This window comes from Paracoccus sigandri, from assembly GCF_003709565.1.
In the GTDB taxonomy this organism is placed as follows: domain Bacteria; phylum Pseudomonadota; class Alphaproteobacteria; order Rhodobacterales; family Rhodobacteraceae; genus Paracoccus; species Paracoccus siganidrum.
In genome coordinates this window covers 52,781-106,806 of the sequence record NZ_QNRC01000001.1, presented here as the reverse complement: position 1 = coordinate 106,806, position 54,026 = coordinate 52,781, and the positions used below count along the sequence as shown (strand labels likewise).

At 68.7% G+C, this 54,026-nt stretch carries 56 protein-coding genes and 1 tRNA gene (2 of these 57 running past the window's edge); 33 read left to right on the top strand and 24 right to left on the bottom strand.

Going from position 1 to position 54,026, the window contains the following annotated elements; translation table 11 throughout:
- The 4 genes in view from C9E82_RS00615 to C9E82_RS00600 are tightly spaced (at most 6 nt apart) and all read left to right on the top strand, a layout consistent with a single transcriptional unit that may run on beyond the window.
- Positions 1 to 465: the 3' portion of a rod shape-determining protein MreD gene (locus tag C9E82_RS00615; RefSeq protein WP_119900175.1), read on the top strand. 75 nt of this gene lie to the left of the window's left edge; the window shows 465 of its 540 coding nt (coding positions 76–540); its start codon lies beyond the left edge, outside the window; its stop codon occupies positions 463 to 465.
- Entirely contained in the window at positions 462 to 2,408 is a 1,947-nt protein-coding gene (mrdA, locus tag C9E82_RS00610; RefSeq protein WP_119900174.1) for a penicillin-binding protein 2, read from the top strand. The genes C9E82_RS00615 and mrdA overlap by 4 nt, the downstream gene beginning before the upstream one ends.
- 6 nt (positions 2,409 to 2,414) lie before the next feature.
- Entirely contained in the window at positions 2,415 to 3,554 is a 1,140-nt protein-coding gene (gene rodA, locus C9E82_RS00605; RefSeq protein WP_119900173.1) for a rod shape-determining protein RodA, read from the top strand.
- A 5-nt stretch (positions 3,555 to 3,559) separates the two neighbouring features.
- Positions 3,560 to 4,468, top strand: a complete 909-nt coding sequence (locus C9E82_RS00600; RefSeq protein WP_119900172.1) for a 2-hydroxyacid dehydrogenase — start codon at positions 3,560 to 3,562, stop codon at positions 4,466 to 4,468.
- 7 nt (positions 4,469 to 4,475) lie between these two features.
- Here C9E82_RS00600 and C9E82_RS00595 read toward each other — a convergent pair whose 3' ends face one another.
- From C9E82_RS00595 to folK, 4 genes are all read right to left on the bottom strand, one after another.
- A complete protein-coding gene (locus tag C9E82_RS00595) occupies positions 4,476 to 5,126 on the bottom strand; it encodes a DUF2062 domain-containing protein (protein ID WP_119900171.1) in 651 nt (216 codons plus the stop codon).
- A gap of 85 nt (positions 5,127 to 5,211) precedes the next feature.
- Entirely contained in the window at positions 5,212 to 7,326 is a 2,115-nt protein-coding gene (locus tag C9E82_RS00590; RefSeq protein WP_119900170.1) for a RelA/SpoT family protein, read from the bottom strand.
- Positions 7,327 to 7,356: 30 nt separating this feature from the next.
- Complete coding sequence (rpoZ, locus tag C9E82_RS00585; RefSeq protein ID WP_119900169.1) at positions 7,357 to 7,713, bottom strand: DNA-directed RNA polymerase subunit omega; 357 nt, start codon at positions 7,711 to 7,713, stop codon at positions 7,357 to 7,359.
- 90 nt (positions 7,714 to 7,803) lie between these two features.
- Complete coding sequence (folK, locus tag C9E82_RS00580; RefSeq protein WP_119900168.1) at positions 7,804 to 8,352, bottom strand: 2-amino-4-hydroxy-6-hydroxymethyldihydropteridine diphosphokinase; 549 nt, start codon at positions 8,350 to 8,352, stop codon at positions 7,804 to 7,806.
- A gap of 129 nt (positions 8,353 to 8,481) precedes the next feature.
- Here folK and C9E82_RS00575 point away from each other — a divergent pair, with 129 nt between their 5' ends.
- Positions 8,482 to 9,036, top strand: a complete 555-nt coding sequence (locus C9E82_RS00575; RefSeq protein ID WP_119900183.1) for a LabA-like NYN domain-containing protein — start codon at positions 8,482 to 8,484, stop codon at positions 9,034 to 9,036.
- 25 nt (positions 9,037 to 9,061) lie between these two features.
- Here C9E82_RS00575 and C9E82_RS00570 read toward each other — a convergent pair whose 3' ends face one another.
- The 4 genes from C9E82_RS00570 to secG all read right to left on the bottom strand — a co-directional run bounded on the left by C9E82_RS00570 (position 9,062) and on the right by secG (position 12,326).
- On the bottom strand, positions 9,062 to 9,589 hold the full coding sequence (locus C9E82_RS00570; RefSeq protein WP_119900167.1) for a hypothetical protein: 528 nt from the start codon (positions 9,587 to 9,589) through the stop codon (positions 9,062 to 9,064).
- A gap of 71 nt (positions 9,590 to 9,660) precedes the next feature.
- Positions 9,661 to 10,005 carry a YnfA family protein gene (locus C9E82_RS00565; RefSeq protein WP_119900166.1) on the bottom strand — a complete coding sequence of 115 codons (345 nt, stop codon included), beginning with the start codon at positions 10,003 to 10,005 and terminating at the stop codon, positions 9,661 to 9,663.
- A gap of 4 nt (positions 10,006 to 10,009) precedes the next feature.
- Entirely contained in the window at positions 10,010 to 11,653 is a 1,644-nt protein-coding gene (locus tag C9E82_RS00560) for a CTP synthase (RefSeq protein ID WP_119900165.1), read from the bottom strand.
- A gap of 154 nt (positions 11,654 to 11,807) precedes the next feature.
- Positions 11,808 to 12,326 (bottom strand): preprotein translocase subunit SecG, encoded by a 519-nt coding sequence (gene secG, locus C9E82_RS00555; protein ID WP_122449162.1) that lies wholly within the window; start codon positions 12,324 to 12,326, stop codon positions 11,808 to 11,810.
- Between the two features lie 126 nt (positions 12,327 to 12,452).
- On the opposite strand from secG, the gene C9E82_RS00550 reads away from it, so the two are divergent.
- Positions 12,453 to 13,904: a cobyric acid synthase gene (locus C9E82_RS00550; RefSeq protein WP_244935982.1), complete on the top strand. Its 1,452-nt coding sequence runs from the start codon at positions 12,453 to 12,455 to the stop codon at positions 13,902 to 13,904.
- Here C9E82_RS00550 and C9E82_RS00545 read toward each other — a convergent pair.
- A complete protein-coding gene (locus tag C9E82_RS00545) occupies positions 13,891 to 14,376 on the bottom strand; it encodes a hypothetical protein (RefSeq protein ID WP_119898792.1) in 486 nt (161 codons plus the stop codon). The two genes, C9E82_RS00550 and C9E82_RS00545, sit on opposite strands and share 14 nt — an antisense overlap.
- Before the next feature lie 180 nt (positions 14,377 to 14,556).
- Here C9E82_RS00545 and ispH point away from each other — a divergent pair, with 180 nt between their 5' ends.
- From ispH to C9E82_RS00520, 5 genes are read left to right on the top strand one after another with little or no spacing between them, the layout of a single operon-like run.
- On the top strand, positions 14,557 to 15,513 hold the full coding sequence (ispH, locus tag C9E82_RS00540; RefSeq protein WP_119898791.1) for a 4-hydroxy-3-methylbut-2-enyl diphosphate reductase: 957 nt from the start codon (positions 14,557 to 14,559) through the stop codon (positions 15,511 to 15,513).
- A gap of 55 nt (positions 15,514 to 15,568) precedes the next feature.
- Positions 15,569 to 16,174: a glutathione S-transferase family protein gene (locus tag C9E82_RS00535; protein ID WP_119898790.1), complete on the top strand. Its 606-nt coding sequence runs from the start codon at positions 15,569 to 15,571 to the stop codon at positions 16,172 to 16,174.
- On the top strand, positions 16,171 to 16,773 hold the full coding sequence (locus tag C9E82_RS00530) for a LysE family translocator (RefSeq protein ID WP_119898789.1): 603 nt from the start codon (positions 16,171 to 16,173) through the stop codon (positions 16,771 to 16,773). Before C9E82_RS00535 ends, C9E82_RS00530 begins: the two co-directional genes overlap by 4 nt.
- Positions 16,770 to 17,219, top strand: coding sequence for a ribonuclease HI (gene rnhA, locus C9E82_RS00525; protein WP_119898788.1), 450 nt, complete (start codon positions 16,770 to 16,772; stop codon positions 17,217 to 17,219). Before C9E82_RS00530 ends, rnhA begins: the two co-directional genes overlap by 4 nt.
- Entirely contained in the window at positions 17,216 to 17,869 is a 654-nt protein-coding gene (locus tag C9E82_RS00520) for a trimeric intracellular cation channel family protein (RefSeq protein WP_119898787.1), read from the top strand. Before rnhA ends, C9E82_RS00520 begins: the two co-directional genes overlap by 4 nt.
- Before the next feature lie 3 nt (positions 17,870 to 17,872).
- Here C9E82_RS00520 and C9E82_RS00515 read toward each other — a convergent pair whose 3' ends face one another.
- Positions 17,873 to 18,280, bottom strand: a complete 408-nt coding sequence (locus tag C9E82_RS00515; protein WP_119898786.1) for a group III truncated hemoglobin — start codon at positions 18,278 to 18,280, stop codon at positions 17,873 to 17,875.
- Positions 18,281 to 18,421: 141 nt separating this feature from the next.
- On the opposite strand from C9E82_RS00515, the gene queF reads away from it, so the two are divergent.
- On the top strand, positions 18,422 to 18,883 hold the full coding sequence (gene queF, locus C9E82_RS00510) for a preQ(1) synthase (protein ID WP_119898785.1): 462 nt from the start codon (positions 18,422 to 18,424) through the stop codon (positions 18,881 to 18,883).
- A 237-nt stretch (positions 18,884 to 19,120) separates the two neighbouring features.
- Positions 19,121 to 22,042, top strand: a complete 2,922-nt coding sequence (gene ileS, locus C9E82_RS00505; protein ID WP_119898784.1) for an isoleucine--tRNA ligase — start codon at positions 19,121 to 19,123, stop codon at positions 22,040 to 22,042.
- Positions 22,043 to 22,100: 58 nt separating this feature from the next.
- On the opposite strand, the gene C9E82_RS00500 is transcribed toward ileS, so the two are convergent.
- Positions 22,101 to 23,165, bottom strand: a complete 1,065-nt coding sequence (locus C9E82_RS00500; protein ID WP_119898783.1) for a hypothetical protein — start codon at positions 23,163 to 23,165, stop codon at positions 22,101 to 22,103.
- A gap of 167 nt (positions 23,166 to 23,332) precedes the next feature.
- Here C9E82_RS00500 and C9E82_RS00495 point away from each other — a divergent pair.
- The 7 genes from C9E82_RS00495 (at position 23,333) to mnhG (ending at position 29,901) form a co-directional block, all read left to right on the top strand.
- Positions 23,333 to 23,409 (top strand) — tRNA-Arg (locus tag C9E82_RS00495).
- A gap of 335 nt (positions 23,410 to 23,744) precedes the next feature.
- Positions 23,745 to 26,645 (top strand): monovalent cation/H+ antiporter subunit A, encoded by a 2,901-nt coding sequence (locus C9E82_RS00490; RefSeq protein ID WP_119898782.1) that lies wholly within the window; start codon positions 23,745 to 23,747, stop codon positions 26,643 to 26,645.
- Complete coding sequence (locus tag C9E82_RS00485) at positions 26,645 to 26,989, top strand: Na+/H+ antiporter subunit C (protein WP_119898781.1); 345 nt, start codon at positions 26,645 to 26,647, stop codon at positions 26,987 to 26,989. Before C9E82_RS00490 ends, C9E82_RS00485 begins: the two co-directional genes overlap by 1 nt.
- Positions 26,986 to 28,647 carry a monovalent cation/H+ antiporter subunit D gene (locus tag C9E82_RS00480; RefSeq protein ID WP_119898780.1) on the top strand — a complete coding sequence of 554 codons (1,662 nt, stop codon included), beginning with the start codon at positions 26,986 to 26,988 and terminating at the stop codon, positions 28,645 to 28,647. Before C9E82_RS00485 ends, C9E82_RS00480 begins: the two co-directional genes overlap by 4 nt.
- Entirely contained in the window at positions 28,644 to 29,132 is a 489-nt protein-coding gene (locus C9E82_RS00475; RefSeq protein WP_119898779.1) for a Na+/H+ antiporter subunit E, read from the top strand. Before C9E82_RS00480 ends, C9E82_RS00475 begins: the two co-directional genes overlap by 4 nt.
- Positions 29,129 to 29,410 carry a K+/H+ antiporter subunit F gene (locus C9E82_RS00470; protein WP_119898778.1) on the top strand — a complete coding sequence of 94 codons (282 nt, stop codon included), beginning with the start codon at positions 29,129 to 29,131 and terminating at the stop codon, positions 29,408 to 29,410. Before C9E82_RS00475 ends, C9E82_RS00470 begins: the two co-directional genes overlap by 4 nt.
- Entirely contained in the window at positions 29,407 to 29,901 is a 495-nt protein-coding gene (gene mnhG, locus C9E82_RS00465) for a monovalent cation/H(+) antiporter subunit G (RefSeq protein ID WP_119898777.1), read from the top strand. Before C9E82_RS00470 ends, mnhG begins: the two co-directional genes overlap by 4 nt.
- Before the next feature lie 36 nt (positions 29,902 to 29,937).
- On the opposite strand, the gene C9E82_RS00460 is transcribed toward mnhG, so the two are convergent.
- From C9E82_RS00460 to C9E82_RS00440, 5 genes are all read right to left on the bottom strand, one after another.
- Entirely contained in the window at positions 29,938 to 30,657 is a 720-nt protein-coding gene (locus C9E82_RS00460; protein WP_119898776.1) for a sulfate/molybdate ABC transporter ATP-binding protein, read from the bottom strand.
- A gap of 23 nt (positions 30,658 to 30,680) precedes the next feature.
- A complete protein-coding gene (gene cysW, locus C9E82_RS00455; RefSeq protein ID WP_119898775.1) occupies positions 30,681 to 31,562 on the bottom strand; it encodes a sulfate ABC transporter permease subunit CysW in 882 nt (293 codons plus the stop codon).
- Complete coding sequence (cysT, locus tag C9E82_RS00450; RefSeq protein ID WP_119898774.1) at positions 31,555 to 32,439, bottom strand: sulfate ABC transporter permease subunit CysT; 885 nt, start codon at positions 32,437 to 32,439, stop codon at positions 31,555 to 31,557. Before cysT ends, cysW begins: the two co-directional genes overlap by 8 nt.
- An 8-nt stretch (positions 32,440 to 32,447) precedes the next feature.
- On the bottom strand, positions 32,448 to 33,458 hold the full coding sequence (locus C9E82_RS00445) for a sulfate ABC transporter substrate-binding protein (protein WP_240643587.1): 1,011 nt from the start codon (positions 33,456 to 33,458) through the stop codon (positions 32,448 to 32,450).
- Between the two features lie 291 nt (positions 33,459 to 33,749).
- Positions 33,750 to 34,214 (bottom strand): RrF2 family transcriptional regulator, encoded by a 465-nt coding sequence (locus C9E82_RS00440; protein WP_119898772.1) that lies wholly within the window; start codon positions 34,212 to 34,214, stop codon positions 33,750 to 33,752.
- A gap of 188 nt (positions 34,215 to 34,402) precedes the next feature.
- Between C9E82_RS00440 and C9E82_RS00435 the strand changes: the two genes are divergently transcribed.
- The 3 genes from C9E82_RS00435 to C9E82_RS00425 are packed head-to-tail and all read left to right on the top strand — an operon-like array spanning position 34,403 to position 36,801.
- On the top strand, positions 34,403 to 35,461 hold the full coding sequence (locus C9E82_RS00435) for an aldo/keto reductase (protein ID WP_119898771.1): 1,059 nt from the start codon (positions 34,403 to 34,405) through the stop codon (positions 35,459 to 35,461).
- 57 nt (positions 35,462 to 35,518) lie between these two features.
- Positions 35,519 to 36,457 carry a DnaJ C-terminal domain-containing protein gene (locus tag C9E82_RS00430; protein WP_119898770.1) on the top strand — a complete coding sequence of 313 codons (939 nt, stop codon included), beginning with the start codon at positions 35,519 to 35,521 and terminating at the stop codon, positions 36,455 to 36,457.
- Complete coding sequence (locus tag C9E82_RS00425; protein ID WP_240643586.1) at positions 36,457 to 36,801, top strand: hypothetical protein; 345 nt, start codon at positions 36,457 to 36,459, stop codon at positions 36,799 to 36,801. The genes C9E82_RS00430 and C9E82_RS00425 overlap by 1 nt, the downstream gene beginning before the upstream one ends.
- A gap of 15 nt (positions 36,802 to 36,816) precedes the next feature.
- On the opposite strand, the gene C9E82_RS00420 is transcribed toward C9E82_RS00425, so the two are convergent.
- From C9E82_RS00420 to ccmI, 3 genes are all read right to left on the bottom strand, one after another.
- The gene (locus tag C9E82_RS00420; RefSeq protein WP_119898768.1) at positions 36,817 to 37,035 is read right to left on the bottom strand and encodes a DUF1289 domain-containing protein; all 219 of its coding nucleotides are present in this window, start codon (positions 37,033 to 37,035) and stop codon (positions 36,817 to 36,819) included.
- Positions 37,036 to 37,184: 149 nt separating this feature from the next.
- Entirely contained in the window at positions 37,185 to 37,664 is a 480-nt protein-coding gene (gene ruvX, locus C9E82_RS00415) for a Holliday junction resolvase RuvX (RefSeq protein WP_119898767.1), read from the bottom strand.
- Positions 37,661 to 38,899, bottom strand: a complete 1,239-nt coding sequence (gene ccmI / locus C9E82_RS00410; RefSeq protein ID WP_119898766.1) for a c-type cytochrome biogenesis protein CcmI — start codon at positions 38,897 to 38,899, stop codon at positions 37,661 to 37,663. Before ccmI ends, ruvX begins: the two co-directional genes overlap by 4 nt.
- Positions 38,900 to 39,104: 205 nt before the next feature.
- Between ccmI and C9E82_RS00405 the strand changes: the two genes are divergently transcribed.
- From C9E82_RS00405 to C9E82_RS00375, 6 genes are all read left to right on the top strand, one after another.
- Entirely contained in the window at positions 39,105 to 40,358 is a 1,254-nt protein-coding gene (locus tag C9E82_RS00405) for a sarcosine oxidase subunit beta family protein (RefSeq protein ID WP_119898796.1), read from the top strand.
- A gap of 91 nt (positions 40,359 to 40,449) precedes the next feature.
- Positions 40,450 to 40,680, top strand: a complete 231-nt coding sequence (locus C9E82_RS00400) for a hypothetical protein (protein ID WP_119898765.1) — start codon at positions 40,450 to 40,452, stop codon at positions 40,678 to 40,680.
- Between the two features lie 285 nt (positions 40,681 to 40,965).
- A complete protein-coding gene (locus C9E82_RS00390) occupies positions 40,966 to 41,316 on the top strand; it encodes a sarcosine oxidase subunit delta (RefSeq protein ID WP_122449159.1) in 351 nt (116 codons plus the stop codon).
- On the top strand, positions 41,313 to 44,246 hold the full coding sequence (locus C9E82_RS00385; protein ID WP_119898342.1) for a sarcosine oxidase subunit alpha family protein: 2,934 nt from the start codon (positions 41,313 to 41,315) through the stop codon (positions 44,244 to 44,246). Before C9E82_RS00390 ends, C9E82_RS00385 begins: the two co-directional genes overlap by 4 nt.
- On the top strand, positions 44,239 to 44,757 hold the full coding sequence (locus C9E82_RS00380; RefSeq protein ID WP_119898341.1) for a sarcosine oxidase subunit gamma: 519 nt from the start codon (positions 44,239 to 44,241) through the stop codon (positions 44,755 to 44,757). The genes C9E82_RS00385 and C9E82_RS00380 overlap by 8 nt, the downstream gene beginning before the upstream one ends.
- 176 nt (positions 44,758 to 44,933) lie before the next feature.
- Positions 44,934 to 45,533, top strand: a complete 600-nt coding sequence (locus C9E82_RS00375; protein ID WP_119898340.1) for a superoxide dismutase — start codon at positions 44,934 to 44,936, stop codon at positions 45,531 to 45,533.
- 105 nt (positions 45,534 to 45,638) lie between these two features.
- Here C9E82_RS00375 and C9E82_RS00370 read toward each other — a convergent pair whose 3' ends face one another.
- Positions 45,639 to 46,562, bottom strand: a complete 924-nt coding sequence (locus tag C9E82_RS00370; RefSeq protein ID WP_183154023.1) for a calcium-binding protein — start codon at positions 46,560 to 46,562, stop codon at positions 45,639 to 45,641.
- Positions 46,563 to 46,693: 131 nt separating this feature from the next.
- Here C9E82_RS00370 and C9E82_RS00365 point away from each other — a divergent pair, with 131 nt between their 5' ends.
- Genes C9E82_RS00365 through der form a run of 3 tightly spaced genes read left to right on the top strand, consistent with a single transcriptional unit; the run spans position 46,694 to position 50,221 of the window.
- Positions 46,694 to 47,377 (top strand): tetratricopeptide repeat protein, encoded by a 684-nt coding sequence (locus C9E82_RS00365; protein WP_119898338.1) that lies wholly within the window; start codon positions 46,694 to 46,696, stop codon positions 47,375 to 47,377.
- 37 nt (positions 47,378 to 47,414) lie between these two features.
- On the top strand, positions 47,415 to 48,740 hold the full coding sequence (locus tag C9E82_RS00360) for an outer membrane protein assembly factor BamB family protein (protein ID WP_119898337.1): 1,326 nt from the start codon (positions 47,415 to 47,417) through the stop codon (positions 48,738 to 48,740).
- The gene (gene der / locus C9E82_RS00355) at positions 48,737 to 50,221 is read left to right on the top strand and encodes a ribosome biogenesis GTPase Der (RefSeq protein WP_119898336.1); all 1,485 of its coding nucleotides are present in this window, start codon (positions 48,737 to 48,739) and stop codon (positions 50,219 to 50,221) included. The genes C9E82_RS00360 and der overlap by 4 nt, the downstream gene beginning before the upstream one ends.
- Positions 50,222 to 50,227: 6 nt before the next feature.
- Here the strand turns inward: der and C9E82_RS00350 are convergent, their stop codons facing one another.
- The 4 genes from C9E82_RS00350 to C9E82_RS00335 all read right to left on the bottom strand — a co-directional run bounded on the left by C9E82_RS00350 (position 50,228) and on the right by C9E82_RS00335 (position 53,205).
- Entirely contained in the window at positions 50,228 to 50,962 is a 735-nt protein-coding gene (locus tag C9E82_RS00350) for a hypothetical protein (RefSeq protein ID WP_119898335.1), read from the bottom strand.
- A 92-nt stretch (positions 50,963 to 51,054) separates the two neighbouring features.
- Complete coding sequence (gene serS, locus C9E82_RS00345) at positions 51,055 to 52,347, bottom strand: serine--tRNA ligase (protein ID WP_119898334.1); 1,293 nt, start codon at positions 52,345 to 52,347, stop codon at positions 51,055 to 51,057.
- Between the two features lie 100 nt (positions 52,348 to 52,447).
- Entirely contained in the window at positions 52,448 to 52,789 is a 342-nt protein-coding gene (locus tag C9E82_RS00340; protein ID WP_119898333.1) for an ArsR/SmtB family transcription factor, read from the bottom strand.
- Positions 52,786 to 53,205 (bottom strand): thioredoxin domain-containing protein, encoded by a 420-nt coding sequence (locus tag C9E82_RS00335; protein WP_119898332.1) that lies wholly within the window; start codon positions 53,203 to 53,205, stop codon positions 52,786 to 52,788. Before C9E82_RS00335 ends, C9E82_RS00340 begins: the two co-directional genes overlap by 4 nt.
- A 164-nt stretch (positions 53,206 to 53,369) precedes the next feature.
- On the opposite strand from C9E82_RS00335, the gene meaB reads away from it, so the two are divergent.
- Positions 53,370 to 54,026 carry the 5' portion of a methylmalonyl Co-A mutase-associated GTPase MeaB gene (gene meaB, locus C9E82_RS00330; RefSeq protein ID WP_119898331.1) on the top strand. It continues 345 nt past the right edge of the window, so 657 of the gene's 1,002 nt are visible here — the first part of the coding sequence; the start codon lies at positions 53,370 to 53,372; its stop codon lies beyond the right edge, outside the window.

Genomic DNA, 54,026 nt, shown 5'->3' with positions numbered 1-54,026 from the left:
CTGCGCCTGCTGCCGGTCTTCGGCGGGCTGACCGGCTGGCCGGGGCCGGATCTGGGCCTGTGCCTGATCTTCGCCTGGGTGCTGCGCCGCCCCGACCAGGTTCCGGCGCTGCTGATCGTCGCGCTGGTGCTGGTCGAGGACGTGATGCTGTTGCGGCCCATCGCGCTGTGGGCGCTGATCGTGCTGCTGGGATCGGAGGCCGCAAGACGCCGTGAAGCCCGTTGGCGCGACCAGCCTTTCATGGTTGAATGGTTGCGCGTCTCGATGCTGATCGGCGCGATGATGCTGGGCTATCGCGTGGTGCAGGTCCTGTTCTTCCTGCCGGTTCCGGCGCTGTGGCAGGTGGTGCTGCAGTTCATCGCCACCGTCGCCGCCTATCCGCTGGTCGTCTTCGCGGCGCGCTGGCTGGTGGGGCTGCGCCATGCCACCCCCGCCGAGGCCGAGATGATGAGGCATATGCGATGAAGAAGTCCGCCCGCGAGATCCTGGAGAGCGGCCGCTCGATCCGGCGGCGCGGGCTGATGCTGGGCGGCATCCAGCTGGCGGTGGCCGGCGCGCTGGGGATGAAGCTGCGCAACATGCAGCTGGAACATGCCGACGAATACCGGATGCTGGCCGACGGCAACTCGATCAAGATCCGGCTGATCCCGCCCGCGCGCGGGCTGATCCACGACCGCAACGGGCTGCTGGTGGCGGGCAACGAACAGAATTACCGCGTCACCCTGACGCGCGAGGAGGCGGGCGGCGATGTCGAGACGGTGCTGCGCAAGCTGTCGCATCTGATCCCGATCCCGGACGGGCGGATCGAGGACCTGCTGGAGGAATTTTCCAAGCGCAGCGCCATCACGCCCATCGTGCTGGCCGACCGGCTGAGCTGGGAGCAGTTTTCCTCGGTCGCGCTGAACGCGCCCGCGCTGCCCGGCGTGACGCTGGAGGCGGGGCTGTCGCGCGCCTATCCGCGCGCCGGGGACCTGGCCCATGTCATGGGCTATGTCGGGCCGGTGTCCGACTATGACCTGTCGAAGATCGAGGACCCGGACCCGGTGCTGATGCTGCCCGAGTTCCAGCTGGGCAAGGTCGGCGTCGAGAGCAGGCTGGAGGATGTCCTGCGCGGCAAGGCCGGCGCGCGCCGGGTCGAGGTGAACAGCCGCGGCCGCGAGATGCGCGAGCTGGGCCGGCAGGAGGGCGAGCAGGGCGCGACCGTGCAGCTGAGCATCGACGCCCGGCTGCAGAACTATGCCGCGCAGCGCATGGGCGAGGAAAGCGCCGCCGCCGTGGTGATGGACACGCAGACCGGAGAGGTGCTGGCGATCTGTTCCTCGCCCAGCTTCGATCCCAACAAGTTCGTGCGCGGCATTTCCGGCCCCGATTATCGCGCGCTGATGGAACATGACCACCGCCCGCTGGCCGACAAGACCGTGCAGGGCGTCTATCCGCCGGGCTCGACCTTCAAGATGGTGACGCTGATGGCCGGGCTGGAGGCCGGGGTCATCAATGCCGGGTCGCGCTTCTACTGCCCCGGCCATACCGAGGTCGGCGGCCGCCGCTTCCATTGCTGGAGCCGGGGCGGGCACGGGTCCGTCGACGCGATCAAGAGCCTCGAGGAAAGCTGCGACGTCTATTACTACGAGCTGGCGCAGCGGGTCGGCATCGACCGGATCGCGATCATGGCGCGCAAGCTGGGGCTGGGCGTGCGCCACGAGCTGCCGATGTCGGCGGTGGCGCAGGGCATCGCGCCGGACCGGGCCTGGAAGCGCGAGCGTTACGGCCAGGAATGGCAGGTCGGCGACAGCCTGAACGCCTCGATCGGGCAGGGCTTCGTGCTGGCCTCGCCCCTGCAGCTGACGGTGATGACGGCGCGCATCGCCAGCGGCCTCGCGGTCGAGCCGCAGCTGGTGCGCAGCGTCGCCGGGGTGCCGCAGCCCAGGCCCGAATTCCCGCCGCTGGACATTTCCGAGGCCAGCCTGCGCGTCGCGCGCCAGGGGATGGATGCGGTGATGAATGGCGGGCGCGGCACCGCGCGGCGCTCTCGCATCCTGCCCGAGGAATGGCGCGTGGCGGGCAAGACCGGCACCAGCCAGGTGCGCAACATCACCGCCGCCGAACGCGCCCGCGGCGTCGTCTCGAACGAGCAGCTGCCGTGGAACCGGCGCGACCACGCGCTGTTCGTCTGCTATGCCCCCTATCAGGCGCCGCGCTATGCGGTGTCGGTGGTGGTCGAACATGGCGGCGGCGGTTCCGCCGTGGCGGCGCCGGTGGCCCGCGACATCCTGCTGTTCGCGCTGGCCGGCGGGCTGCCGCCCCTGGACGCGGTGCCCTCGGACCAGCGCGCCGCGATGGAGGAGCGTCACGAGGCCATGCAGCTTTACATGCCCGAGCCCGCCCCGGCCGGCCGTTCGAGGGCCTGAGCCGCGATGTCCTATCTCGATTACCAGGTCGCCCATGTCCCGACCGGCATCCGCAAGATCCTGTATCTGAACTGGCCGCTGGTCTTCCTGCTGTCGGCGGTCTCGGGGATCGGCTTCCTGATGCTCTATTCGGTGGCGGGGGGCGATGCCTCGCGTTGGGCCGAGCCGCAGATGTATCGCTTCGCGATCGGCATGGTGGCGATGATCGGTCTGGCCTTCGTGCCGATCTGGTTCTGGCGGGGGATTTCCGTCATCGCCTATGTCGCCTGCCTGCTGCTTCTGGTGGCGGTGGACCTGTTCGGCCAGATCGGCATGGGCGCGCAGCGCTGGATCGAGATCGGCCCGATCCGCCTGCAACCCTCCGAGCTGATGAAGATCTCGATGGTGCTGATCCTGGCGGCCTATTACGACTGGCTGGACCTCGGCAAGGTGTCGCGTCCGCTGTGGGTGCTGGTCCCGGTGCTGCTGATCCTGGCCCCGGTCGGGCTGGTTCTGGCGCAGCCGGACCTGGGCACCTCGGTCATGCTGATCGCCGGGGGCGGTATCATGATGTTCGCGGCCGGCGTGTCGCTGTGGTATTTCGGCGTGGTCATCGGCATGGTCGCCGGGCTGGTCACGGCGGTGATGAAAAGTCGCGGCACCGACTGGCAGCTGCTGCGCGACTACCAGTTCAAGCGGATCGACACCTTCCTCGACCCGGCGGCCGATCCGCTGGGGGCGGGCTACAACATCATGCAGTCGCAGATCGCGCTGGGATCGGGCGGCTGGTCGGGGCGCGGCTTCATGCAGGGCACCCAGTCGCGGCTGAACTTCCTGCCGGAAAAGCATACCGACTTCATCTTCACCGTGCTGGCCGAGGAATTCGGCTTCATCGGCGCCTCGTCGCTGCTGGTGCTCTACCTGCTGATCCTGGGCTTCTGCCTCTATTCGGCGCTGAGCAACCGCGACCGTTTCGCCAGCCTGATGACGATCGGCATCGCCGGGACCTTCTTTTTGTACTTTGCCATCAACATGGCGACCGTGATGGGGATGCTGCCTGCCAAGGGCTCGCCCCTGCCGCTGGTCAGCTATGGCGGCACGGCGATGATCATCCTGCTGCTGGGCTTCGGCATGGTCCAGTCGGCCCATGTCCACAGACCGAGGTGAAGCCCATGCGCGTCCTGTTCGCCGCCCCCCAGGATGACTGGCCCCGCTGGTCGGCCGCCCTCTGCCGCGCCTGCCCCGAGATGGAGCTGCTGCAATCGGGCGATCCGGCCGGGTTCGACGCGATCATCTATGCGCCGGGGGGCGAGATCGAGGACCTGTCGCCCTATGCGAATGCGAAGCTGGTCCAGAGCCTCTGGGCCGGGGTCGAGCGGATCGTGACCAACCCGACCCTGACCCAGCCGCTGGCGCGGATGGTCGATCCCGGCCTGGCCCAGGGGATGGCGGAATATTGCACCGGCTGGGCGATGCGCGCGCATCTGGGCATGGACGGCTATGCCCAGGACGGCGTCTGGCGCAACGGTCGCAACCCGCCGCTGGCGCGCGACCGGAACGTGACCGTGCTGGGCATGGGCGAACTGGGCCGGGCGGTGGCCGCGATGCTGCGCGGGATCGGGTTCCGGGTGACGGGCTACAGCGCCTCGGGCCGGCCGGTCGAGGGGGTCGAGGTCTTCGGCGGCGGCGATCTGGACATCGCGCTGGCGCGGGCCGAGATCCTGGTGACGCTGCTGCCCGACACGGCGGCGACGCGCGGGCTGATGGATGCGCGGCACCTGGCGACATTGCCGCGCGGGGCATGGCTGATCAATCCGGGCCGCGGCACGCTGATCGAGGACGAGGCGCTGCTGGCGGCGCTGGATCGCGGGCAGCTGGGCCATGCGGTGCTGGACGTGTTCCGCACCGAGCCGCTGCCGGCCGAACATCCGTTCTGGGCCCATCCCCGCGTCAGCGTCACCCCGCATATCGCCGCCGCGACCCGCCCCGAGACCGCCGCCCCGGTCGTGGCGGAAAACCTGCGCCGCGCGATGGACGGCCGGCCGCTGCTGCATCTGGTGGATCGCGAACGGGGCTATTGAGGGGCGGTCAGGGCCGGGGCGGCGGGTCTTCCCCGTCCTTCTCGGCCGGGCCGCGCAGCCGGGCGATGCGCTCGGCCATCTTCCTTTCGCGATGCCGGTGATAGCCGCGCACCAGCGGCACGGTCAGGGCGTGGGCAAGGATCGCGGCCACCCCGCCCAGCACGGCGCCGCCGACGGCATAGGGCAGGAAGATCTGCTGGTAGAAATCCGACAGCCCGTGCCAGTCGGTCGTGCCCGGCCCGAACAGCGACAACACGTTGTGCCACAGCCCGGCGGTCGCATGGGCGAATTCGGTGAAGATGAAATGCGGCGACATCTCTCCGGGCAGGCCCAGCAGGCGGCGGCCCAGCCCGACCGCGGACAGCGCGATGAAGGGCGTGGTCAGCGGGTTGCCGGCGAAGGTGCCCACAAAGGCGGCCAGCACATTGCCGCGAATCAGCAGCGTGACCAGGGCCGCGACGATGAAGTGAAAGCCGTGCAGCGGCGAGAAGGACAGAAACACCCCGGCGGCCACGCCCCGGCCGATGCGATGCGGCTGGTCGGGCAGGCGCCGCAGCCGGTGCCACAGATAGGTGGCCGCGCGCCGGAACCCGCCGCGCGGATAGAAGGTCTCGCTGGCGATCTGGCGATAGCTGCGTGGGTTTCGGCGCTTGAACACGTTTCCCGTTCCCTGGCCCGTTTTCCGGTCTTGCCCCCGGTCTCGTCCCCCGTCTCGTCCCTGGCCCGGCCCGGCGGGGCGGATCTCAGGGTTTCAGGGCCGGGTCGCGGATCCGGGCCACCTGCGCGACGTCGCTTTCGGCCTCCAGCGCCGTCAGCAGGTTGTGCAGATGCTCGCGGTCGCGCAATTCGACCTCGACTTCGAGACGGTAGAAATCCGGCTTGCGATCGATGAATTCCAGGTTCGAGATATTCGCCCCCTGCTGCCCGATCAAGGTGCAGATTCGCCCCAGGACCCCCGCATCGTGGCGGATGGTCAGGTGCAGGAACGAGGAATAGGCGGCGGGGTGGCGGCCGTCGCGCCATTGCAGGTCGATCCAGCGGTCGGGATTGTCCTCGAACTCGGCCAGGACCGGGCAGTCGATGGCATGGATCACCACGCCCTTGCCGCGATAGGTGATGCCGACGATGCGTTCGCCCGGCAGCGGGTTGCAGCAGGGCGCGCGCGTGAAATTGGCATCGGCCTCCAGCCCGGCGATGGGGCGGGCGCCGTCGACCTCTTCGGGGTGGTCGGCCAGGTCGGGATAGAGCGCGGTCAGCACCTCCTTGGCGGAATGCTCGGCGCTGCCGATCCGGGCCAGCAGTTCCTCGGCGCTGTCCAGCCCCATCTGCTTGGCGGCGGTGCGCAGCGCCTTGTCTGTGACGCGGCGGCCGACATGTTCGAAACTGACGCGGACCAGTTCGCGGCCCAGGCGGATGAAGCGGTCGCGATCCTCCTCGCGCAGGCTGCGCCGGATCGCGGCCTTGGCCCGGCCGGTCACCACGATGTCCAGCCAGGTCGCCTGCGGGCGCTGCCCCGAGGCGGCGATGACCTCGACCGACTGGCCGTTCTTGAGCCGCGTCCACAAGGGCACGCGGATCCCGTCCACCTTGGCGCCGACGCAGGAATTCCCCAGCCGCGTATGGATCGCATAGGCGAAGTCGATCGGCGTGGCCCCCTTGGGCAGCTGCAGCACGTCGCCCTTGGGGGTGAAGCAGAAGACCTGATCCTGATACATCTCCAGCTTCACATGTTCGAGGAAATCGTTGTGATCCTCGTCGTCGAAGCGGTCGGTCAGGGTGGCGATCCACCGGGCGGGATCGACGGCGAAGGGGTTCTTGGCCAGCACGCCGTCGCGATAGGACCAATGCGCGGCGACGCCGGCCTCGGCGACCTCGTGCATCTGGCGGGTGCGGATCTGCACCTCGACCCGCTTGCCGTCGCGGCCCGAGACGGTCGAGTGGATCGAGCGGTAGCCGTTCGATTTCGGCTGGCTGATATAGTCCTTGAAGCGCCCCGGCACCGCCCGCCAGCGGTGGTGGATCACCCCCAGCGCGCGATAGCAGTCCATTTCCGTCCGGGTGATGATGCGGAAGCCGTAGATGTCCGACAGGCGCGAGAAGGCCAGCTGCTTCTCCTGCATTTTCCGCCAGACGGAAAACGGTTTCTTGGCGCGGCCGAAGACATCGGCCTCGATGCCTTCTTTTTCCAACTCGCTGCGGATGTCGGCGGTGATCTGGCCGATGATGTCGCCGGATTCGCGCTGCAGGCTGACGAAGCGGCGGATGATCGAGTTGCGCGCCTCGGGGTTGATGACCTTGAAGGCCAGGTCCTCAAGCTCCTCGCGCATCCATTGCATGCCCATGCGCCCGGCCAGGGGCGCATAGATATCCATCGTCTCGCGCGCCTTCTTGACCTGCTTTTCGGGCCGCATCGAGCGGATCGTGCGCATGTTGTGCAGCCGGTCGGCCAGCTTGATCAGGATCACCCGCAGGTCGCGGGACATGGCCATGAACAGCTTGCGGAAATTCTCGGCCTGCTTGGACTGGGCGCTGCTCAGCTCCAGGTTGGTCAGCTTGGTGACGCCATCGACCAGGTCGGCGATCTCGGGGCCGAACAGCTGCGCGATCTCGTCCTTGGTCGAGCGGGTGTCCTCGATCGTGTCGTGCAGCAGCGCGGTGACGATGGTGGCATCGTCCAGCCGCATCTCGGTCAGGATGGCGGCGACGGCGATCGGATGGGTGAAATAGGGCTCGCCCGAGTGGCGGAACTGGCCCTCGTGCATCCGCATGCCGTATTCATAGGCATCGCGGATCAGGTCGGCATTGCAGCGCGGGTTGTAGTTGCGGACAAGCGCAATAAGGTCTTCGACGTCGATCATGATCTGCCGAAGACCCCCGTCAGTTCCAGCTCAGCCGCGCTGGTTGGCTTCCAGCATCATGCGCAGCATCCGCTCTTCCGATTCCTCGTCGGCGGGTTTCGGGCGGTCGATCTCGGCGCCCAGCAGCAGGGCCATCGCGTCTTCCTCGGGCTCGTCGACCTCGATCTGGGTCTGGGTCGATTCGATCATCCGCTCGCGCAGGTCGTCGACGGGCTGGGTTTCCTCGGCGATTTCGCGCAGGGCGACGACCGGGTTCTTGTCGTTGTCGCGATCGACGGTGACGGCGCTGCCCGACGCGATCTCGCGCGCGCGATGGGCGGCCAGCATCACCAGATCAAAGCGGTTGGGAACCTTGTCGACGCAGTCTTCAACCGTTACGCGGGCCATGAATCACCTTTGGGGTTCGAATCGGATATCCGGGGCGAAGACGGATAACTGGTCGCGCTTTGGCGAAATGTCAAGGTAAGGCCGGGTTTTTCAGGCATCGAGCGGCGTCATTCCCGCCAGCGCCGCAGGCGGCAGGTCGGCCAGCATCCGCGCCACGCTGAGCCCGGTCAGCGGATGGCGCCAGCCCGGCGCGATCTCGGCCAGGGGGGCCAGCACGAATCCGCGGTCCTGCAGGCGGGGATGGGGCAGGACCAGCCGGTCGGGCGCCTCGCGGGACTGTGCCTGGGGTTGAAGACCGATCCACTGGCGCAGCGTCGCCTCGTCGGGCATGATGCGGTCGTCATGCGCGATCAGGTCAAGATCAAGAACCCGTGCCGACCACCGGCCGGTGCTGCGGTCGCGGCCGAAGCGCGCCTCGATGGCATGCAGCCGTGCCAGCATGTCCTCGGGGCCGAGCGTGGTGCCGAAAAGCGCCGCCGCGTTGACGAAATCGGGACCAGAGCCGGTGGGGACAGCGGGAGTTCGCCAAAACCGGCTGACGGCGGTTATTGAAATATTCGGTTCACTATGCAGAATGCGCAAGGCCGTGTGCAGGCTGTCCCTGGCGTCCCCCGCTTCGGACGGCAGGTTCGCCCCCATCGCTATGATCCCAAAAGACAAGTTAAGATTGTTCTGACCTTGCAATACACTCTTCCCAGGCTGGAACGGGCCCCAACTCACAACCGAGGCATGTCTGACGGCACAAGGCTTCATTGAAGGCAACTAATGATGTTTTACAAGGACGATCGACTCGCGCTTTTCATCGACGGCGCAAATATCTACGCCGCCGCGAAAGCGTTGGGATTCGATATCGACTACAAGCTTTTGCGGCAAGAGTTCGACCGCAGGGGCAAGCTCCTGCGCGCGTATTACTATACCGCGCTGATGGAGGGTGAAGAGTACTCGCCGATCCGACCGCTGGTTGACTGGCTGCATTACAACGGCTTCTGCGTCGTCACCAAGCCCGCGAAGGAATATACCGACCAGATGGGCCGCCGGAAGGTCAAGGGCAACATGGATATCGAGCTGACCGTGGACGCGATGGAGCTTGCGCCGCGGCTGGATCATGCCGTGCTGTTCTCGGGCGACGGCGATTTCCGTCCGCTGGTCGAGGCGCTTCAGCGCCAGGGGGTGCGGGTCTCGATCGTCTCGACGATCCGCTCGCAGCCGCCGATGATCGCGGACGAGCTGCGCCGCCAGGCCGACAACTTCATCGAGCTTGACGCCCTGCGCGACATCATCGGCCGGCCGCCGCGGGAAACCCCGGCCCCGACCGAGGAATAGCGCGCAAGGGGGGCCTTCGGGCGGGTCAGTCGCCCGCCACGAAGGCCTGCCATTCGCCGTCCGGGCCGATGAACACCCGCCAGTGGATCCAGCCGCCGAAATCGCGGATGCCCTGCAATTCCTCGACCGAGACCAGGCGATAGGCATCGACCTCCTGCTCCGGCGTCAGTTCAGTGGGATCCAGCTGCGACAGGTAGGGCCAGGCGAAGCTCTGGCCCTCGGTCTCGTTGCCCAGGACGGCATGAGGCATTTCCAGCGCGTTCAGCAGGATCGCCAGGATCTCGCGCCCGGCCTCGTCGCCCGCGGTCTCTTTCAGATAGCCGACCGGGTCGTCGGGCAGGCCGAAGCTGACCGTGGGCGTGCTGCCCTGCGCCTCGATGATCGCCCGCAGCCCCTCGATATCGCCGCTGCGCGCGACCTCGATCAGGGCGGCGCGGGTCTCTTGCACGGCGGGGGGCAGTTCGGCCGGATCCTCGCCGATCCGGACCTCGGGGCCCTGGGCGAGGGCGGCGCCGGCCCCGATCAGCAGCGGCAGCAGGAAAAATCCGCGCATCCTGGCGATCCTTTCATATCCGTTCCCGGCCGCCATGCTGGCCGCGCGGGGGCGGCGGGGTCAAGCCCGGTTCAGCGGGACATCATCAGCGGACCCGCCAGGATGGTCGCCATCCCGGCAAGGCAGAGCGCCCCGCCGATCAGGTCCCAGCGGGTCGGCACCTGTCCCTCGATCAGCCACAGCCACAGGATCGAGGCGGCGATATAGATGCCGCCATAGGCCGCATAGGCCCGGCCCGCGAAGCCGGTCTCGATCCGGGTCAGCAGGAAGGCGAACAGCGCCAGCGAGACCATCCCCGGCACCAGCCACAATGCGCTGCGATCCAGCCGCAGCCAGGCCCAGAAGGCGAAGCAGCCGGCGATTTCCGCGAAGGCGGCCAGCACATAGGCGGCAAGGGATCCGGTCAGCGCGGGCATTCGATCAGACCAGCCGCCCTTCCAGCATCGCCGCCCGCACGAAGCCCGCGAACAGCGGCGCGGGATCGAAGGGTTTCGACTTCAGCTCGGGATGGGACTGCACGCCGATGAACCAGGGATGGTCGGGATATTCGATCACCTCGGGCAGCTTGCCGTCCGGCGACATGCCCGAAAACGACAGCCCCGCCTGCTCCAGCGCCTCGCGATAGGTCGCGTCGACCTCGTAGCGGTGGCGGTGGCGGTCCTCGATCTCAAGCGCGCCGCCATAGATCTCGCTGATCTTCGAGCCGGGCTGCAGCACCGCGGTATAGGCGCCCAGCCGCATCGTGCCGCCCTTGTCGTCGGAAACCTTGCGCTGGACGGTGTAATTGCCCTGCACCCATTCCTTCAGGTGATAGACGACCGGGGTGAAGCGGGTCTTGCCGGCCTCGTGGTCGAATTCCTCGGAACCCGCGTCGGGCATGTCGGCCAGGTTGCGCGCCGCCTCGATCACCGCCATCTGCATCCCCAGGCAGATGCCCAGATAGGGGACGTTCTTTTCGCGCGCGTATTTCGCCGCCGCCACCATGCCCTCGGTGCCGCGCTCGCCGAAGCCGCCGGGCACGATGATGCCGTGGTAGCCGTCCAGAAGATGCGCGCCCTCGCCCTCCAGCTTCTCGCTGTCGACCCAGTCGGCGCGCACGCGCACGCGATTGGCCATGCCGCCATGGGTCAGCGCCTCGGCGATGGACTTATAGGCATCCTCCAGCTGGGTATACTTGCCGACCACGGCGACCTTCACCTCGCCCTCGGCATTTTCCAGCCGGTCCATCACGTCTTCCCAGCGCGCCAGGTCGGGCCGGGGGGCGGGGCTGATCTGGAAGGCGTCCAGCACGGCGCGGTCCAGGCCCGCGCGGTGATAGGCCAGCGGTGCCTCGTAGATCGACTTCAGGTCATAGGCCGGGATCACCGCATCGGGGCGGACATTGCAGAACAGCGCGATCTTGGCGCGTTCCTTTTCCGGGATCGGATGTTCGCTGCGGCAGACCAGCACGTCGGGGGCAAGGCCGATGGATTGCAGTTCCTTGACCGAATGTTGCGTCGGCTTGGTCTTCAATTCGCCCGAGGCGGCCAGGTAGGGCAGCAGCGTCAAGTGCATCAGGATGCATTCGCCGCGCGGGCGTTCGTGGATGAACTGGCGGATCGCCTCGAAGAAGGGCAGGCCCTCTATATCGCCGACCGTGCCGCCGATCTCGCACAGCATGAAATCGACCTCGTCCGCGCCGATCGACAGGAAGTCCTTGATTTCGTTGGTAACGTGCGGAATGACCTGGATGGTCTTGCCCAAGTATTCGCCGCGCCGTTCCTTTTCCAGCACGTTGGAATAGATCCGCCCCGAGCTGACGCTGTCGGTGCGCCGCGCCGACACGCCGGTGAAGCGTTCGTAATGGCCCAGGTCCAGGTCGGTCTCGGCCCCGTCATCGGTCACGAAGACCTCGCCATGCTCGAAGGGCGACATCGTGCCGGGATCAACGTTCAGATAGGGGTCCAGCTTTCGCAGCCGGACCGTGAAGCCTCGGGCCTGCAACAGCGCCCCCAGCGCCGCCGAGGCCAGCCCCTTGCCAAGGGACGAAACCACGCCGCCGGTAATGAAGATGTAACGCGCCATGGAGGCCCCCGTGATGTGCATTTCTCAAAATGATAGCGGGCCGCCGAGCGGCGGGTATCACGGGACTTGAGATATAACCGATTCGCCCCGTGGCCGCAACGGACCGCAAGTTGATGTGGGGCAGAAAGGCTCTGCCCCTAATTGTAGTGATGGCTCAGTTGCCGCCCTGGGGGGCGGGGGCGTCGGCGGCCGGCGCCTCTTCGGCGGGCGCGGGGGGTGCCACGGCTTCCGTCGCCGGAGCCTCGGGCGTCTGGGCCGCGGGTGCCTCGGCGGCGGGCGCCTCTGTGGCGGGGGCCGGTGCCGTCGCGCCGCCCGCCGCGTCGGGCGAGGGCGGGGTCAGCGGATCGCCGCCGGTCGAGGGGGGCGGGGTATAGGTCGGCAGCGTCGGCGTGCCGGGGGCCGACTGTTCCTGCTGGGGCACGCCCAGCTGGTCCATGATCGAGCCGGTCGAGGTCTGGCGCGCCGCGATCACGGTCAGGGCGACCGAGGTCACGAACAGCGCGATGCCGCAGATCCAGGTCAGCCGGGTCATCGCATTGGCGGCCTGGCGGCCGGTCATCACGTTCCCGCCGCCGCCCATGCCCAGCCCGCCGCCCTCCGAGCGTTGCAGCAGAACGACCCCGGTCAGCAGCACCGCGAGGATCAGATGGACGGTCAGGACGACATTTTCCACGAATTTCGGCCTTTCATTTGCGGACGCGCCTATCTAGTCACCCAGGAAGATGATGGCAAGCAGAGTGTCCCCATGCCCGCAACGAAGTCTGCGACGAACCTGTCTGCGACGACGTCCCGCGCGGTGATGATCCAGGGCACCGGCTCGAATGTCGGCAAGTCGCTGCTGGTCGCGGGCCTGTGCCGCGCGGCTTTCAGGCGGGGGCTGAAGGTCGCGCCCTTCAAGCCGCAGAACATGTCGAACAACGCCGCCGTGACCGCCGACGGGGGCGAGATCGGCCGCGCGCAGGCCCTGCAGGCGCGGGCCTGCGGGCTTCAGCCGCTGGTGGACATGAACCCGGTGCTGCTGAAGCCCGAGACCGATACCGGCGCGCAGGTGATCCTGCAGGGCCGCGCCCTGGGCCGCGCGCAGGCGCGCGACTATGCGGGGTTGAAGCCGCGGCTGCTGGAAGGGGTGCTGGACAGCTTCCACCGGCTGCGGGCCGCGCACGATCTGGTGATCGTCGAGGGCGCGGGCAGCCCGGCCGAGATCAACCTGCGCCCCCGCGACATCGCCAATATGGGATTCGCGCGCGCCGCCGGGGTGCCGGTGGTGCTGGCGGGCGATATCGACCGGGGCGGGGTGATCGCGCAGATCGTCGGCACCCAGGCGGTGATCGACGAAGGCGATGCCGCGATGATCCGGGGCTTCCTGGTCAACAAGTTCCGCGGCGATCCGGCGCTGTTTCAGGACGGCTATCGCGCCATCGAGGCCCGGACCGGCTGGCGCGGCTTCGGGGTGCTGCCCTGGTTTGCCGGTGCCCATCGCCTGCCGGCCGAGGATGCCGTGGACCTGCGCCCCCCAACGGGCGAGGGGCTGCATGTCGTCTGCCTGTGCCTGTCGCGCATCGCCAATTTCGACGACCTGGACCCGCTGGCGGCCGAGCCGGGCCTGCGGCTGACCATGCTGGGGCCGGGCCGGGCGATCCCCGGCGATGCTGCGCTGGTCGTCATCCCCGGCAGCAAGTCCACCCGCGGCGACCTGGATTTCCTGCGCGCGCAGGGCTGGGACATCGACCTGGCCGCGCATCATCGCCGCGGCGGGCATGTGCTGGGCATCTGCGGCGGCTATCAGATGCTGGGCCGGATCATCCGCGATCCGCTTGGCGCCGACGGCGCGCCGGGCCAGACGCCGGGCCTGGGGCTGCTGGAAGTAGAGACCGAGATGTCGGCGGAAAAGCGGCTGGAACGGGTCGTCGGCACCGCGCTTGGCCAGCCGGTGTCCGGCTACGAAATCCATATGGGCCGCAGCTTCGGCCCCGATTGCGCCCGCCCCTTCGCGCATCTGCCCGCCCCCGAGGGCGCGATCAGCGCCGATGGCCGGGTGATCGGCACCTATCTGCACGGGCTGTTTTCCGACGACGGCTTCCGCGCCGCCTATCTGGCGCGGCTGGGGGCGGCCTCGACCCCCGGTTTCGAGACAGGCGTGGACCATGCGCTGGACGCGCTGGCCGATCATGTCGAGGCGCATCTGGATGTGGCGGGGATCCTGTCCGTGGCCGATGGCGGATCGGGCCACGGCGCGGTCAGTCGAAACTGACCTGGATATTGTAGTAGCCCCAGTCGTCGTTCGACTTGTCGCGAACGCCCTCGACGAAGCCCGACACCGCCGCGCCCAGCATTCCGCCATTCGCCGCGGCCGAGCTCCTGTTGCTGGCCGAGGTCTTGGAATAGGGCTGGCTGACGGTGCTGCGCATCTCGCCGTCCAGGGTGCAGGTGGTGGTGACCGGCTGGCTGTTCGCCTTCTGGTCGGGAAGGTTGACCAGCGCGGGGGTCACGACGCTGGCCGTATAGCCGACGCCCTGAAGCTCGCAGGATACGCCGGTGACTTCCTTCTTGTCCTTGCGGGTTCGCACCTCGGTCGGCTCGAAGCCGATCACCCCGCGCAGGGGCGGGTTGCCCGTGGGCGTCACCGAAACCGGCGCCGAGGCGATCGGCGCGCGCTCGGCGCAGGCAGAGAGCAGGATCGCGACAAGGCCCAGCAGCACGGGGGCGGTTTTCGGAATCGTCATGAATTGTCCCATTGAAATTTTCGTGATCTATCCGCATGGCCGCGGCGGGGGCAAGGCATCGGTTAAATCTTTCAGTTCATTGCCGGTTCCTGCCGTGGCGGGGCCGGCCGCGTCGCGCCGGGGCGCGTTCCGGCGGCGCGGGTGCTGGACGGACGCGCGCTGTCGCGCTAGGGCAGGGGCATGGAACATGCGAAGCCGCCCCTGACCCTCTATCTTGCCGCGCCGCGCGGGTTCTGCGCCGGCGTGGACCGCGCCATCAAGATCGTCGAGATGGCCCTGCAGAAATGGGGCGCGCCGGTCTATGTCCGCCACGAGATCGTGCATAACAAGTTCGTCGTGGACGGGCTGCGCGAGAAGGGCGCGGTCTTCGTCGAGGAACTGGACGAATGCCCTGACGACCGGCCGGTGATCTTTTCCGCCCATGGCGTGCCGAAATCCGTCCCGGCCGAGGCGCAGCGGCGCAACATGATCCATGTCGACGCGACCTGCCCGCTGGTCACCAAGGTCCATGTCGAGGCCGCCCGCCATCACGAGGAAGGGCTGCAGCTGGTGATGATCGGCCATGCCGGCCATCCCGAGGTGCTGGGCACCATGGGGCAGCTGCCCGAGGGCGAGGTGATCCTGGTCGAGACGGTCGAGGATGTCGCGGCGATCACGCCGCGCGATCCCGACCGGCTGGCCTTCATCACCCAGACCACGCTGTCGGTCGACGACACGGCCGCGATCGTCGAGGCGCTGCAGGCGCGTTTTCCGCGGATCATCGGCCCGGCCAAGGAAGACATCTGCTATGCCACCACGAACCGCCAGGCGGCGGTCAAGGCGGTGGCGCCGAAGATCGACGCGCTTCTGGTGATCGGGGCGCCGAATTCCTCGAATTCGAAGCGGCTGGTCGAGGTCGGCCGGGCGGCGGGCTGCGGCTATTCGCAGCTGGTGATGCGCGCCGACCAGATCGACTGGCGCGCCATCGACGGCGTGCGCTCTGTCGCCGTGACCGCCGGGGCCAGCGCGCCCGAAGTGCTGGTCAACGAGGTGATCGACGCCTTCCGCGCCCGCTATGACGTCGCCGTCGAGGTGGTCGAGACCGCGCAGGAGAATGTCGAGTTCAAGGTGCCGCGGGTGCTGCGGATGCCGGCGTGAAGGCCGGGGCTCTGCCCCGGACCCCGGGATATTTCAACCAAGGCGAAAGAGCGGGATGAAGCTTTATTCCATGCCCTCCTCGGGGAACAGCTACAAGGTGCGCCTGTTGCTGGCGCTGCTGGGGCGCGATTGCGTCATCGTCGATGTCGAGGAGTCCTCGGCCGAGCTTCTCGCGGCGAAGGCGGCGGGCGCGCTGCCCTTCGGCAAGGCGCCGGTGCTGCATCTGGACGACGGGCGGATGCTGCCCGAATCGAACGCGATCCTGGTCTGGCTGGGCGAGGGGACGCGCTATCTTCCCGGCGATCCGGTGGCGCGGGCGCGGATGCTGTCCTGGATGTTCTGGGAGCAGAACCAGCATGAGGGCGTCATCGCCGTGCGCGCCGCGCTGCACAGCTATCCCTCGCGCGCACATCTGGCCACGCCCGAGCGGATGGCCGAGCTGCTGGAGCGCGGCCATGCCCTGCTGGCGGTGATGGAGGAGCACCTGGCCGGCCATGACTGGCTGGCGGGCGATGCGGTCAGTCTCGCGGATATCGCGCTTTACGCCTATACTCACACGGCGGGCGAGGCGGGCGGCTTCGAGATGGCGCGTTTCCCCGCCGTCAATGCGTGGCTGGCGCGGGTGGCCGCGCTGCCGGGATATGTGGGGCTTTCGGGATGAGCATCGACTATCTGCTGACCGCCTTCATCGTCTGCGTCAGCCCCGGCATCGGGGTCGTCTACACGCTGTCCTCGACCCTTGGCGGCGGGCTGCGGGCCGGGCTGTGGGCGGCGCTTGGCTGCACCGTCGCCACGGTGTTCCACATGCTGGTGGCCATGGCCGGGCTGGCGGCGCTGCTGCATGCCAGCGCGCTGGTCTTCCAGCTGGTGAAATTCGCCGGCGTCGCCTATCTGATCTGGATGGCCTGGGGCGTGCTGCAGGGCACCGGCGGCATGGAGCTGCGCCCCGGCGCGCCGCTGCCGGCGCGGCGGATCGTCATGCGGGGGATCATGCTGAACCTGCTCAACCCCAAGCTGCCGCTGTTCTTCGTGGCCTTCCTGCCGCAATTCATGCCCGCCGGATCGGCGCCCGCCCTGCTGGTCGAGCTGGGCGCGGGCTTCACCGCCATGACCTTCGCGGTCTTCGCGCTTTACGCGGCGCTGGCGGCCAGCGGGCGGGACGCGGTCCTGGCGTCAGAGCGGGCGATGACCTGGCTGCGCCGCGCCTTCGCGGCCTCGTTCGCCGCGCTTGGGCTGAAACTGGCGGTGAGCCGGGCGTGACCGAACTTTATGCATGGACGGACGGGGCCTGCAGCGGCAATCCCGGCCCCGGCGGCTGGGGCGTGCTGCTGCGCGCCCTGGAGGACGGGCGCATCGTCAAGGAGCGCGAGCTGCAGGGCGGCGAGGCGCAGACCACCAACAACCGCATGGAGCTGATGGCGGCGATTTCCGCGCTGGAGGCGCTGACCCGGCCGACCGGGATCACCATCGTCACCGACAGCGCCTATGTGAAGAACGGCGTGACCCAGTGGATCCACGGCTGGAAGAGGAACGGCTGGAAGACCGCCGGGCGCAAGCCGGTCAAGAACGACGACCTGTGGCAGCGGCTGGACGCGGCGCAGGCGCGCCACAGGGTCAGCTGGGAATGGATCAAGGGCCATGCCGGCCATCCCGAGAACGAGCGCGCCGACGAGCTGGCCCGCGCCGGCATGGCGCCGTTCAAATGATCCTGGACCAGATCACGCCGGGCGCGCTGATCGCGGTGCTGGACTATGGGGCCGTGCTGGTCTTCGCGCTGACCGGGGCGCTGGTGGCCAGCCGGGCGCAGCTTGACCCGGTGGGCTTCATCTTCATGGCGGCGCTGACCGCCGTGGGTGGCGGCACGCTGCGCGACCTGATCCTGGGGCGCGAGACCGTGTTCTGGGTCGCCCAGCCCGCCTATGTGCTGATGGCGGCGGGGGCGGCGCTGGTCGTCTTCTGGACCGCGCATCTGATCGAGAGCCGCTACAAGCTGCTTTTGTGGCTGGACAGCATCGCGCTGTCGGTGGCAGTGGCCGCCGGGGTCGGCGTAGCGATGGAGGGCGGCTTCGGCCCGGTCATCACCATCATCATGGGCGTCGTCACCGGCACCTTCGGCGGGCTGATGCGCGATGTCGTCGGCAACGAGGTGCCGCTGGTGCTGAAGCAGGGCGAGCTTTACCTAACGGCGGCCTTTGGGGGCGCGCTGGTGGCGGTGCTGCTGGGCCAGCTTGGCCTCGGCCGGTCCGAGGCGCTGATCGCGGGGGCGGCGATCGTCTGGGTGCTGCGCGCGGGCAGCCTGCGCTGGGGCTGGCGGCTGCCGGTCTATCGCCCGCGCCCGCCGCGCGATCGCGGCTGAACCCTAGCGCAGGATCGGCGGGCCGGGGCGGCGATGGCGTTCCGAGATGTCCTCGACCCCCATGCGCAGGCCCGCGCCGATGCGATGGGCCAGCGCGGACCAGCCCGCCGCCGCGTCCGCCGGCAGGCTGCGGCGCAGGGTCTCGTCGAAGAGCGCCAGCCAGATCGGGAAATGCGTCGACTTCACATCGCCCGCCGCCAGATGCGCCTGCATCGGATTGCCGTCATAGCCGGGCTGATAGAGGATCGCCTTCTTCCAGAACCGGGCGATCTTCGCCTCATGCGCGGGCCAGTCGGCGACGTGGCGGGCGAAGACCGGGCCCAGCACCTCGTGCCGGCGCACCGCGGCGTAGAAGCTGCGGACGACGCGGTCGATATCCTGGGGCGAGACGGGAAAGCGGGGCGGGATCATCGGTGAGGCGGACAGGGAATGGCTTTGTCCATAGGTGGACTGCGGGCCTGCCTGGCGCAAGGGTCGGTTTGACGCGGGTGGGGGCGGCTGCTATCCGGGCGCTCCGGTCGCAGCCCACCCGGTCAAAACAGGAGCCCCGAGATGAGCCATTACACCGACGCGCTGACCCAGCTTGGCGCGAAGACGACTTTGCCGCAGAGCCCCGAGGAGGCGGTGCTGGAACGGGTGCCGAACCCGCAGCCGGGCGAGGCCTATGTGGTGCGCTTCACCCAGCCCGAATTCACCAGCCTGTGCCCGATCACCGGCCAGCCCGATTTCGCGCATCTGGTGATCGACTATGTGCCGGGCGACTGGCTGGTCGAATCGAAGTCGCTGAAGCTGTATCTGGGCAGCTTCCGCAACCACGGCGCCTTTCACGAGGATTGCACCGTGGGCATCGGCAAGCGGCTGGTCGGGCTGCTGGCGCCGCGATGGCTGCGGATCGGCGGATACTGGTATCCGCGCGGCGGGATGCCGATCGACGTCTTCTGGCAGAGCGGGGCGGTGCCCGAGGGGCTGTGGCTGCCCGAGCAGGGCGTGGCCGGCTATCGCGGCCGGGGCTGAATGGGCCGGGGAAGGAAGGGGGCGCTGCCCCCGTCGCCGTGCCGGCGACTCCCCCGGGATATTTGGACCAAGATGAAAAGACTGGGCTGCTTGCAGCGGATCGCCGGCCTTCCTATAGAGGGCGGCATGGAATTTTCGGTGTTCGGCTTTCGAATTAGCGGCCCGGTGGCGTGAGGTTTCGCGCCGCCGGGTAGCCCCATGTCCGAAGACCCCAGAGGCCCATAAAGGAACGCCCCGATGAGCGCCAATGACAGCCGCGCCGACGCACCCGATTACCGCGACACCGTTTTCCTGCCGCAGACCGATTTCCCGATGCGTGCCGGCCTGCCCGCCCGCGAGCCGGAATGGCTGGCGCGCTGGGAGCGGATCGGCATCTATGACCGCCTGCGCGAGCGCGCCGCGGGGCGGACGCCGTTCATCCTGCATGACGGGCCTCCTTACGCGAACGGGAACCTGCATATCGGCCACGCGCTGAACAAGGTGCTGAAGGATTTCATCGTCCGGTCGCAGCAGATGATGGGCCGCGATTCGCGCTATGTGCCGGGCTGGGACTGCCACGGCCTGCCGATCGAGTGGAAGATCGAGGAGCAGTATCGCCAGAAGGGCCAGGACAAGGACGCCGTCGACATCGTCGAGTTCCGCCAGGAATGCCGCCGCTTCGCCGAGCATTGGGTGGATGTGCAGCGCGACGAGTTCAAGCGGCTGGGCGTGACCGGCAAGTGGGACGATCCCTATCTGACCATGGACTATCACGCCGAGGCGGTGATCGCGGCCGAGTTCATGAAGCTGGTGATGAATGGCAGCCTGTATCAGGGCAGCAAGCCGGTGATGTGGTCGCCGGTCGAGAAGACCGCGCTCGCCGAGGCCGAGGTGGAATACAAGGACCATACCAGCCACACGATCTGGGTGCGGTTCGGGGTGGTTGCGTCGCAGGGTATTTTCGCAACGAAGAAGCCTGCCAGCGTGGTGATCTGGACCACGACGCCCTGGACGATCCCGCAGAACCGTGCGGTCGCCTATCATCCGGCGATCGCCTATGGCTTGTATGAGGTCGGCGGGGTGGCCGAGAACGCGACGGCGAAGCCGGGCGAATTGCTGGTGCTGGCCGATGCGCTGGCCGAGAGCGTGATGAGTGCCGCGAAGGTCGCGGACTGGCAGCGGGTCGCGGATGTGGCACCGGCGGATCTGGAGGGGCTGGTGCTGGCCCATCCGCTCCGGGGCGTCGAGGGCGGCGCGGGCGAGTGGGATTTCGACGTCCCCATGCTGGCCGGCGAGCATGTCACCGACGAGGCGGGCACGGGGTTCGTCCATACCGCCCCCAGCCATGGCGACGACGACTATCAGCTGGGGCTGAAGCACGGGCTGCCGATGACCTATAATGTCGAGCCGGACGGGTCCTATCGCGCCGACCTGCCGCTGTTCGGCGGCCAGGCGATCATCGAGCCCGACGGCAAGGACGGGCCCGCGAATGTCAGCGTGATCAAGCAGCTGGCCTGGGCGGGCGCGCTGCTGGCCAAGGGCAGGATCAAGCACAGCTATCCGCATAGCTGGCGCTCGAAGGCGCCGCTGATCTATCGCAACACGCCGCAATGGTTCGCCGCCATCGACAAGCCGCTGGCCGATGGCATGGGCGAATATGGCGACACGATCCGGGCGCGGGCGCTGGCCTCGATCGACCGGCTGGTGCGCTGGACGCCGCAGACCGGCCGCAACCGGATCCACGCGATGGTCGAGAACCGGCCCGACTGGGTGCTGTCGCGGCAGCGCGCCTGGGGCGTGCCGCTGACCTGCTTCGTCAGGCGCGGCGCCAGGCCCACGGACGAGGACTACCTGCTGCGCGACCAGCGCGTGAACGACCGCGTCATCGCCGCCTTTGAGCGGGACGGCGCGGATGTCTGGTATCGGGACGGCTTCAAGGCGCAAATGCTCGAGGGCGTCGCGGATCCCGAGGATTACGAGCAGGTCATGGACGTGCTGGACGTGTGGTTCGATTCTGGCTCGACCCATGCCTTCGTGATCCGCGACCGCGCCGATGGCAGCCCCGACGGGATCGCCGACCTGTATCTGGAGGGCACCGACCAGCATCGCGGCTGGTTCCAGTCCTCGCTTCTGCAGGCCAGCGCGACCAGGGGGCGGGCGCCTTACAAGGGCGTGCTGACCCATGGCTTCACGCTGGACGAGAAGGGCATGAAGATGTCCAAGTCCCTGGGCAACACCATCGTCCCGGCCGAGGTGATCCGGCAATACGGCGCCGACATCCTGCGGCTGTGGGTGGCGCAGGTCGATTACGGCGCCGACAGCCGCATCGGCCCCGAGATCCTGAAGGGCGTCGCCGACAGCTATCGCCGGCTGCGCAACACCTTGCGCTTCATGCTGGGCAGCCTTGCCGGCTTTGCCGAGGCGGAACGGGTCGCCCCCGAAGAGATGCCCGAGCTGGAGCAATGGGTGCTGCACCGGCTGGCGCAGCTGGATCATGCGGTGCGCAGGGGCTATGACGCCTATGACTTCCAGGGCCTGTTCCAGACGCTGTTCCAGTTCTGCACCGTCGATCTGTCGGCCTTCTATTTCGACATCCGCAAGGACGCGCTTTACTGCGATGCGCCGGACAGCCTGCGGCGGCGTGCGGCCCGGACGGTGCTGGACATCCTGTATCACCGGCTGGTCACCTGGCTGGCGCCGATCCTGCCCTTCACGATGGAGGATGTCTGGCTGTCGCGCTTCCCCTCGGACCAGGACAGCGTGCATCTGCGGGACTTCCCGGCGACGCCGGCCGACTGGCTGAACGAGCCCTTGGCGGCGAAATGGGACCATGTGCGCCGCGCCCGCCGCGTGGTGACGGCGGCGCTGGAGGTCCGGCGCAGCGACAAGACCATCGGGGCCAGCCTGGAGGCCGCGCCGGTCGTCCATGTCGAGGATCCCGAGGCGCTGGCCGCGCTGAAATCGGTGGATTTCGCGGATATCTGCATCACCTCGGACCTGTCGCTGACCGCCGATCCGGCCCCGGCCGAGGCCTTCCGCATGGCCGAGCTGCCGGGCGTCGGCGTGGTCTTCGAGCGCGCGATGGGCGAGAAATGCCAGCGCTGCTGGAAGATCCTGCCCGATGTCGGCAGCCACGCCCATGCCGGGGTCTGCGCGCGCTGCGACGCGGTCCTGGGCTGATCCTCGGCGGGAATGACAGAAGGCCCGGCGTGATGCCGGGCCTTCTGTCATCGGGGGCTCAGACCAGCCACCAGCCCTTGCTTTTCAGCTGGTTGCGGATCGCCTGTTCCTTCGAGGGCAGGGCGTCGCGGTCGAACATCGGGCGGATCTTCTCGCGCCCCTTGCCCTGGTAGATCAGCTTCTTCGCCGGACCCCATTCGCGCAGCCGCTTCTTGAGCCGGTTCGGCGCCACCGCCCGTTCCAGGTGATCCACCGCCGCGTCGCTTTCGCGCGCATAGAGCAGCGGCAGGTTGCGATAATGGCAGGTCACGTCGCCATCCAGCCCCTTGAGCCCGGGTCCCGGCCGGGCGCCGCCGAAGGAATGGATCACCAGCGGCAGGATCACCTGGTCCAGCCAGGGATCGAGGCTCTGGCAGGCCAGCGCGTCGCCGGGATCGCTGCGCAGCTCCTCGGCCCAGTCGCCGAAGCGGCGGCCGAATTCGGCCGGATCGGCGCCGAAGAACCAGCCGGCGTTGAAATAGAGATAGCGTTCCCAATGCTCGTCCGGCTGGCCCAGGTCCAGCGTGGAATCGAAATCCAGCCCGAAACGGTCGTAGAGCGATTTCCAGATGTCCGCATAGCCCGGCCCATAGAGCGGCGGCTTCGGCCAGGTCCCTTCGCGGCGCATCGAGGCCGAGGGGCGGTCGAAATCGAAGCCGACCGCGTCCAGCGGGCCGGTGACCAGCGTGTCGGTGTCGAAGAACAGGAAGGGCTGATTGGCGGGCAGGGCGGCCAGCGCCTCGATCTTGTTGCCATAGGGATAGCGCGCGCCGAAGCGCGTCGCGGTGAAGGGCAGGATGCGGGCGCCCATCTCCTCCAGAAGCGCGCGGGTTTCGGGGGCGATCTGCGTGTCATGGCCCTCCCAGGCGGCCTCGGGGCGGGGCTCGGCCACGAACAGCTGCCCCTGCCAGTCGGGCGCGGCCAGCCGCAGGCTGGCGGCGAAGACCAGCGCCTCGAATTCCAGCCGTCCCGATTGTGCGACGATCAGCAGATTCGCGGAAGACGGGGCGGGGGCCTGCCCTTCCGCCGGCTTCGCCTTGCGGGGCTTGCCGGGGGCATTCCTGGACTTCTTGTCGGAATTCATGACCTTCCCCGTTGCAACCCGGCGCGGCGCGATGACGCTGCATTGCAGAAAATATAGCCGGGCATTTGTCTGCGTAAAGGTCTGTTTCGGCAAGGCGCCGGGGCAGATGCCGCGGGATTCCGAAACGGCATTGCGAAGGCCGCGCAAGCAGGCTATGGAACGCGCAGGCACCCGTAGCTCAGCTGGATAGAGCGCTGCCCTCCGAAGGCAGAGGCCAGAGGTTCGAATCCTCTCGGGTGCGCCATCCCCTTCCCAATGCCGCAGACCCTCCGGTGAAGTGAACCGCCAGGTCCATTCTGGCCGCCGGAACGACCGTGCGTGCCGTCTCTGCAGGCGGCGAGTGGCGTCGGATTGTGGCAGCTATGACAACACACGGGATTGTTGGTAAAATAGTCGAATAATTTCGGCTCGGGGACTTGAAAAACCGGCGCTCTGCCTTGCATTGGAGGTATCGGTTTTCCTGAATGCTGATGCGACGCCACAAGGGTCCCCTCTGTGCCGCGTTGCGGTGCCCATCCGGGAGGCGCATTCGGCGGGCCGACAACAAGAGACAGGAAACGACGGAGGGCGGACAACGACATGGCTGAACAGAATCTGGTTCTGATCCTTGTCTTCCTGCCGTTCCTGGGGGCGCTTGGCGCCTCGACACTTCCATCCGATGCCCGAAACGCCGCCGCCTGGCTGGCGACGCTGACCATGGCGGCCGGGCTGGCGATCCTGTTCGGCACCTACGACAACGTCGCCCAGGGCGAGGTGCTGCGCGGCACGATCAGCTGGGTGCCCTCGCTGGGGCTGGAGCTGACCTTCCGCATCGACGGGTTTTCCTGGTTCTTCACGGCGCTGGTCCTGGGGATCGGCATCCTGGTCGTGATCTATGCGCGCTACTACCTGTCGAAAAGCGATCCGGTGCCGCGCTTCTATGCGCTGCTGCTGGCCTTCACCGGGGCGATGATGGGCGTGCTGGTGTCGGGCAACATCCTGATGCTGGTGGTCTATTGGGAACTGACCTCGGTCATCTCGTTCCTGCTGATCGGCTATTGGTATCAGAGCGCGGGCGCGCGCGACGGGGCGCGCACGGCGCTGGTCGTGACGGCGGCGGGCGGGCTGTGCCTGCTGGTCGCGATGCTGATGCTGGGCAAGATCGTCGGCAGCTACGACCTGGACCGGGTGCTGTCCTCGGGCGACGCGATCCGGGCGCATCCGCTCTATCCGGCGGTGCTGGTGCTGTTCCTGCTGGGCGCCTTCACCAAGTCGGCGCAATTCCCGTTCCATTTCTGGCTGCCCGGCGCGATGGCGGCGCCGACGCCGGTCTCGGCCTTCCTGCATTCGGCCACGATGGTCAAGGCGGGGGTGTTCCTGCTGGTCCGCTTCACCCCGGCGCTTGGCGGCACCGAGGCCTGGTTCCTGATCGTCACCGGCGCGGGCATGGCCACGCTGATCGTCGGCGCGGTCGTGGCGCTGTTCCGCCACGACCTGAAGGGGCTTCTGGCCTATTCCACCATCAGCCACCTGGGCCTGATCACCGCGCTGGCCGGGATCGGCGGGCCGGGGGCGATCCTGGCGGCGATCTTCCACATCGCCAATCACGCGGTCTTCAAGGCCTCGCTGTTCATGGCGGCGGGGATCATCGACCACGAATCCGGCACCCGCGACATGCGCCGGCTTTCCGGGCTGATGCGGCTGATGCCGTTCACCGGCACGCTGGCCATCGTCGCCGCCGCCGCCATGGCGGGCGTGCCGCTGCTGAACGGCTTCCTGTCCAAGGAGATGTTCTTCGCCGAGGCGGTGGATTCGCAGAACGGCACCTGGCTGAACGGCGCGCTGCCCTGGCTTGCGACGGCGGGCGGCATCTTCTCGGTCGCCTATTCGCTGCGCTTCATCCTGACGGTGTTCTTCGGCCCGGCCCCGGTCGACCTGCCCAAGGAACCGCACGAGCCGGTGCGCTGGATGCGCCTGCCGGTCGAGCTTCTGGTGTTCCTCTGCCTGCTGGTCGGCATATTGCCGGCGCTGACGCTGGGGCCGATCATGAACATGGCCGCGCGCTCGGTCCTGGGGGCGGATACGGCCTATTACGACATCGCCCTGTGGCACGGCATCAACCAGCCGCTGATCATGAGCATGATCGCGCTGGCCGTCGGCTCGGCCATCTACCTGATCTTCGCGCGCCAGATCGCCGAGGGTCCCGAGGGGCCGCCGCTGTTCTATCGCATCCGGGCGCAGAAGATCTATGACTGGCTGATGTTCCGGCTCAGCTGGAAATGGCCGCGGGTGATGTCGCGCATCATCGGCACCGAGAAGCTGCAGCCGCAACTGCGCCTGCTGGTGCTGCTGGCCTTCTTCGCGGCCGCCGCCGCGCTATGGCACAGCCGGAGCCTGGAATTCGGCCCCGAGACCACGCCGGTCGCGCCGGGCTTCGCGCTGATGTGGGTGGTGGGCATCGCCTGCGCCATCGGCGCGGCCTGGCAGGCCAAGTATCACCGTTTCGCGGCGCTGGTGCTGCTGGGCGGCGCCGGGCTGATCACCTGCCTGACCTTCGCCTGGTTCTCGGCCCCCGACCTTGCGGTGACGCAGCTGCTGGTCGAGATCGTGACCACGGTGCTGCTGCTTCTGGGCCTGCGCTGGCTGCCCAAGCGGCGCGAGGAGATCGCCGAGGACAAGCTGCTGCCCGCCCAGATCCGCCGCAGCCGCGACCTGGTCATCGCGGCGCTGTCGGGGCTGGGCATCGCCGGCATCGCCTATGCGATCATGACCCGGCCGGTGATCTCGAATGTCGGCAACTGGTTCCTGGCCAATGCCTATTACGAGGGCGGCGGCACCAATGTCGTGAACGTCATCCTGGTCGATTTCCGCGCCTTCGACACCTTCGGCGAGATCACCGTCCTGGCGATCGTCGGGCTGACCGTCTACAGCCTGCTGCGCCGCTTCCGCCCGACCTCGGAAAGCATCGCCGCGCCCGAGCAGCAGCAGGTGACAAGCTCGGCCGCGTTCAAGGACTATCTCTACGTGCCCTCGGTGATCATGCTGTGGATGTTCCCGGTGCTGATCATGATCTCGGCCTATTTCTTCTTCCGCGGCCATGACCTGCCGGGCGGCGGCTTCGCGGCCGGGGTCACGCTGGCCATCGCCTTCCTGCTGCAATACATCGCCACCAATGTCCGCTGGGTCGAGGCGCGCATCACCGTGCTGCCGATCCGCTGGATGGGCTTCGGCCTGCTGGTGGCGGGCGGCACGGGCATGGGCGCCTGGATCTTCGGCTATCCGTTCCTGACGGCATATGCGCAATACATCAACGTCCCGCTGATCGGCGACGTGCCGGCCGCGACGGCCCTGGCCTTCGACCTGGGCGTCTTCGCGGTGGTCGTGGGGGCCACGGTGCTGATGCTGATCGCCATCGCCCACCAGTCGCTGCGGGCCGCGCGCCTGCGCGAACAGGAGGCCGAGGAGAAGGAAGAAGCCCGCCAAGCAGGGGAGGCCGCCTGATGGAATATGTCATGTCCGCCGCGATCGGCATCCTTTCGGCCTCGGGCATCTGGCTGCTGCTGCGGCCGCGGACCTTCCAGGTCATCATCGGGCTGTGCCTGCTGTCCTATGCGGTGAACCTGTTCATCTTCTCGATGGGCCGGCTGCGCCCCGGCGCGCCGCCGGTCATCCCCAAGGGCGGCTTCGTCGATGCCACCGCCTATGCCGATCCGCTGCCGCAGGCGCTGGTGCTGACCGCCATCGTCATCAGCTTCGCCACCACGGCGCTGTTCCTGGTCGTGATGATCGCCTCGCGCGGGTCGACCGGCACCGACCATGTCGACGGGCAGGAGCGTGAGCAATGAGCGAAGTGAACGAACACCTGATCATCGCGCCGATCCTGATCCCCTTCATCGCCGGGGCGGTGATGCTGCTCTACGACGACCGGCAGCGGAAGGCCAAGATGTGGCTGAGCCTGCTGTCGGCGGCCGCGCTGCTGTTCGTCTCGATCGAGCTTCTGGACCGCTCGAAGGATGCCGGCCTGTCGGATTCCGGGGCGATGGGCTTCTATCTGCTGGGCGACTGGATGGCGCCCTGGGGGATCGTCTTGGTCATCGACCGGCTGGCGGCGATGATGCTGGTGCTGACCTCGCTGCTGGCGATACCGTCGCTGATCTATGCCACGGCGGGCTGGCAGCGGCAGGGGCAGCATTTCCATTCGCTGTTCCAGTTCCTGCTGATGGGGCTGAACGGCGCCTTCCTGACCGGCGACCTGTTCAACCTGTTCGTCTTCTTCGAGGTGCTGCTGGCGGCCTCCTACGGGCTGATGCTGCACGGCTCGGGGCAGCTGCGGATCCGGGCGGGTCTGCATTACATCGCGATCAACCTTGCCGCCTCGCTGCTGTTCCTGCTGGGGGTCAGCCTGATCTACGGCATCACCGGCACGCTGAACATGGCGCATCTGGCCAACCTGGTCTCCTCGATCTCCGAGGCCGACCGGCCGCTGTTCCACGCCGCCATCGCGTTGCTCAGCGTGGCCTTCCTGGTCAAGGCCGGCAGCTGGCCGCTGTCCTTCTGGCTGCCGACGACCTACATGGCCGCCGCCGCGCCGGTGGGGGCGATGTTCGCGATCATGACCAAGGTCGGCGTCTATGTCATCCTGCGCCTGTCGATGCTGTTCTTCGGGCAGGGGGCGGGGCCCTCGGCCGGGTTCGGGGCCGAGGTGCTGATCTTCCTGGGCATGGCCACGATCCTGTTCGGGCTGATCGGCGTGCTGTCCTCGCAGGGGCTGGGGCGGATGGCGGCCTTCCTGGTGCTGATCTCGTCGGGCACGGTGCTGGGGGTCACCGGCTTCGCGCAGGCCGGCGGCGGGCAGGCGATGCTGGCCGGCGCGCTCTACTACCTGATGGGCTCGACGCTGGCGACCGGGGCGCTGTTCCTGCTGATCGAGCCGATGAGCCGCGAGGATGGCGGCATCGCCGCAATGCTGGCGCTGACCGCCGATGCCTACGGCCTGGACGAGCCCGACCTGGACGATCCCGAGCCGCCCGGCTTCGTCATTCCCGGCACCATGACCGTGCTGGGCGTCAGCTTCGTCTTCTGCGTGCTGGTGCTGGCGGGGATGCCGCCGCTGGCGGGCTTCGTGGGCAAGGTGGCGATGATCTCGGCGCTTCTGGACGCCACCTCGCTGCCGACCAACCTGGCCTGGGGCTTCGTCGCGCTGCTGATCCTGTCGGGCTTTGCCACGCTGATCGGGCTGGCGCGGATCGGGGTCCAGACCTTCTGGGCCTCCGAGGGGATGGCGCCGCGCGTGCCCGCGCTGGAGGTGGCGCCGGTCGTCGCGCTGATGGTGATGGTGCTGCTGCTGACCTTCAAGGCGCAGGTCAGCCTGCGCTACATGGAGGAAACCGCCGCCGCGCTGAACATGCCGCGCTCTTACGCCTACGGGGTGTTTTCGGCGCCCCGCGCGGCGCATGGGCCCGACACGGCGGGCGATGAGGTCGAGACGGAGGACAGCGAATGAGCCGGCTGATCCCCTATCCCTTCGTGTCGTTCCTGCTGCTGGTGATGTGGCTCATGCTGACGCGCTTCTCGCTTGGCCATGTGGTGCTGGGCGGGGCGCTGGCGCTGGTCGCGGGCCGGGCGGTGGCCGCGCTGCAGCCCGCGCGGCCGCGGCTGCGCCGCTGGCGGCTGATGCCGAAGCTGTTCTGGATGATCTTCACCGACATCATCCGCTCGAACATCGCGGTGGCCTGGCTGATCCTGACCAATGGCCGCCACGGCCAGCGCAAGTCGGGCTTCGTGCTGATCCCGCTGAAGCTGCGCGATCCCAACGCGCTGGCGCTGCTGGCCTGCATCCTGACCGCGACGCCGGGCACCGCCTGGCTGGAATACGATTCCGACGAGGGAATGCTGACGCTGCATGTCTTCGACCTGCTGGACGACGAGCAATGGCGGCACATCGTCCAGAACCGCTACGAGGCCCTGCTGATGGAGATCTTCGAATGAGCGCGCTGATCATCACCGTCGCGCTGGGTTACGCGCAGATCGCGCTGGCCACCGCCGGCATCCTGGTCGGCACGCGCCTGCTGAAGGGGCCGCGCGCGCAGGACCGGGTGCTGGGGCTGGACACGCTCTACATCACCGCCATGCTGCTGTTCCTGGTCACGGGGATGCGGCTCGGCTCGATGTTCTTCTTCGAGGCGGCCATGGTCATGGGCGTGATCGGCTTCGTGGCCACCGTCGCGCTGGCGAAATTCCTGTTCCGCGGCGAGGTGATCGAATGAGCCACCTGGAGACCATCCCCGTCTGGCTGGCGGTGCTGATCGCCTTCTTCGTCGTCCTGGGCAGCACGCTGGTCTTGCTGGGTGCGCTGGGTTTCGCGCGGCTGGCCAGCTTCTATGACCGGATCCATGCGCCGACGCTTGGCACCAGCTGGGGGACGGCGGGGATCATCATCGCCTCGATGCTGATGGCCAGCTACCTGGAGGGCCGCGCGGTGATCCACGAGCTGGTCATCGGCATCTTCGTGATGCTGACGGTGCCGGTGACGCTGATCCTGCTGGGCCGCGCGGCGCTGCATCGCGACCGGACCGAGAATTCGCCGCTGCTGCCCGAACATGTGCTGACCGCGCATCGCAAGAAGGTGCAGGCCGAGGCCGAGGCTGCTGCCGAAGCCGAAGCCAGGGCAGAGGCCGAGCCCGAGCAGAAGCTGCCGGTTGAAGATGCGGCGGAAGATGCGGCGGAAGGCAGGAACGAAACCGGGGCGCCGTCCTGAGACGCGCCCCGCTTCGGGTTCCGCCGATGGCGAAGGCTAGTGGGTGATGAACTCGCGCACGAAGGGCGTGGCCGGCGTGGCGCGGATGTCCTGCGGGCGGCCGATCTGCTCGATCCGGCCCATCGACATCACCACCACCAGATCGGCCAGTTCCATCGCCTCGTCCTGGTCGTGGGTGACGAAGACGGTGGTCAGCCCAGTCTCGTCATGGATGTCGCGCAGCCCCTGGCGCAATTCCTTGCGCACCTTGGCGTCCAGCGCCCCGAAGGGCTCGTCCAGCAGCAGCATCCGGGGCTCGATCGCCAGGGCGCGGGCCAGCGCCACGCGCTGGCGCTGGCCGCCCGACAGCTGGCTGGGATAGCGCGCGCCGATATCGGGCAGCTGGATCAGCGACAGCAGCTTGTTCACCCGCCGCGCGATCTCGGCCCGCGGCGGGCGAGAGCCGCGCGGGCGCGCCTTCAGCCCATAGGCGATGTTCTCGAACACGGTCATGTGCCGAAACAGCGCATAGGACTGGAACACGAAGCCCGCGCGGCGTTCCTGCACGGTCATGCCGGTCGCGTCCTGGCCGTTGAACAGCACCCGCCCCGAACTGGGATATTCCAGCCCACCCAGGATCCGCAGCAGCGTGGTCTTGCCCGAGCCCGAGGGGCCCAGAAGCGCGACCAGCGCCCCCGAGGGGATCGCCAGCGAGACCGGATGCAGCGCGGCGGTGGTGCCGAAGGTCTTCGCGATTTCGTCGATGTCGATATGCATTCGCGCCTCCTGTGAGTGGCGATTCAGTGTCGGTGATTTGCGGCGATCTGCCCGGCGACATGCCGTTCCAGCAGCGTCTTGAACAGCAGCGTCAGCAGCGCCAGCAGCGTCAGCACCGCCGCCAGCGAGAAGGCCGCGACCGAAAGATATTCGTTGTAGAGCATCTCGATGGTGATCGGCATGGTGGCGGTCTGGCCGCGGATCTTGCCCGAGACCACGGCGACCGCGCCGAATTCGCCCATCGCGCGGGCATTGCACAGCAGCACGCCGTAGAGCAGCGCCCATTTGATGTTCGGGACGGTCACGGTCCAGAAGGTCCGCCAGCCCGAGGCGCCAAGCGTCAGCGCGGCCTCCTCCTCGGCGCGGCCCTGCTCGATCATCACCGGGATCAGTTCGCGCGCGACGAAGGGGAAGGTCACGAACATGGTGGCCAGGACGATGCCGGGCAGGGCGAAGACGATGGGATAGCCATTCGCGACCAGCCAGCCGCCGATGGCGGAATTGGCGCCGAACATCAGAACGATGCACAGGCCCGCGACGACCGGGCTGACCGAGAAGGGCAGGTCGATCAGCGTGATCAGGAAGGCCTTGCCGCGAAAGTCGAACTTGGTGATGAACCAGGCGGCGGCGATGCCGAAGGCGGCGTTCAGCGGCACCGAGATCGCCGCGATGGTCAGCGTCAGCCGGATCGCGGCCAGCGAATCGCGGTTGCCCAGGCTGGCGATCGCCGCGCCCCAGCCGCGCGCCAGCGCCTCGGCGAAGACCGCGATCAGCGGCGCGAAGACCAGCAGCAGCAGCCCGCCGACCGCAAGGCCGATCATGACGCGGCGGGCCGTCGGGGTTTCGTCCGTCGCGGCGCGGAAATGGCTGGGCCGGGCGCTGACGGGAAGGGTGGTATCAGACATGACCGATTCTCCGGCGGCTCCAGATCTGGATCAGGTTGATCGCCAGCAGCATCGCGAAGGAGATCGCCAGCATGGCGATGCCGATGGCGGCGGCGGCGTCATAGTTGAACTCCTCCAGCTGGATCACGATCAGCAAGGGCGCGATCTCGGTCAGCATCGGGATGTTGCCCGCGATGAAGATGACCGAGCCGTATTCGCCGACCGCGCGCGCCAGGGCCAGCGCGAAGCCGGTCAGGGCGGCGGGCGACAGCATCGGCAGGATGACGCGGCGGATCGTGTAGGCGCGCGAGGCGCCGAGCGTGGCCGAGGCTTCCTCGACCTCGCGCTCGATCTCCTCGACGACGGGCTGGACGGTGCGGGTCACGAAGGGCAGGCCGACGAAGACCAGCGCGATGAAGATCCCCAGCTGCGTATAGGCGATCTTGCCGGTGAACTGGGCGCCGAAGGGGCCGAAGACCAGGTTGCCCAGGGGCGCCAGCCAGTCGCGGGCAAAGCCGCCCAGCACACCGTTCGGGGCATAGAGCGCGGTCAGCGCGATGCCCGCGACGGCGGTCGGCAGCGCGAAGGGCAGGTCGACCGCGGCGTCGAGGATACGGCGGCCGGGGAAGCGATAGCGCACCAGCACCCAGGCCAGCAGCACGCCGAAGACCAGGTTGAAGATCGCGGCGAAAAGCGACAGCCGGAAGGACAGGTACAGCGCCGCCCAGACGCGCGGCCGGTTCACCGTCGCCCAGATGTTGGACAGGCCGAAATTGGCGCCCTGCAGAAGCAGGGCGCCGATGGGCAGAAGCACGACCAGCGACAGCATGGTCAGGGTGATCCCGGCGGACAGCCCCAGGCCGGGCATCGGGGATCGGTGGATCAGCGGGCGTGCCATGGGCGAACTCACTGCGGGACGTAGATCTGGTCGAAGATGCCGCCGTCGCCGAAATGCTCGTCCTGGACCTGCTTCCAGCCGCCGAAGCTCTCGATGTCGACCAGCTCCACCTCGGGGAAGCGCTCGACATCCTCGGGCGCGGCGGCCGAGGTGTCCCAGGCGCGGTAGAAGTGCTTGAAGGCCAGCGCCTGCGCTTCGGGCGAATAGAGGTAGTTCAGGTATTCATTCGCCAGCTCGCGCTGCGCATCGTTGGCGATATTGCCCTCGACCAGCGCCACCGGCGGCTCGGCCAGGACCGAGACCGAGGGCACGACGATGTCGAACTGATCCTCGCCCAGTTCCTTCAGGGCCAGATAGGCCTCGTTTTCCCAGGCCAGCAGCACGTCGCCAATGCCGCGCTGCGCGAAGGTCGTGGTCGAGCCGCGCGCCGCGTTGTCCAGCACCGGCGTGTTCTTGTAGAGCTTGCCGACGAATTCCTGCGGATCCTGGCCGTTCTTTTCCGCCCAGGCCCAGGCGGCCAGATAGTTCCAGCGCGCCCCGCCCGAGGTCTTCGGGTTCGGCGTGATCACCTGGACGCCCTCTTCGACCAGATCGCCCCAGTCGTTCAGCTCCTTCGGGTTGCCCTTGCGGACCAGGAACACGATGGTCGAGGTATAGGGGCTGGAATTGTGCGGCAGCTGCGCCTGCCAGTCCTCGGGCAGCTTGCCGGCCTCGGCGACGCGGTCGATATCGGCGGCCAGCGCCAGCGTCACCACCTGCGCGTTCAGCCCGTCGACCACCGCCCGCGCCTGAGAGCCGGAACCGCCATGCGAGGTCTCGATCGTCGGCGCGCTGTTGCCGAGGCTTTCCCAATGCCTGGCGAAGGCGGCATTGTAGTCGCGATAGAATTCGCGGGTCGGGTCATAGCTGACATTCAGCAGCGACTGGGCCTGGGCCTGCGGCGCCAGCGTCACCATGGCCAGCGCCAGCGCGGCGGCCGCCGATTTCAGAAGCCGGGTCACCGGCCAGCCGGTCAGCATGTGCAGGCCGGTCGCGATCGTGACACGGCCATCGGCCTCCTTGGCGATCTCTTCGCCCTGTGCGGTGATGCGGTCCGAAATCCTGATCGTCGTGATCATCGCTGTCTCCCTTCAGGCGGCGGCCGGGCGGCGCGCCGTTACCCTGTAATCACGACAGACGAACTGTAGATTTGCAACAGAATAAAAACGACTAATTTTGCCGTGATTGGAGAAGAAAATTCTCTGTCGCGACCCCTGTGCAGGGCACGATTTGCTGTTTGAATAGCTTTTGAAATCAGCCTTCTAGGCGGATCAGGCAGCCGGTTCCGAGGCGTCCAGAAGCATGCCCGACACGGGTGCGCCCTTCAGCATGTCGGCCAGAGTCAGCGATTCGATGATCAGCAGATAGGACCAGAAAACCTCGGCGAAAACGCGGCGCAGGCGGCAGCTTGCCTCGTCCGTGCAATCCTCGCATCGCTGATAGGCCTTGCGCGACAGGCAGGGCAGGGGCGCGATGGGTCCGTCGATCAGCCGCAACAGTTCCGGGATCGAGATCTGGGCCGGATCCTTGATCAGCGTATAGCCGCCCGATCGGCCGCGGGTCGAGGCGATGATGCCGGCATTGCGGATCTCCAGCAGGATATGTTCCAGGAACCGCTTGGGCGCGCCCGAGCGCTTGGCGATTTCCTCGATCCGCAACGACGCGCCGGTGCCGGCGCGTTCGTCGCCCAGCACCATCAGCGCCTTGAGCGCATACTTCATCTTTTGCGTGATCATGTTCCGAACCTAGCAATCGCGCCCCGTCGCGGCAAGGAATGCTGCGTGATCGAGTCGTGTTTTTCCGGGAAAACGCGCAAGTGTTACCCTTCTTCAACAGATGACGGTTCCATGACGGCCCGGCTCCGGTCTTGCGTCCGCGTCCGTTATCGCTAGCTTTGCCGCCGCACAACGACGAGGGAACGGCGATGAAGCGCGTGAAACTGGGTGGCAGCGATGTCGAGGTCAGCGAGATCTGCCTTGGCACCATGACCTTCGGCAACCAGACGGACGAGGCGGATGCCCATGCCCAGATGGACCGCGCGCTGGAGGTCGGGATGACCTTCATGGACTGCGCCGAGATGTATCCGGTGAACCCGGTGCGGCTGGAGACGGCGGGCCGGTCCGAGGAGATCATCGGCAGCTGGCTGGCCCGGACCGGGCATCGCGACCGGGTGGAGCTGGCGACCAAGATCAGCGGGCCGGGGCAGGTCCTGCGCGAGGGGCGGCCCTTCGACGGCGCCACCGTGACCGCCGCCATCGAGGAGTCGCTGCGCCGCTTCGGCACCGACCGGATCGACCTTTATCAGATGCACTGGCCGGTGCGCGGCAGCTATGCCTTCCGGCAGAACTGGAGCTATGACCCCTCGGGGCAGGTCAAGCAGCAGACGCTGGATCACATGGCCGACGTGCTGGGCGCGCTGGAGGCGGCGCGGCAGGCGGGCAAGATCCGCGCCGTCGGCCTGTCCAACGACAGCGCATGGGGCCTGACGCGCTGGATCGACACGGCCGAGCGGATGGGCGGGCCGCGCATCGCGGCGATCCAGAACGAATATTCGCTGCTCTGCCGGCTTTATGACACCGACCTGGCCGAGGCGGCGGTGAACGAGGACGTGACGCTGCTGTCCTATTCGCCGCTGGCGGCGGGGATGCTGACCGGCAAATACAGCGGCGGCGCCATGCCCGAGGGCAGCCGCGCGGCGGTCGATGTGGGCCATGGCGGCAAGGGCAACCTGGGCGGGCGCAAGACGCAGCGCGGCCTGCGGGCGGCGGATGCCTATGTCGAGCTGGCGCGCAAGCATGGCTGGGACATCGTGCACCTGGCGATCGGCTGGCAGCTGACCCGCCCCTTCAAGACCGTGCCGATCATCGGCGCGACCTCGCTGCAGCAGCTTGAACACCTGGTCGCGGGGCTGGGCCGGGTGCCCGACCGCGACCTCTGCGGCGCCATCGACGATCTGAACCGCGAACATCCGATGCCCTATTGATGAAACCGAACCGGCCCCTATCTGTTTGATATGAAGGAAAACGGACGGGGGCCGGGCATGGCGGGCGATCCATATTCAGCGCTGGGGCTGGACAAGACGGCGACCGAGGCCGAGATCAAGAAAGCCTATCGCAGGATCGCCAAGACCGACCACCCCGACCTCAATCCCGACCCGGCGGCGGCGGAACGCTTCAAGGCGGCCTCGGCGGCCTATGAATTGCTGAAGGACCCCGAGCAGCGCCGCCGCTTCGACGCGGGCGAGATCGACGCGCAGGGCCAGGAACGCCCGCAGCGCCGCTATTACCGCGAACATGCCGAGGCGGCGGGCAATCCCTATGCGCAGGGCTATGGCTTCGAGGGCGATCCCGACCTGTCGGATGTCTTCGCCGACCTGTTCGGCCGTCGCGGCGGCGGCTTCGGTGGCGGGGGCTTCGGCGGTGGCCGGGGCGGGCAGGAATTCCACATGCGCGGGCAGGATTACCGCTTCGCGCTGGAGGTGGATTTCATGACCGCCGCGCGCGGCGGCAAGACCCGCATCACCCTGCCCGAGGGCGGCAACCTGGAGGTCACGATCCCCAAGGGCGTGCGCGACGGCCAGACCATCCGGCTGAAGGGCAAGGGCGGCGCCGGCATGGGCCAGGGCGGGCCGGGCGACGCCTATCTGACCATCTCGGTCGCCCCGCATCCCGATTTCCGGCGCGAGGGCGACGACATCCTGCTGACCCTGCCGATCTCGCTGGACGAGGCGGTCCTGGGCGGCAAGGTCGCCGTGCCGACCATCGACGGGCCGGTGAACCTGTCCATTCCGAAGGGCGCCAGTTCCGGCCAGAAGCTGCGCCTGCGCGGGCGCGGGATCAAGGGGGGCGACCAGCAGGTCGAGCTGCGCATCGTGATGCCGCCCAAGGTCGATGACGAGCTGGCGGCATTCATCGAGGAATGGCGCAAGAGCCATGCCTATGATCCGCGCGCGAAGATGAAAGCGGGGGGAGCGAACTGATGAGCCGCCACTATTCCGAGGCCGAGACCATCGCCATCGTCGCCGACCTGACCGCCTCGCGCCTCGGCGCCTTCGTGCGGGCGCGGGTCGTGTCGCCGCTGGCCACGCCCCAGGGTCCCGCCTATCGCGAGGCCGACCTGGCCCGGCTGCAGCTGCTGTGCGACCTCAGCGAATGCTACGAGCTGCAGGACGACGCGCTGGCCATGGTGATGTCGCTGATCGACCAGTTGAACACCATGCGCGGCGACATGCGGGCGCTGATGCAGGCGGTCGCCTCGGAGCCCGACGAGGTGCGCCACCGCGTCGGCAGCAATGTGCGCCGGGTGCGGATCCGGCTGGACTGAGGCATTTCCACCGCTTCAGCGCGCGCTCGGGATGCCCCGGTCGCGCCGCTTGCCGATCCGCGGCTTGCGGGCGGGCAGTTCCGCCATGATCTCGCGCCGCCGGGCGTTGGTCAGGCTGCCCCAGGCGATGATCTCATCCATCGTGCGCAGGCAGCCGACGCAGAGCCCCTCGCGCGGGTGCATGACGCAGATGTTCACGCAAGGGGAAAGCGGCGCGGCTTGGCTGTCGGTCATGGATGGCCCCGTGATCTGGTCGCGCCATGTTGCCCCGGACAAAGGCGGCGCGGCAAGGCGTGCCGGCAGGCGGGGCCGAACGGGCGGGACCGAACGGGCGAAGCCCGTCCCGGACGCTGCCGCTTGGCCGGGAGCGCCGTGCGCGGGTGTTACCCGCGCGGCGGCGACAGGTGCCGCAGCCGGTCCAGCGCGCCTTGCAGGATATAGCCCGCCGCGACCTGGTCGATCACCTCGGCCCGGCGCTTGCGCGAGGTGTCGGCCTCCAGGAGCGCGCGCTCGGCGGCGACGGTCGAGAGGCGCTCGTCCCAGAAGCCGATCGGCAGGTCGGTCAGGCGCGACAGGTTGCGGGCGAAGGCGCGGGTGGATTGCGCGCGCGGGCCTTCGCTGCCGTCCATGTTGCGCGGCAGGCCCAGCACCAGCCCGACCAGCCCGCGATCCCCGGCGATGGCCAGCAGCTCGGCGGCGTCCAGCGTGAACTTGCGCCGCTTGATGACGGTGATCGGCGAGGCCACCTGCCGCATCGAATCGCTGACCGCCACGCCGATGGTCTTGGTGCCCAGGTCCAGCCCCGCCAGCGCCCCCGGACCGGGCAGGGCGGCGGCGAAGTCGGCCATGTCCTCGTGGATCATTCGACCAGCCCCGCCTGCTGCGCCGCGGCCCGGACCACGGCCAGCGCCGGGGGCGAGTCGGCGAAGACCTGCTGCGCATCGGCCCAGATCTCGGCGGCGCGCGCGGTCTCGCCCAGCACCGCCAGGGACGAGATCAGCCGGCCCCATTCCTGCGGGCTGCCGCCCTGTTCGGCCAGCCGGGTTTCCAGCTGCACGACCATGCCCTCGATCATCTGCTGGCGCTCTTCCGGCGTCATGTCCTCGGCCGCGGCCAGCGCATCGGCATCGGGACCGGGCTGCGGCACGGCAGGGCCGGGGGCGGGGCGGGGCGCGGGCGGCTGATAGTCGGGCACGCCCGCATACCATGCCAGGTCGCCGATCGCCGCGCGGATCGAGGGGATCCAGGGCGCGGTTTCGGGTCCTTCCTCCAGCAGGCGGCGCCAGATCGGGAAGGCGCGGTCGGGCCGGCCGTTCTGAAGCTGCATCATCCCCAGCAGATAGCGGCCCTGCGGATGGCCGGGCTGGCGCTGCAGGCCGCGGGCCAGCACCTGTTCGGATTCGGGGGTGATCAGCCCGCCGGCGGCCTCGATCATCAGCGTGGCCAGGCGCACCAGGTCGTCGGCGCTGGCCTGGTCGCCGCGCAGCTGGACCAGATGCGCCTGCGCGTCGCGCGCCGCGCCGATATTGCCCAGCCGCAATTCATGCGTCGCCAGCAGCGCCAGCCCCTCGATATCGTCGGGATTGCGCGCCACGGCCTCGCGCAGCTGCTCGATCAGCCGCAGGTAATCCTCGTCGGGCTCGGGCAGGGCCTGCCGGGCGGGGGCGCCGGCCTCGGCCTCGGCCTGGCTGGGGCGGCTGTCATAGGCGGCCTGCGCATCGGCGAAGCGTTGCAGCAGCGGCTGGTCCGGCGCCCCCGGCATCCCCTCGCGCAGATAGAGCGCGACCGCGCCGCCGATCAGCACCACCAGCACCAGCGCCGCGCCGATCAGGGTGCCGCGCCCCGAGGACCCCGGCGCGTCGGACAGGTGGCGGTCGGCCTCCAGCACCTTGCGGCCGATCTCGATGCGCAGGCGGGCGGCCTCGTCGGCGCCGATGACGCCGCGCTCCAGGTCGCGGTCGACCTCGCGCAGCTGATCGCGATAGACGCGCAGGTCATAGGCGGCCGCGGGCTGGGCCGCATCGCGCGCGCGCAGGAACGGCATCATCACCGCCACCATGACGATCACCACCAGCGCCGCGCAGAGTATCCAGAACATCGCTTACCTCCAGCTTGGCCCAGTCCTAGTCGGGAATCGCGCGAACCGAAAGCGCAACCATGCCGCAGGGGCGGGCCCGCGAAACCGGCGCCGCCCCGCCGCCCCGGTCGGATTCTGCCGCGATCCGCCGCAAGAAGTCTTGAGCCGGAACGGCCATCGCTTCATGTTGGGCTGAAGCCAGTCAGGGACCGATATGCCGAACCCCATGCCTTCCCGCCGCTATTCCGTCTTCGCCATCGCCCGAGAGGCCCTGCGCCAGCATTCCGGCTGGACCCGCGCCTGGACCAGCCCCCAGCCCCGCGACCGCTATCAGGTGGTGATCGTCGGCGCGGGCGGGCACGGGCTGGCCACGGCCTATTACCTGGGCCGCAATTTCGGCATCACCGATGTCGCGGTGATCGAGAAGGGCTGGCTGGGCGGCGGCAATACCGGGCGCAACACGACGATCATCCGGTCGAACTATCTGCAGGACCCCTCGGCGGCGATCTATGACAAGTCGCTGCAGCTCTATGAAACCCTGTCGCAGGACCTGAACTACAACGTGATGTTCAGCCCGCGCGGGCTGATCATGCTGGCCCAGACCGAGCACGAGGTCAGGGGCTACAAGCGCACGGCCTATGCCAACCACCTGCAGGGCGTGGCCACCGAATGGATCGAGCCCGCCCGGCTGAAGGAGCTGGTGCCGATCATCAACCTGGACGGGCCGCGCTATCCGGTCCTCGGCGGGCTTTATCAGCCGCGCGGCGGCACGGCGCGGCATGACGCGGTGGCCTGGGGCTATGCGCGGGCCTGTTCCGACATGGGGATGCACATCATCCAGAATTGCGAGGTCACGGGGATCGAGACCGAAGGCGGCCAGGTCCGCGCCGTCGATACCAGCAAGGGCCGCATCGGCTGCGGGAAGCTGGCGCTGGTCGTCGCCGGCCATTCCAGCCAGTTGGCCGAAATGGCTGGCTTCCGCCTGCCGATCGAAAGCGTCGCCCTGCAGGCGCTGGTCTCGGAACCGATCAAGCCCTGCATGGACGTGGTGGTGATGGCCAACACCGTCCACGGCTACCTGTCGCAATCCGACAAGGGCGAGATGGTGATCGGCGGCGGCACCGACGGGTTCAACAACTTCACCCAGCGCGGCAGCTGGCACCATGTCGAGGAAACCGTCCGCGCGCTGGTGGAGACATTCCCGATGATCTCGCGGCTGAAGATGCTGCGGCAATGGGGCGGCATCGTGGACATGACCGGCGACCGCTCTCCCATCCTGTCGGCGACGCCGGTGGGTAACATCTTCGTCAATTGCGGTTGGGGAACCGGGGGCTTCAAGGCGATCCCCGGTTCCGGCTGGGCCATGGCGGAGCTGGTGGCGCAGGGCAGGCCGGGCCCGCTGGCCGCGGATTTCGGGCTGAACCGCTTCCGCGAGGGGCGCTTCATCGACGAATCCGTCGCCGCCGGCGTGGCGCATTAGGCATGGTTCCGCCGATGGCATTTCGCATTGGAACCCTGGTTGGCCGGATACCATTCGGTTTCTGTCTAACTGCAGACCGAAAGGGACGAATATGGACAACAACCGACTCTATATCATCATCGGCGCGGTCGTCGTGGTCGTGGCCCTGCTGTTCTTCTTCATCGGAGGTGGAGACGACGCGGCAACCGATGCAACCGTCGATGCGCCGGCTGCTGTCGAGGCCCCTGCCGATCCTGCCGCCGACCCGCTGGCCGATCCTGCTGCCGACCCGATGGCCGATCCGGCAGCGCCGGCCGACGATACCATGGCTCCGGTCGAGTGACGCCATTCGCGCCGGGCTTTCTCCGGCGCCGCGAATAGCCAGCAGGTCCGGGGACGTGCCGTCCCTGGATCTGTCCCCCCGCCGCCCGATGGCCGGCGGGGCGCGCGGCATGCTGGCCGCGATGGGCCTGCCGGGCCTGCCGCCGAAGGCGGGCGCCGGCGGGCCGATCCGCTTCCCTGTCCAGACCATGCGCCAGTCCGGGCCCCCGCGGCCGGGCTGGCATCGGCCGTCCGGCCGGGCGCCCAGGACGGACGCCTTCCCTTTGTTTGCCGAGGACCTGCCCCGATGCTGACCCTGACCTGCCCCTATTGCGGCGTCAAAGCCGAGGAAACCGAACTCCAGCCGGGCGGCGAGGCGCATCTGAAGCGCGTGGGGCCCGGCGGCTCGGACCAGGCCTTCGAGGATTACCTTTTCGCGCGCCAGAACCCCAAGGGCGTGCATTTCGAACGCTGGCGCCACGCCTATGGCTGCGGCAAGTGGTTCCTTGCCGCCCGCGACACCGCGACGCTGCAGGTCTTCGGCACCTACAGGGCGCAGACCCCGCATCCGCCCGATGAGATCACCGCCGCGATCAAGGCCGCCCGCCCCGACTGGACCCCCGCCCCGAACGCCGCCGACTGGACGCAAGCAGAATGACCCATACCCGCCCCTTCCGGCTGCCGAAGGGCGGCCGCCTGATCGACCGCGCCTGGCAATTGCCCTTCCGCTTCGACGGCCGCCACCTGCGCGGGGTGACCGGCGACACGCTGGCCTCGGCGCTTCTGGCCAATGGCCAGATGATGATGGGCCGGTCCTTCAAGTATCACCGCCCGCGCGGCCCCCTCGCCTCGGGCGCCGAGGAACCCAATGCGCTGTTCGGGCTGGGCCAGGGCGGCCGGTTCGAGCCGAACCAGCGCGCCACGACCACGCCGCTGGTGCCGGGCATGGTGCTGCGCAGCCAGAACTGCTGGCCCTCGCTGGATGCCGACCTGATGTCGGTGAACAGCTGGCTGGCGCCCCTGCTGCCGGCGGGCTTCTATTACAAGACCTTCATCCATCCCCGTGCCGCCTGGAAACACCTGTTCGAGCCGCTGATCCGCCGCAGCGCCGGCCTGGGCCGCGCGCCGGCGGAACGCGACCCGGACCGCTATGAACAGGCCTATGCCCATGCCGACCTGGTCGTGGTGGGCGGCGGCATCGCCGGGCTGCAGGCCGCGCGCGCGGCGGCCGACAGGGGCGGCCGGGTGATCGTGCTGGAACAGAACCCGCATTGGGGCGGCCGCACCCCGGTCGATCACGGGCCCGAGGGCGAGGCCGCCATCGCCGCGCTGCTGGACGACCTGCGCGGGCGCGACAACGTCACCCTGCGCCGCAACACGATGGCGACCGGGCTTTACGATCACGGCTATCTGCTGGCCCGTGAATCGCTGGCCGATCACGATCCCAACCAGGGCATCCCGCGCCAGCGGCTGTGGCGGATCCGGGCGGGCCATGTGATCGCCGCCACCGGCGCGCTGGAACGCCCGCTGGCCTTCGCCTGCAACGACGTGCCGGGGGTCATGCTGGCCTCGGCCGTGCGGGATTTCATCGTCGATTACGGCGTGGCGCCCGGCCAGCGCCTCCTGGTCGTGACCAATAACGACGACGCCTATCGCACGGCGCTGGTCGCGCTGGATGCCGGGCTGGACCTGGCCGCCGTCATCGACGCCCGCCCCCATGCCACCGGCCCGCTGCCCGATGCGGTCCGCGAACGCGGCGTCGATGTGGTCACCGGCTCGGGCATCGCCAGGGTGCGCGGGTCGCGCCATGTCGAGGGCGTGGCGATCTGCCGCCAGTCGGGCGACGGCCATGTGACCGGCGGCTATGATTGCGATGTGGTCGCCATGTCGGGCGGCTGGTCCCCGGTCGTCCACCTGTTCAGCCATTGCGGCGGCAAGCTGACCTGGGACGAGGGCCAGGCGATGTTCCGCCCCGATCCCGACCGCCCGCCGCTGGGGGCGGACGGCCAGGCCATGGCCAGCGCCACCGGCGCCGCCAATGGCGATCTGCGCTGCGCGGGCGATCTGGAACGTGACGAAGGGCCCACCCTGCCGGTCTGGGTGATGCCGCAGAATGCCGGCGCCAAGGCGCGCGCGAAGATGTGGCTGGATTTCCAGAACGACGTGAAGGTCAGCGATGTCGAGCTGGCCGCGCGCGAGGGCTATGCCTCGGTGGAACATACCAAGCGATACACCACGTTGGGGATGGCCACCGACCAGGGCAAGGTCAGCAACATCAACGGCCTGGCGATCCTGTCCGGGGCGCTGAACCAGCCGATCCCGCAGACCGGCACCACCACCTTCCGGCCGCCCTATGCGCCGCTGACCCTTGCCACCATCGCCGCCGACGCGCGGGGCGAGGCCTTCCAGCCCCTGCGCAAGACCCCGATGCATGGCTGGCACGACCGCCACGGCGCCTCGTGGGAGCCCGTCGGCCACTGGCGCCGCCCCTATTGCTATCCCCGCGCCGGCGAGGATCGCCATGCGGCGGTCAACCGCGAGATCCTGGCCGTGCGGGGTTCGGTCGGCACGCTGGACGCCTCGACCCTGGGCAAGATCGTCGTGAAGGGGCCGGATGCGGGGCGGTTCCTCGACATGATCTATACCGGCATGATGTCCACCTTGCCGGTGGGCAAGTGCCGCTATGGCATCATGTGCAACGAGAACGGCTTCCTGATCGACGACGGCGTGGTCGTGCGCCTGTCCCAGGACACATGGCTCTGCCACACCACCACCGGCGGGGCCGAACGCATCCACGGCCATATGGAGGACTGGCTGCAATGCGAATGGTGGGACTGGAAGGTCTTCACCGCCAACCTGACCGAGCAATTCGCCCAGGTCGCCGTCGCCGGCCCCAAGGCCCACACGCTGCTGGAACGGCTTGGCGGCGACATCGACCTGTCGCCCGAGGCGCTGCCCTTCATGGGTTTCGCCGAAGGGCAGCTGGCCGGCATCCCCGCCCGCGTCTTCCGCATCAGCTTCTCGGGCGAACTCAGCTTCGAGGTCGCCGTGCCGGCGGGGCGCGGGCTGGAACTGTGGGAAAGGCTGCACGAGGCGGGCCGCGACCTGGGCGTGACCCCCTACGGGACCGAGGCCATGCATGTGATGCGCGCCGAAAAGGGCTTCATCATGATCGGCGACGAAACCGACGGCACGGCGATCCCGCAGGACCTGGGCCTGGGCTGGGCGATCTCGAGGAAGAAGCCCGACTATATCGGCAAGCGCGCCCATGCCCGCAGCCACATGACCGACGGCGCGCGCTGGCGGCTGGTGGGGCTGGAAAGCCTCGACGGCAGGGTGCTGCCGGACGGCGCCTATGCGGTCGACCAGGGCGTGAACGCCAACGGCCAGAAGAAGACCCAGGGGCGGGTGACCTCCAGCTATCATTCGCCGACGCTGGACAGGCCGATCGCGATGGGGCTGGTGCGGCACGGGCCGGAACGGATGGGGCAGGAGCTGGAATTCCCGCTGCCCTCGGGCGAGGTGATGAAGGCGCGGATCGTCGATCCGGTCTTCTACGACAAGGAAGGAGCGCGCGCCAATGGCTGAGACCCTGGCACAGGTTGCCCGCGTGGACGGGCTGGGCATGATCCAGATCCGCGCCGATCTGGACTGCGCGGGCGAGGCCATCGCCGAGGCCGCCGGGCTGGCGCTGCCCGATGTCGCACGCATCACCGGCGACGGCAGCCGCAGCCTCGGCTGGATGTCGCCGGACGAATTGCTGCTGGTCCTGCCCGCCGCGGACCTGCCCGAGGCCCTGGCCGCGCTGGAACAGGCCCTGGCCGGCGAACATGCGCTGCTGGCCGATGTCTCGGACATGCGGGCGGTCTTCGACGTGACCGGCCGCCATGCGGCGGACGTGATCGCCAAGCTCTCGCCCACCGACCTGGCCGCGCTGCCGCCCGACGGGCTGCGCCGCTCGCGCGCGGCGCAGGTGGCGGTGGGGTTCTGGCGCCTGGCCGACGGCTTCCGGGTGATCGGCTTCCGCTCGACCGCCGACTACCTGGCGCTGATCCTGAAGAACGCCGCCCTTCCCGGCAGCACCCTCGCGCCCCGCTGACGCGGCCCAGGCCCCGCCCGGCCGTTTCTTCGTTGCCCAAATACCCTCCGGCACCGCCGGCGGGTGCGCCCCCGGCCCTCTGCGCCCGGAACCTCACCCGCCCCCTTGCGTTGACCTCGCGAATGCGGGACTGTGCCCGCGACGCGAGGTTCACCCCTTCAAGAAAGGACAGGAAAATGGCTTTCACGCTTCCCGATCTTCCCTATGCCCACGATGCGCTCGAATCGCTCGGCATGTCGAAGGAGACGCTGGAATTCCACCACGACATCCACCACAAGGCCTATGTCGACAATGGCAACAAGCTGATCGCCGGGACCGAGTGGGAAGGCAAGTCGCTGGAAGACATCGTCCGCGGCACCTATCAGGCGGGCGCCGTGGCGCAGAACGGCATCTTCAACAATGCCAGCCAGCACTGGAACCACAACCTGTTCTGGGAAGTGATGGGTCCGGGCGAGAAATCCATTCCGGGCGAGCTTGAAAAGGCGCTGACCGAGGCCTTCGGTTCGGTCGACAAGTTCAAGGAGGAATTCGCCGCCGCCGGTGCCGGCCAGTTCGGCTCGGGCTGGGCCTGGCTGGTCAAGGATGGCGACGGCAGCCTGAAGGTCACCAAGACCGAGAACGGCGTGAACCCGCTGTGCTTCGGCCAGACCGCGCTGCTGGGCTGCGACGTGTGGGAACATTCCTACTACATCGACTTCCGCAACAAGCGCCCGGCCTATCTGGACAACTTCCTGAACAAGCTGGTGAACTGGGAAGCCGTCGCCGCGCGGCTCTGATCGCCAGCGATACCTGGACGCGAAGGGCCTGCCGGAGATCCCGGCAGGCCCTTTTTTCGTTGCCCGCAGGGCGTGCGCGACGCCGGGCAGCGTCAGGGGGCAGCGTCAGGCCGCGGCCGGCGGCTCGGTGGTCAGCGCGATCTCGACCGGATCGCCCTCCCCCGCGCCGACCAGGCGCAGCACCGCCACCCCGTCCGCCAGCACCAGCCGGTCGGCGCCGTCCTCGCTGACCTCCTGGGTGATCTCGGGCAGGGGCGCGCCCTCGGCCGGCTCGTCGATCAGCAGGGTCAGCATGTCCTCGTCGCGGTTGAAATCGGTGACGGTGCGGATGCCGTCGTCATGGCTGCCCCGGTGGTCGGCGATGAAATGGTCGGCCCCCGCGCCGCCCTCGCCGAAATCGCCCATGCCCAGCCACAGCTCGTCATCGCCCTCGCCGCCCAGCAGCGTGTCCGGCCCGTCATTCGCCGCCTGGCCCGCATTGGCGGCCGAGGCGCGGCCCTCGAACAGGCCCGACAGCGTGTCGTTGCCCGCGCCGCCGACCAGCAGGTCCGGCCCCAGCCCGCCGATCAGCAGGTCGTCGCCCGCCTCGCCGTAAAGCAGGTCGTTGTTGCCGCCGCCATCCAGCGTGTCATCGCCGCTGCCGCCATAGATATAGTCGGTGCCCAGCCCGCCATGCGCATAGTCGTCGCCCGCGCCCGCCCGGATCGTGTCGATGCCGACGCGCCCGAAGATCGTGTCGTTGCCCGCGCCGCCCAGGATATAGTCGCTGTCGCGAGACCCGGTGATGCTGTCGTCGCCGCCCAGCCCGGCCATCGCGGAAGGGGTGTTTTCCTCGGCCGTCAGCACGTCGTCGCCATCGGTGCCGATCACCGCCGCGTCGAAATCCGCCGGGTCGAAATCGTCCAGCCCGTCGAAGGGAGAGCCGCCGGCCGGGCTGTCGTCATCGTCCTGCAGGGCAAAACCCAGCGCCACCGCCAGCCCGAAGATCAGCCACCAAGACATCAAGTGCAGGTCATATTCGGTCCACATCATCCCCGCTCCGTTTCTTTGGGCATTTTCGCGCCGATTTGTGATCATTGTCCGGGCCGGCCATGGCATTGGCAATCCCCCGCGTCACAGTATAAGACAGCCTGCAACGGATAAAGAGCGGAAGGCAGTCCATGTCGGACCCGAATTACGGCTTCATCGACGAGGTGACCGACGAATTGCGGCGCGAGCGGCTGTTCGGCCTGTTCCGCCGCTATGGCTGGATCGCGGTGGTGGCGGTCCTGGGCGTGGTCGGCGGCACGATCTGGGTCGAGGTCTCGGCCCATAACAAGGCCAAGGCGGCGCAGGCCTGGGGCGACGCGATCCTGGCGGCCGAGGCGGGCGGCGACCCGGCCGCGATCACCGCGGTCGATCCGCAGGGCTCGGCGGGGCGGGCGACCATCGCGGCGCTGCTGGCGGCCGGGCAATGGACCGAGACCGGGACCCCGGAGGCCGCGGCCGAGGCGCTGCGCGGCGTCATCGCCCAGGAATCCGGCGATCCGGTGCTGACCGACCTGGCGCGGTTGAAGCTGGTGATGATCTCGGGCCCCGCGATGGATGCGTCGGAACGGGACGCGATGCTGACCCAGCTGTCGCGCCCCGGCGCGCCCTTCGAATTGCTGGCGCTGGAGCAGAAGGCCGTGGCGCTGATCGAGGCCGGGCGCAACGACGACGCGGTGTCGCTGATCCGCCAGATCCAGCAGAAGGACGGGCTGAGCGAGACCTTGCGCCGGCGCCTGTCCGAGATGATGATCACGCTGGGGGCCGAACCCGAACCGTCGGACGGCGCCCCGGCCGAGACCATGCCCGCCGAGTGACGGCAGGCCAAGCCCAAGAGACGAGGGAGAGGCGAGGATGAACGCCACGCTGCGACTGACATTGGCCCTGGCGACGGGGCTTGCCGTATCGGCCTGTGGCAACCGCGATGTCCCGCTGCCCGGCGAGAGGCTGGATCCGCTGGCCGTGACCTCGCCCGACGGTCCCGCGGTCGAGGGCGTTCCCGGCGTCAGCTCGACCGTGCTGTCGCTGCCGGCGCCGCAGGCGAACGGCGAATGGACCCATCGCGCCGGCAATGCCGCACATGCGCCGGGCCATGTCGCGCTGGGGGCGGGCACCAGCCGCATCTGGTCCAGCCCGGTGGGGCAGGGCGACGGCAAGCGCCACCGCATCACCGCCGATCCCATCGTCGCGGGCGGCCGCGTCTTCACCATGGACAGCCGCGCCCGCGTGACCGCCACCGCGCTTTCCGGCGGCACGGCATGGTCCGCCGACCTGACCCCGGTGGGCGAGCCGCAGGACAGCGCCTCGGGCGGCGGGCTGGCCTATGAGGGCGGGCGGCTCTATGCCACCACCGGCTTTGGCGAGCTTGTCGCCATCGACGCGGCCTCGGGCGGGGTGCTGTGGCGCCAGCGCGTCGATGCCGCGATCGGCGGCGGCCCGGCGGTGCAGAACGGCACCGTCTATGTCGTCGCGCGCAACAATGTCGGCTGGGCGGTGCGCGCCGCCGACGGCCGGGTGCTGTGGCAGATCGCCGGCAATCCGGCGCCCGCGGGGGTGATGGGCGTCTCGACCCCCGCCGTCTCGGGCGGCACGGTGGTCTTTCCCTTCTCGTCGGGCCAGCTTCTGGCCGTCGATGCGGAAACCGGCACCACGAAATTCAGCGCCCAGGTCGCCGGCAGCCGCGTGGGCCGCGCCATCGCCACGATCCGCGACGTGACCGGCGATCCGGTGATCGCGGGCAACGTGCTTTACGGCGGCACCTCCTCGGGGCGGATCGACGCCTTCGACATGGCCACGGGAACGCGCAACTGGTCCGCGCGAGAGGGCGCGGGCAGCCCGGTCGTCGTCGCCGGCGGATCGGTCTTCGCGGTCAACGACCAGGCGGAACTGGTGCGGCTGGACGCCGCGACCGGCGGCGTGATCTGGCGCGTGCCCATGCCGCATTTCACGACCGACCGGGTCCGCCGCCAGGACCAGGTCCATGTCCATTACGGCCCGGTCCTTGCCGGCGGGCGGCTGTTCGTCGCGTCAAGCGACGGGGTGCTGCGGGTCTTCGATCCGGGCTCGGGCACGCTGGTCGGGCAGGGCCAGATCCCCGGCGGCGCCGCGACCGCGCCCGTGGTGGCCGGCCAGACGCTCTATGTCACCGGCCGCGACGGCCAGCTGCACGCCTTCCGATGAGCTTCACCCTCGCCATTGTCGGCCGCCCGAATGTCGGCAAGTCGACGCTGTTCAACCGCCTGGTGGGCAAGCGGCTGGCGCTGGTCGACGACCAGCCCGGCGTGACCCGCGACCTGCGCGAGGGCGCCGGCCGCCTGGGCGACCTCCGTTTCGTGGTGATCGACAGCGCCGGCCTGGAAATGGCCGATGACGACAGCCTGCAGGGCCGGATGCGCCGGCTGACCGAACGCGCCGTGGACGAGGCCGATATCTGCCTGTTCGTGATCGACGCGCGCGTGGGCGTGACCGCCGCCGACGAATATTTCGCCGACATCCTGCGCAAGCGCGCCCGCCACGTCATCCTTGCCGCCAACAAGGCCGAGGGCCGCGCGGGCGAGGCCGGCGCGACCGAGGCCTGGGCCCTGGGCCTGGGCGAGCCCCTGCGGATCAGCGCCGAACATGGCGAGGGGATGGACGATCTCTATCGCGCGCTGCTGCCCCTGGCCGACCAGGTCGAGGCCGAGCGCCCGGAGCCGGTCGCGGCGGAAACCGACGTGGACCTGTCCGAAGAGGATGCCGAGACGGGCGAGGGCGCCGAGGACTGGCGCCCCTCGGCCGCGCGGCCCCTGCAGCTGGCGGTGATCGGGCGCCCGAATGCCGGCAAGTCCACGCTGATCAACAAGATCATCGGCGAGGACCGGCTGCTGACCGGTCCCGAGGCCGGGATCACCCGCGATTCGATCAGCGTCGCGACCGAATTCATGGGCACGCCCATGCGCATCTTCGACACGGCCGGGATGCGCAAGCGCGCCAAGGTCACCGACAAGGTGGAAAAGCTTTCCGTCGCCGACGGGCTGCGCGCCGTGCGCTTTGCCGAGGTGGTGGTGGTGCTTCTGGACGTCGCCATCCCCTTCGAGCAGCAGGACCTGCGCATCGCTGATTTCGCCGAGACCGAGGGCCGGGCGGTGGTCGTCGCCGCCAACAAGTGGGACCTGGAAGAGGACAAGCCGCAGAAGCTGAACGAGTTGCGCGCCAGCTTCGAGAAGCTGCTGCCGCAGCTGAAGGGCGCGCCCCTGGTCACGGTCTCGGCGCGGACCGGCAAGGGGCTGGACCGGCTGCACGCGGCGATCCTGAAGGCGCATGAGGTCTGGAACCGCCGCATCTCGACCGCCAAGCTGAACCGCTGGCTGGAGGCGATGACCGAAAGCCACCCGCCCCCCGCGCCGGGCGGCCGGCGGATCCGGCTGCGCTACATGACCCAGGTGAAGACCCGGCCGCCGGCCTTCATCGTCAAGGCGACCCATACCGACAAGCTGCCCGACAGCTATCAGCGCTATCTGGTCAACGGGCTGCGCGCCGATTTCGACATGCCCGGCACGCCGATCCGGCTGTTCTTCCGCGATCAGGGCGCCGACAATCCCTACAAGGCGAAGGCGGCCAAGATCAGCCAGTCGGGCGCGCTGTCCAAGCACAAGAACCGTCCGAAGCCCAAGGGCGGCTGAGCCGGCTCAGCTGGCCGCGCGGATCAGCACCGAGGTCAGCGCGGCGATGCCCAGGATGGCCGCCAGCGCCAGCACGGGATTGCTGCCCATGCTGGTCGCCGCGACCCCGCAAAAGGCCCAGATCAGCGCCACGGAATAGCTGATGGAACGGCCGATCCGGACCTGCGCGACCATGCCGATCAGCGCGCTCGGCAGGATCGCCAGCGCCGCCGTCTCGGGCACCGGCAGGCCCAGCTGCGCGGCGATCAGACCGGCGGCGACCGCCATGGCGATGCCGGTGGACCAGCCCGCCAGGAAGCCGATGGCGGGGCGGCGCGTCCCCTTCGCGCGCAGCGCCGCCAGGATCGCTGCCAGCATCATCGCCACGGCAAGCGCCGTCCCCAGCGGCTGGAAGGCCTCGATGATCCAGGGCCAGGCCGCGCCGGCCAGCAGCGCCAGCAGCAGCGGCGGCAGGGTCCGCTCGCGCATGTCCTCCTTCGTCGGCTCCAGCGCGCCGCCGACCGCATCGAGGATTAGCAGCCCCCACAGCACGGCCAGCAGCAGCCACATGACCGGGTTCTGCGGCTGCAGATAGATCCGCGCCAGGTCGATCGGGCTGGTCGCAAGGGTCTGCTGCACCGGCAGTTCCAGCGGCAGCCCCAGCGAGATCTCGGGCGCGGGCGGGACGGGCGCCGGGCGGAAGAACAGGGCCTTGATCATGCCGCTGGTCACGAAACCCGCGGCGGCCAGCAACAGCGCCATGTCCTGTGCCCGTATCATGCAGGCGGAACGCCCCACCGGGGGCGGGGGTTTCGCGATTCAGCGGCGCAATCGCGAAACCGTCATGAGAAAGGTCAGGCCAGCACGCCATCCGCCCCCAGCCGGGTCGCGCCGCCCAGCCAGGGATGCAGCGCGGCCGGCAACAGCACCGAGCCGTCCGCCTGCTGGCCGTTTTCCAGCACCGCGATCAGCGCCCGCCCCACGGCCAGCCCCGAGCCGTTCAGCGTATGGACGAATTCCGGCTTGCCGCCGCCTTCGGGGCGATAGCGGGCATTCATCCGCCGCGCCTGGAAATCGCCGCAATAGCTGACGCTGGAGATCTCGCGATACTTGTCCTGGCCGGGCAGCCAGACCTCCAGGTCATGGGTGATCCGGGCCCCGAAGCCCATGTCGCCGGTGCACAGCACCACGGTGCGATAGGGCAGCTCCAGCGCCTCCAGCACCGCCTCGGCGCAGCGGGTCATGCGGGCGTGCTCCGCCTCGCCGCCGGCCGCATCGGTGATCGAGACCATCTCGACCTTCTCGAACTGGTGCTGGCGCAGCATCCCCGCCGTGTCGCGCCCGGCGCTGCCCGCCTCGGAGCGGAAGCACTGGCTGTGGGCGACCATCCGGCGGGGCAGGCTGGAATGGTCCAGCAGCTCGCCATGGACGGTATTGGTCAGCGTCACCTCCGAGGTCGGGATCAGCCAATAGCCGTCCTTCGTCTCATAGCTGTCCTCGCCGAATTTCGGCAGCTGGCCGGTGCCATACATCATCTCGGGCAGCACCAGCACCGGGGCCCAGGTCTCGGTCAGCCCGTGGCTGCCGACATGCAGGTCCAGCATGAACTGCGCCAGGGCCCGGTGGATGCGCGCCACGCCGCCCCGCAGCAGGGTGAAGCGGCTGCCCGACAGCTTGGCGGCGGTCTCGAAATCCATGCCGGGCTTCACGCCGGCGATCTCGAAATGCTCGACCGGGGCGAAATCGAAATCGCGCGGATTGCCCCAGCGGCGGATCTCGACATTGTCACCCTCGTCGCGGCCCTCGGGCACGCGGTCCAGGGGGGCGTTCGGGATCTCCATCAGGCGGTCGCGCAGCTGGGCGTCCAGCGCGGCGGCCTCGGCCTGCATCCGCGCGACATCGGCCTTCTTCTCGGCCACCAGCGCGCGCAGCCGCTCGAACCCGGCCTCGTCGCCGCGCGCCTTGGCGGCGCCGACCTCCTTGCTGGCGCGGTTCTGCTCGGCCTGGGCGGTCTCGGCCTCGGCGATCTTGCCGCGCCGCGCCGCGTCCAGCGCCAGCAGCCCGGACGACAGCGGCGCCAGCCCCCGCCGCGTCAGCGCGGCATCGAAACCTTCGGGGTTCTCGCGGATGGCACGAATGTCATGCATGGCTGTCACCGTTGCTGTTTGGTCCGGCGCCTGCCTAACCCATGACGCAGCCCGAAAAAAGCCCGGCCCTTCTCTGTTGCGAAAATACCCATGCGCGGCCTCAGCCGGCGCAGAACAGCCGATACATCAGCCCCACCACCTCGGCCGCGCGCGGATCGGCGATGGAATAGAGCCGCGCCTTCCCTTGGCGGCGGCAGCTGACCAGCCCCTCGGCGCGCAGCCGCGCCAGTTGCTGGCTGACCGCGGCCTGACGCTGGCCCAGCAGGTTCTCCAGCTCGGTCACGGTCTTTTCGCCGGCCGACAGGTGGCACAGGATCATCATCCGCCCCTCATGGGCCAGCGCCTTCATGAAACCGGCGGCCTCGGTCGCGCGGGCCAGCATGTCCTCGGCCGGGATCGCCTCGCAGGCCTCGGGTTCGGACTTCGCGGAAAGCTCGGTCATCGCCCCACCTCCCGTCCGGCCCGTCCCAGTATGGCCGCCAGCTGCGGATGGAAGCGCGCGGCGCCGGGATAGCCCTGTATCCGGCCGATCTCGATCCCCTGCTGCAGCAGCACGAAGGTCGGCGTCGCGAAGGGGCGCGAGGCCAGCGCCAGCCCGTCGGGCCAGGGGCCGTCGATATCGACGCGCAGCAGCGGCGCGCTGCGGCCCTCGGCCGAGGCGGCATAGCCCGGCGCGATCTCGCGGTCCCAGGCGGCGCAGAAGGCGCAGCCCCGCTTCTGGACCATCAGCAGCCGCAGCGGCGCCTGCCGCCAGTCGATCGCCGCGGGCGCGGCCCCGGCAAGGCGCGCCGGGCCAAGGGCCGCCGCCAGCGCGACCAGCGACAGCAGCGCCCGGCGGTGGAGGAAGCGGTGCTGCATGGGTGGCATTCCTTGTTTCGCGTCACGTTCAATCTAGTCCCGGCGATCCCCTGCGACAAGCTGGCACCGGGCCGGCCGCGCCCGGTTTTGCCGAAAAGGACGCGGCGTGCTTGGCTTTGCGGCCGCGGCATCCTATCCACGGTCAGGCCGTGAATGGGGGCAAGATGGACGAATTGCTGCAGCCGCTGATCGACGGGGACCGCCGCGCGCTGTCGCGGGCGATCACGCTGGTCGAATCCACCCGCCCCGACCACCGCGCCCGCGCCGTCGCGCTGATCGCCGCATTGCCCGACCGGCAGGCGCTGCGCATCGGCCTGTCGGGCACGCCCGGCGTCGGCAAGTCGACCTTCATCGAGGCCTTCGGCACCATGCTGACCGGGCAGGGGTTGCGGGTCGCGGTGCTGGCGGTCGATCCGTCCTCGGCGCGGTCGGGCGGCTCGATCCTGGGCGACAAGACCCGGATGGAGATGCTGTCCAGGAACCCGATGGCCTTCATCCGCCCCACGCCCTCCAGCGCCCAGCTGGGCGGCGTCGCCCGCCGCACGCGCGAGACGATCCGGCTGTGCGAGGCGGCGGGCTATGACGTGGTGCTGATCGAGACCGTGGGCGTCGGCCAGTCCGAGACCCTGGTGGCCGAGATGTGCGACCTGTTCACGCTGCTGCTGGCGCCGGCGGGGGGCGACGAATTGCAGGGCGTCAAGCGCGGCATCATGGAGATGGCCGACCTGATCCTGGTCAACAAGGCCGATGGCGACCTTCTGGCCACCGCGCGGCGCACCGTGGCCGACTATGCCGGGGCGCTGCGGCTGCTCCGCAAGCGG

What these genes read in the sequence shown, in the direction of transcription:
- mrdA (WP_119900174.1), top strand. Translation starts at nt 462, where the DNA reads ATGAAGAAGTCCGCCCGCGAGATCCTGGAGAGCGGCCGCTCGATCCGG.
- rodA (WP_119900173.1), top strand. Translation starts at nt 2,415, where the DNA reads ATGTCCTATCTCGATTACCAGGTCGCCCATGTCCCGACCGGCATCCGC.
- C9E82_RS00600 (WP_119900172.1), top strand. Translation starts at nt 3,560, where the DNA reads ATGCGCGTCCTGTTCGCCGCCCCCCAGGATGACTGGCCCCGCTGGTCG.
- C9E82_RS00590 (WP_119900170.1), bottom strand. Translation starts at nt 7,326, where the DNA reads ATGATCGACGTCGAAGACCTTATTGCGCTTGTCCGCAACTACAACCCG.
- rpoZ (WP_119900169.1), bottom strand. Translation starts at nt 7,713, where the DNA reads ATGGCCCGCGTAACGGTTGAAGACTGCGTCGACAAGGTTCCCAACCGC.
- folK (WP_119900168.1), bottom strand. Translation starts at nt 8,352, where the DNA reads ATGGGGGCGAACCTGCCGTCCGAAGCGGGGGACGCCAGGGACAGCCTG.
- C9E82_RS00575 (WP_119900183.1), top strand. Translation starts at nt 8,482, where the DNA reads ATGTTTTACAAGGACGATCGACTCGCGCTTTTCATCGACGGCGCAAAT.
- C9E82_RS00570 (WP_119900167.1), bottom strand. Translation starts at nt 9,589, where the DNA reads ATGCGCGGATTTTTCCTGCTGCCGCTGCTGATCGGGGCCGGCGCCGCC.
- C9E82_RS00565 (WP_119900166.1), bottom strand. Translation starts at nt 10,005, where the DNA reads ATGCCCGCGCTGACCGGATCCCTTGCCGCCTATGTGCTGGCCGCCTTC.
- C9E82_RS00560 (WP_119900165.1), bottom strand. Translation starts at nt 11,653, where the DNA reads ATGGCGCGTTACATCTTCATTACCGGCGGCGTGGTTTCGTCCCTTGGC.
- C9E82_RS00550 (WP_244935982.1), top strand. Translation starts at nt 12,453, where the DNA reads ATGATCCAGGGCACCGGCTCGAATGTCGGCAAGTCGCTGCTGGTCGCG.
- C9E82_RS00545 (WP_119898792.1), bottom strand. Translation starts at nt 14,376, where the DNA reads ATGACGATTCCGAAAACCGCCCCCGTGCTGCTGGGCCTTGTCGCGATC.
- ispH (WP_119898791.1), top strand. Translation starts at nt 14,557, where the DNA reads ATGGAACATGCGAAGCCGCCCCTGACCCTCTATCTTGCCGCGCCGCGC.
- C9E82_RS00535 (WP_119898790.1), top strand. Translation starts at nt 15,569, where the DNA reads ATGAAGCTTTATTCCATGCCCTCCTCGGGGAACAGCTACAAGGTGCGC.
- C9E82_RS00530 (WP_119898789.1), top strand. Translation starts at nt 16,171, where the DNA reads ATGAGCATCGACTATCTGCTGACCGCCTTCATCGTCTGCGTCAGCCCC.
- C9E82_RS00520 (WP_119898787.1), top strand. Translation starts at nt 17,216, where the DNA reads ATGATCCTGGACCAGATCACGCCGGGCGCGCTGATCGCGGTGCTGGAC.
- C9E82_RS00515 (WP_119898786.1), bottom strand. Translation starts at nt 18,280, where the DNA reads ATGATCCCGCCCCGCTTTCCCGTCTCGCCCCAGGATATCGACCGCGTC.
- queF (WP_119898785.1), top strand. Translation starts at nt 18,422, where the DNA reads ATGAGCCATTACACCGACGCGCTGACCCAGCTTGGCGCGAAGACGACT.
- ileS (WP_119898784.1), top strand. Translation starts at nt 19,121, where the DNA reads ATGAGCGCCAATGACAGCCGCGCCGACGCACCCGATTACCGCGACACC.
- C9E82_RS00500 (WP_119898783.1), bottom strand. Translation starts at nt 23,165, where the DNA reads ATGAATTCCGACAAGAAGTCCAGGAATGCCCCCGGCAAGCCCCGCAAG.
- C9E82_RS00490 (WP_119898782.1), top strand. Translation starts at nt 23,745, where the DNA reads ATGGCTGAACAGAATCTGGTTCTGATCCTTGTCTTCCTGCCGTTCCTG.
- C9E82_RS00485 (WP_119898781.1), top strand. Translation starts at nt 26,645, where the DNA reads ATGGAATATGTCATGTCCGCCGCGATCGGCATCCTTTCGGCCTCGGGC.
- C9E82_RS00480 (WP_119898780.1), top strand. Translation starts at nt 26,986, where the DNA reads ATGAGCGAAGTGAACGAACACCTGATCATCGCGCCGATCCTGATCCCC.
- C9E82_RS00475 (WP_119898779.1), top strand. Translation starts at nt 28,644, where the DNA reads ATGAGCCGGCTGATCCCCTATCCCTTCGTGTCGTTCCTGCTGCTGGTG.
- C9E82_RS00470 (WP_119898778.1), top strand. Translation starts at nt 29,129, where the DNA reads ATGAGCGCGCTGATCATCACCGTCGCGCTGGGTTACGCGCAGATCGCG.
- mnhG (WP_119898777.1), top strand. Translation starts at nt 29,407, where the DNA reads ATGAGCCACCTGGAGACCATCCCCGTCTGGCTGGCGGTGCTGATCGCC.
- C9E82_RS00460 (WP_119898776.1), bottom strand. Translation starts at nt 30,657, where the DNA reads ATGCATATCGACATCGACGAAATCGCGAAGACCTTCGGCACCACCGCC.
- cysW (WP_119898775.1), bottom strand. Translation starts at nt 31,562, where the DNA reads ATGTCTGATACCACCCTTCCCGTCAGCGCCCGGCCCAGCCATTTCCGC.
- cysT (WP_119898774.1), bottom strand. Translation starts at nt 32,439, where the DNA reads ATGGCACGCCCGCTGATCCACCGATCCCCGATGCCCGGCCTGGGGCTG.
- C9E82_RS00445 (WP_240643587.1), bottom strand. Translation starts at nt 33,458, where the DNA reads ATGCTGACCGGCTGGCCGGTGACCCGGCTTCTGAAATCGGCGGCCGCC.
- C9E82_RS00440 (WP_119898772.1), bottom strand. Translation starts at nt 34,214, where the DNA reads ATGATCACGCAAAAGATGAAGTATGCGCTCAAGGCGCTGATGGTGCTG.
- C9E82_RS00435 (WP_119898771.1), top strand. Translation starts at nt 34,403, where the DNA reads ATGAAGCGCGTGAAACTGGGTGGCAGCGATGTCGAGGTCAGCGAGATC.
- C9E82_RS00430 (WP_119898770.1), top strand. Translation starts at nt 35,519, where the DNA reads ATGGCGGGCGATCCATATTCAGCGCTGGGGCTGGACAAGACGGCGACC.
- C9E82_RS00425 (WP_240643586.1), top strand. Translation starts at nt 36,457, where the DNA reads ATGAGCCGCCACTATTCCGAGGCCGAGACCATCGCCATCGTCGCCGAC.
- C9E82_RS00420 (WP_119898768.1), bottom strand. Translation starts at nt 37,035, where the DNA reads ATGACCGACAGCCAAGCCGCGCCGCTTTCCCCTTGCGTGAACATCTGC.
- ruvX (WP_119898767.1), bottom strand. Translation starts at nt 37,664, where the DNA reads ATGATCCACGAGGACATGGCCGACTTCGCCGCCGCCCTGCCCGGTCCG.
- ccmI (WP_119898766.1), bottom strand. Translation starts at nt 38,899, where the DNA reads ATGTTCTGGATACTCTGCGCGGCGCTGGTGGTGATCGTCATGGTGGCG.
- C9E82_RS00405 (WP_119898796.1), top strand. Translation starts at nt 39,105, where the DNA reads ATGCCTTCCCGCCGCTATTCCGTCTTCGCCATCGCCCGAGAGGCCCTG.
- C9E82_RS00400 (WP_119898765.1), top strand. Translation starts at nt 40,450, where the DNA reads ATGGACAACAACCGACTCTATATCATCATCGGCGCGGTCGTCGTGGTC.
- C9E82_RS00390 (WP_122449159.1), top strand. Translation starts at nt 40,966, where the DNA reads ATGCTGACCCTGACCTGCCCCTATTGCGGCGTCAAAGCCGAGGAAACC.
- C9E82_RS00385 (WP_119898342.1), top strand. Translation starts at nt 41,313, where the DNA reads ATGACCCATACCCGCCCCTTCCGGCTGCCGAAGGGCGGCCGCCTGATC.
- C9E82_RS00380 (WP_119898341.1), top strand. Translation starts at nt 44,239, where the DNA reads ATGGCTGAGACCCTGGCACAGGTTGCCCGCGTGGACGGGCTGGGCATG.
- C9E82_RS00375 (WP_119898340.1), top strand. Translation starts at nt 44,934, where the DNA reads ATGGCTTTCACGCTTCCCGATCTTCCCTATGCCCACGATGCGCTCGAA.
- C9E82_RS00370 (WP_183154023.1), bottom strand. Translation starts at nt 46,562, where the DNA reads ATGTGGACCGAATATGACCTGCACTTGATGTCTTGGTGGCTGATCTTC.
- C9E82_RS00365 (WP_119898338.1), top strand. Translation starts at nt 46,694, where the DNA reads ATGTCGGACCCGAATTACGGCTTCATCGACGAGGTGACCGACGAATTG.
- C9E82_RS00360 (WP_119898337.1), top strand. Translation starts at nt 47,415, where the DNA reads ATGAACGCCACGCTGCGACTGACATTGGCCCTGGCGACGGGGCTTGCC.
- der (WP_119898336.1), top strand. Translation starts at nt 48,737, where the DNA reads ATGAGCTTCACCCTCGCCATTGTCGGCCGCCCGAATGTCGGCAAGTCG.
- C9E82_RS00350 (WP_119898335.1), bottom strand. Translation starts at nt 50,962, where the DNA reads ATGGCGCTGTTGCTGGCCGCCGCGGGTTTCGTGACCAGCGGCATGATC.
- serS (WP_119898334.1), bottom strand. Translation starts at nt 52,347, where the DNA reads ATGCATGACATTCGTGCCATCCGCGAGAACCCCGAAGGTTTCGATGCC.
- C9E82_RS00340 (WP_119898333.1), bottom strand. Translation starts at nt 52,789, where the DNA reads ATGACCGAGCTTTCCGCGAAGTCCGAACCCGAGGCCTGCGAGGCGATC.
- C9E82_RS00335 (WP_119898332.1), bottom strand. Translation starts at nt 53,205, where the DNA reads ATGCAGCACCGCTTCCTCCACCGCCGGGCGCTGCTGTCGCTGGTCGCG.